The organism is Pseudarthrobacter sp. L1SW (genome assembly GCF_020809045.1).
In the GTDB taxonomy this organism is placed as follows: domain Bacteria; phylum Actinomycetota; class Actinomycetes; order Actinomycetales; family Micrococcaceae; genus Arthrobacter.
Window position 1 is genome coordinate 1766591 of record NZ_CP078079.1, and the last position, 57671, is coordinate 1824261.

The 57671-nt window shown below is 61.3% G+C and carries 46 protein-coding genes, 1 tRNA gene and 4 pseudogenes (2 of these 51 running past the window's edge); 36 read left to right on the top strand and 15 right to left on the bottom strand.

Annotated elements, in window-relative coordinates; all coding sequences use genetic code 11:
* The 6 genes from trpB to pyk form a co-directional block, all read left to right on the top strand.
* Positions 1–957, top strand: the 3' portion of a protein-coding gene (gene trpB, locus KTR40_RS08125) for a tryptophan synthase subunit beta (RefSeq protein WP_228405815.1). 384 nt of this gene lie to the left of the window's left edge; the window shows 957 of its 1341 coding nt (coding positions 385–1341); its start codon lies beyond the left edge, outside the window; its stop codon occupies positions 955–957.
* Complete coding sequence (trpA, locus tag KTR40_RS08130; RefSeq protein WP_228405816.1) at positions 954–1799, top strand: tryptophan synthase subunit alpha; 846 nt, start codon at positions 954–956, stop codon at positions 1797–1799. The genes trpB and trpA overlap by 4 nt, the downstream gene beginning before the upstream one ends.
* Positions 1800–1802: 3 nt before the next feature.
* Positions 1803–2957 carry a prolipoprotein diacylglyceryl transferase gene (gene lgt, locus KTR40_RS08135; RefSeq protein WP_228405817.1) on the top strand — a complete coding sequence of 385 codons (1155 nt, stop codon included), beginning with the start codon at positions 1803–1805 and terminating at the stop codon, positions 2955–2957.
* Positions 2958–3221: 264 nt separating this feature from the next.
* Entirely contained in the window at positions 3222–7835 is a 4614-nt protein-coding gene (gene gltB / locus KTR40_RS08140) for a glutamate synthase large subunit (RefSeq protein WP_139028959.1), read from the top strand.
* On the top strand, positions 7828–9285 hold the full coding sequence (locus KTR40_RS08145; RefSeq protein WP_139028960.1) for a glutamate synthase subunit beta: 1458 nt from the start codon (positions 7828–7830) through the stop codon (positions 9283–9285). The genes gltB and KTR40_RS08145 overlap by 8 nt, the downstream gene beginning before the upstream one ends.
* Before the next feature lie 62 nt (positions 9286–9347).
* Positions 9348–10838, top strand: a complete 1491-nt coding sequence (gene pyk / locus KTR40_RS08150) for a pyruvate kinase (protein WP_139028961.1) — start codon at positions 9348–9350, stop codon at positions 10836–10838.
* A 142-nt stretch (positions 10839–10980) separates the two neighbouring features.
* On the opposite strand, the gene KTR40_RS08155 is transcribed toward pyk, so the two are convergent.
* Positions 10981–11586: an ANTAR domain-containing response regulator gene (locus tag KTR40_RS08155; protein ID WP_013600767.1), complete on the bottom strand. Its 606-nt coding sequence runs from the start codon at positions 11584–11586 to the stop codon at positions 10981–10983.
* A gap of 204 nt (positions 11587–11790) precedes the next feature.
* Here KTR40_RS08155 and KTR40_RS08160 point away from each other — a divergent pair.
* The 4 genes from KTR40_RS08160 to KTR40_RS08175 all read left to right on the top strand — a co-directional run bounded on the left by KTR40_RS08160 (position 11791) and on the right by KTR40_RS08175 (position 14200).
* Positions 11791–11872: transfer RNA gene (locus tag KTR40_RS08160), tRNA-Leu, on the top strand.
* A gap of 987 nt (positions 11873–12859) precedes the next feature.
* Complete coding sequence (locus KTR40_RS08165; protein WP_228405818.1) at positions 12860–13231, top strand: hypothetical protein; 372 nt, start codon at positions 12860–12862, stop codon at positions 13229–13231.
* A 196-nt stretch (positions 13232–13427) separates the two neighbouring features.
* Positions 13428–13760, top strand: coding sequence for a hypothetical protein (locus KTR40_RS08170; RefSeq protein ID WP_228405819.1), 333 nt, complete (start codon positions 13428–13430; stop codon positions 13758–13760).
* Between the two features lie 89 nt (positions 13761–13849).
* Positions 13850–14200, top strand: a complete 351-nt coding sequence (locus KTR40_RS08175; protein WP_228405820.1) for a hypothetical protein — start codon at positions 13850–13852, stop codon at positions 14198–14200.
* Positions 14201–14534: 334 nt separating this feature from the next.
* Here KTR40_RS08175 and KTR40_RS19105 read toward each other — a convergent pair.
* From KTR40_RS19105 to KTR40_RS08185, 3 genes and pseudogenes are all read right to left on the bottom strand, one after another.
* A pseudogene (locus tag KTR40_RS19105) lies at positions 14535–14618 on the bottom strand (ATP-binding protein); the annotation flags it as partial.
* Between the two features lie 65 nt (positions 14619–14683).
* Positions 14684–15445, bottom strand: a complete 762-nt coding sequence (locus KTR40_RS08180; protein WP_013603065.1) for a hypothetical protein — start codon at positions 15443–15445, stop codon at positions 14684–14686.
* Positions 15442–16029, bottom strand: a complete 588-nt coding sequence (locus KTR40_RS08185) for an RNA polymerase sigma factor (protein WP_141002454.1) — start codon at positions 16027–16029, stop codon at positions 15442–15444. The genes KTR40_RS08180 and KTR40_RS08185 overlap by 4 nt, the downstream gene beginning before the upstream one ends.
* A 392-nt stretch (positions 16030–16421) precedes the next feature.
* Between KTR40_RS08185 and KTR40_RS08190 the strand changes: the two genes are divergently transcribed.
* The 6 genes from KTR40_RS08190 (at position 16422) to KTR40_RS08215 (ending at position 20642) form a co-directional block, all read left to right on the top strand.
* Positions 16422–17018 (top strand): recombinase family protein, encoded by a 597-nt coding sequence (locus KTR40_RS08190; RefSeq protein WP_013603067.1) that lies wholly within the window; start codon positions 16422–16424, stop codon positions 17016–17018.
* A 6-nt stretch (positions 17019–17024) separates the two neighbouring features.
* Complete coding sequence (locus KTR40_RS08195; protein ID WP_081459914.1) at positions 17025–18407, top strand: Mu transposase C-terminal domain-containing protein; 1383 nt, start codon at positions 17025–17027, stop codon at positions 18405–18407.
* A gap of 2 nt (positions 18408–18409) precedes the next feature.
* On the top strand, positions 18410–19216 hold the full coding sequence (locus tag KTR40_RS08200; RefSeq protein ID WP_228405821.1) for an AAA family ATPase: 807 nt from the start codon (positions 18410–18412) through the stop codon (positions 19214–19216).
* Between the two features lie 251 nt (positions 19217–19467).
* Positions 19468–19674: a ribbon-helix-helix protein, CopG family gene (locus tag KTR40_RS08205; RefSeq protein WP_228405822.1), complete on the top strand. Its 207-nt coding sequence runs from the start codon at positions 19468–19470 to the stop codon at positions 19672–19674.
* Entirely contained in the window at positions 19671–20039 is a 369-nt protein-coding gene (locus KTR40_RS08210; protein WP_228405823.1) for a type II toxin-antitoxin system death-on-curing family toxin, read from the top strand. The genes KTR40_RS08205 and KTR40_RS08210 overlap by 4 nt, the downstream gene beginning before the upstream one ends.
* A gap of 321 nt (positions 20040–20360) precedes the next feature.
* Positions 20361–20642, top strand: coding sequence for a hypothetical protein (locus KTR40_RS08215; protein WP_228405824.1), 282 nt, complete (start codon positions 20361–20363; stop codon positions 20640–20642).
* Positions 20643–20658: 16 nt separating this feature from the next.
* On the opposite strand, the gene KTR40_RS19010 is transcribed toward KTR40_RS08215, so the two are convergent.
* The 4 genes and pseudogenes from KTR40_RS19010 to KTR40_RS08230 form a co-directional block, all read right to left on the bottom strand.
* Positions 20659–21069: a transposase gene (locus KTR40_RS19010; RefSeq protein WP_255708799.1), complete on the bottom strand. Its 411-nt coding sequence runs from the start codon at positions 21067–21069 to the stop codon at positions 20659–20661.
* Positions 21070–21143: 74 nt separating this feature from the next.
* Positions 21144–21536: pseudogene (locus KTR40_RS19110) on the bottom strand (transposase); the annotation flags it as partial.
* A 347-nt stretch (positions 21537–21883) separates the two neighbouring features.
* Complete coding sequence (locus KTR40_RS08225) at positions 21884–22132, bottom strand: hypothetical protein (protein WP_228405825.1); 249 nt, start codon at positions 22130–22132, stop codon at positions 21884–21886.
* A gap of 898 nt (positions 22133–23030) precedes the next feature.
* Positions 23031–26513 carry a helicase-related protein gene (locus KTR40_RS08230; RefSeq protein ID WP_228405826.1) on the bottom strand — a complete coding sequence of 1161 codons (3483 nt, stop codon included), beginning with the start codon at positions 26511–26513 and terminating at the stop codon, positions 23031–23033.
* Between the two features lie 580 nt (positions 26514–27093).
* Here KTR40_RS08230 and KTR40_RS08235 point away from each other — a divergent pair.
* The 12 genes from KTR40_RS08235 (at position 27094) to KTR40_RS08290 (ending at position 42430) form a co-directional block, all read left to right on the top strand.
* On the top strand, positions 27094–30858 hold the full coding sequence (locus KTR40_RS08235) for a DEAD/DEAH box helicase (RefSeq protein ID WP_228405827.1): 3765 nt from the start codon (positions 27094–27096) through the stop codon (positions 30856–30858).
* A 480-nt stretch (positions 30859–31338) separates the two neighbouring features.
* A complete protein-coding gene (locus tag KTR40_RS08240; protein ID WP_228405828.1) occupies positions 31339–32058 on the top strand; it encodes a hypothetical protein in 720 nt (239 codons plus the stop codon).
* 864 nt (positions 32059–32922) lie between these two features.
* Positions 32923–33006, top strand: a complete 84-nt coding sequence (locus tag KTR40_RS19015; protein ID WP_255708883.1) for a DUF4913 domain-containing protein — start codon at positions 32923–32925, stop codon at positions 33004–33006.
* Positions 33007–33494: 488 nt separating this feature from the next.
* Positions 33495–34073, top strand: coding sequence for a hypothetical protein (locus tag KTR40_RS08250; protein ID WP_228405829.1), 579 nt, complete (start codon positions 33495–33497; stop codon positions 34071–34073).
* Positions 34074–34288: 215 nt separating this feature from the next.
* Positions 34289–35317, top strand: coding sequence for a hypothetical protein (locus KTR40_RS08255; RefSeq protein ID WP_228405830.1), 1029 nt, complete (start codon positions 34289–34291; stop codon positions 35315–35317).
* A gap of 17 nt (positions 35318–35334) precedes the next feature.
* Entirely contained in the window at positions 35335–37083 is a 1749-nt protein-coding gene (locus tag KTR40_RS08260; RefSeq protein WP_228405831.1) for an asparagine synthase-related protein, read from the top strand.
* A complete protein-coding gene (locus KTR40_RS08265; protein ID WP_228405832.1) occupies positions 37077–37883 on the top strand; it encodes a galactosyltransferase-related protein in 807 nt (268 codons plus the stop codon). The genes KTR40_RS08260 and KTR40_RS08265 overlap by 7 nt, the downstream gene beginning before the upstream one ends.
* Positions 37880–38884 (top strand): glycosyltransferase, encoded by a 1005-nt coding sequence (locus KTR40_RS08270; RefSeq protein ID WP_228405833.1) that lies wholly within the window; start codon positions 37880–37882, stop codon positions 38882–38884. The genes KTR40_RS08265 and KTR40_RS08270 overlap by 4 nt, the downstream gene beginning before the upstream one ends.
* The gene (locus KTR40_RS08275; protein ID WP_228405834.1) at positions 38871–39776 is read left to right on the top strand and encodes a thiamine pyrophosphate-dependent enzyme; all 906 of its coding nucleotides are present in this window, start codon (positions 38871–38873) and stop codon (positions 39774–39776) included. Before KTR40_RS08270 ends, KTR40_RS08275 begins: the two co-directional genes overlap by 14 nt.
* On the top strand, positions 39760–40671 hold the full coding sequence (locus KTR40_RS08280; protein ID WP_228405835.1) for a transketolase C-terminal domain-containing protein: 912 nt from the start codon (positions 39760–39762) through the stop codon (positions 40669–40671). The genes KTR40_RS08275 and KTR40_RS08280 overlap by 17 nt, the downstream gene beginning before the upstream one ends.
* 26 nt (positions 40672–40697) lie before the next feature.
* The gene (locus tag KTR40_RS08285; RefSeq protein ID WP_228405836.1) at positions 40698–41570 is read left to right on the top strand and encodes a cupin domain-containing protein; all 873 of its coding nucleotides are present in this window, start codon (positions 40698–40700) and stop codon (positions 41568–41570) included.
* A gap of 71 nt (positions 41571–41641) precedes the next feature.
* The gene (locus KTR40_RS08290; protein WP_228405837.1) at positions 41642–42430 is read left to right on the top strand and encodes a DUF6817 domain-containing protein; all 789 of its coding nucleotides are present in this window, start codon (positions 41642–41644) and stop codon (positions 42428–42430) included.
* Between the two features lie 621 nt (positions 42431–43051).
* Here KTR40_RS08290 and KTR40_RS08295 read toward each other — a convergent pair.
* From KTR40_RS08295 to KTR40_RS08320, 6 genes and pseudogenes are all read right to left on the bottom strand, one after another.
* A protein-coding gene (locus KTR40_RS08295) for an IS3 family transposase (protein WP_370633193.1) occupies positions 43052–44151 on the bottom strand; the annotation gives its coding sequence in 2 pieces (ribosomal slippage) (positions 43052–43929 and positions 43929–44151; 1101 coding nt in all).
* A pseudogene (locus tag KTR40_RS08300) lies at positions 44137–44593 on the bottom strand (transposase); the annotation flags it as partial. The gene KTR40_RS08295 and the pseudogene KTR40_RS08300, both read right to left, overlap by 15 nt.
* A 222-nt stretch (positions 44594–44815) precedes the next feature.
* A pseudogene (locus tag KTR40_RS08305) lies at positions 44816–45662 on the bottom strand (IS3 family transposase); the annotation flags it as partial.
* A gap of 787 nt (positions 45663–46449) precedes the next feature.
* Positions 46450–47985 carry a tripartite tricarboxylate transporter permease gene (locus KTR40_RS08310; RefSeq protein ID WP_139029003.1) on the bottom strand — a complete coding sequence of 512 codons (1536 nt, stop codon included), beginning with the start codon at positions 47983–47985 and terminating at the stop codon, positions 46450–46452.
* Positions 47982–48545, bottom strand: a complete 564-nt coding sequence (locus tag KTR40_RS08315) for a tripartite tricarboxylate transporter TctB family protein (protein WP_139029004.1) — start codon at positions 48543–48545, stop codon at positions 47982–47984. The genes KTR40_RS08310 and KTR40_RS08315 overlap by 4 nt, the downstream gene beginning before the upstream one ends.
* A 28-nt stretch (positions 48546–48573) precedes the next feature.
* On the bottom strand, positions 48574–49536 hold the full coding sequence (locus tag KTR40_RS08320) for a tripartite tricarboxylate transporter substrate binding protein (RefSeq protein WP_228405838.1): 963 nt from the start codon (positions 49534–49536) through the stop codon (positions 48574–48576).
* 444 nt (positions 49537–49980) lie between these two features.
* On the opposite strand from KTR40_RS08320, the gene KTR40_RS08325 reads away from it, so the two are divergent.
* The gene (locus tag KTR40_RS08325; RefSeq protein ID WP_139029006.1) at positions 49981–50934 is read left to right on the top strand and encodes a shikimate dehydrogenase; all 954 of its coding nucleotides are present in this window, start codon (positions 49981–49983) and stop codon (positions 50932–50934) included.
* Positions 50935–50948: 14 nt separating this feature from the next.
* Positions 50949–52334, top strand: coding sequence for an MFS transporter (locus KTR40_RS08330; protein ID WP_370633194.1), 1386 nt, complete (start codon positions 50949–50951; stop codon positions 52332–52334).
* A 131-nt stretch (positions 52335–52465) separates the two neighbouring features.
* On the opposite strand, the gene KTR40_RS08335 is transcribed toward KTR40_RS08330, so the two are convergent.
* Positions 52466–53239 carry an IclR family transcriptional regulator gene (locus KTR40_RS08335; RefSeq protein WP_205677045.1) on the bottom strand — a complete coding sequence of 258 codons (774 nt, stop codon included), beginning with the start codon at positions 53237–53239 and terminating at the stop codon, positions 52466–52468.
* 91 nt (positions 53240–53330) lie between these two features.
* Between KTR40_RS08335 and KTR40_RS08340 the strand changes: the two genes are divergently transcribed.
* The 6 genes in view from KTR40_RS08340 to KTR40_RS08365 are tightly spaced (at most 54 nt apart) and all read left to right on the top strand, a layout consistent with a single transcriptional unit that may run on beyond the window.
* A complete protein-coding gene (locus tag KTR40_RS08340) occupies positions 53331–54122 on the top strand; it encodes a 2-keto-4-pentenoate hydratase (RefSeq protein WP_228405840.1) in 792 nt (263 codons plus the stop codon).
* Between the two features lie 31 nt (positions 54123–54153).
* A complete protein-coding gene (locus KTR40_RS08345; RefSeq protein ID WP_228405841.1) occupies positions 54154–55116 on the top strand; it encodes an acetaldehyde dehydrogenase (acetylating) in 963 nt (320 codons plus the stop codon).
* Entirely contained in the window at positions 55113–56186 is a 1074-nt protein-coding gene (gene dmpG / locus KTR40_RS08350) for a 4-hydroxy-2-oxovalerate aldolase (protein WP_139029010.1), read from the top strand. The genes KTR40_RS08345 and dmpG overlap by 4 nt, the downstream gene beginning before the upstream one ends.
* Complete coding sequence (locus KTR40_RS08355; RefSeq protein ID WP_228405842.1) at positions 56183–57001, top strand: 2-keto-4-pentenoate hydratase; 819 nt, start codon at positions 56183–56185, stop codon at positions 56999–57001. The genes dmpG and KTR40_RS08355 overlap by 4 nt, the downstream gene beginning before the upstream one ends.
* A 47-nt stretch (positions 57002–57048) precedes the next feature.
* The gene (locus KTR40_RS08360; RefSeq protein WP_139029012.1) at positions 57049–57477 is read left to right on the top strand and encodes a carboxymuconolactone decarboxylase family protein; all 429 of its coding nucleotides are present in this window, start codon (positions 57049–57051) and stop codon (positions 57475–57477) included.
* Between the two features lie 54 nt (positions 57478–57531).
* Positions 57532–57671, top strand: the beginning of a protein-coding gene (locus KTR40_RS08365) for a VOC family protein (RefSeq protein ID WP_228405843.1). 886 nt of this gene lie beyond the right edge of the window; the window shows 140 of its 1026 coding nt (coding positions 1–140); the start codon lies at positions 57532–57534; its stop codon lies beyond the right edge, outside the window.

Here is a 57671-nt window from a genome sequence, read left to right on the forward strand (position 1 = left end):
GGCAAGACGCGCGTCATCGCCGAGACCGGCGCCGGCCAGCACGGCGTGGCCAGCGCCACCGCCGCCGCCCTGATGGGCCTGGAATGCGTTGTCTACATGGGCGCTGAGGACTGCCGCCGCCAGGCGCTCAATGTGGCCCGGATGGAACTGCTCGGCGCCACAGTCGTTCCAGTGACCAGCGGCTCGCAGACCCTCAAGGACGCCATCAACGACGCCCTGCGCGACTGGGTGGCCAACGTGGACAACACCCACTACCTGCTGGGCACCGCGGCCGGGGCGCACCCGTTCCCCGCCATGGTCCGCTACTTCCACGAGGTCATCGGCGAGGAAGCGCGCGCCCAGATCCTCGAACAGGCCGGTCGGCTCCCGGACGCCGTCTGCGCGTGCATCGGCGGCGGCTCCAACGCCATCGGCATCTTCCACGGTTTCCTGGACGATCCGTCAGTGCGGATCTACGGCTTCGAAGCAGGCGGCGACGGCGTGGACACCGGACGCCACGCTGCCACCATCACCCTCGGCAAGCCCGGCGTCCTCCACGGTGCCCGGTCCTACCTGATGCAGGACGACGACGGCCAGACCATCGAGTCCCACTCGATCTCGGCTGGCCTCGACTACCCCGGCGTGGGCCCGGAGCACTCCTACCTCGCGGACATCGGCCGCGTGAGCTACGAGCCCATCACGGACAGCGAGGCCATGGAATCCTTCCGGCTGCTGTGCCGCACGGAGGGCATCATCCCCGCCATCGAGTCCTCGCACGCCCTGGCCGGCGCCATCAAGGTGGGCCAGCGGCTGGCTGCCGAAGCCGCCGAGGCCGGTGGTTCGGCGCAGGACAAGATCATCATCGTGAACCTTTCCGGGCGCGGGGACAAGGACGTTGCCACCGCAGCCGAATGGTTCGACCTGTTGGACAAGGATTCCGCCGAGTCGGAAATCGGCAAAGAGGGGGAGCAGCTGTGACCACTGCACAGACCACCAGCAAGTCGGCGGCAGCCATCGACAAGGCCCGCGCTGAAGGCCGCGCAGCCCTGATCGGCTACCTCCCCGCAGGCTACCCGAGCGTGGAGGAGACCATCGCGGCAGGCATCGCCCTGGCCGAAAACGGTGCCGACCTGATCGAGATCGGCATTCCCTACTCCGACCCCGTTATGGACGGCCAGGTCATCCAGGCAGCCACTACCGAGGCCCTCGCGAAGGGCTTCTCCGTCCGCCAGGTTTTTGACGTGGTAGCCGGCATCACCAGCAAGACCGACGCCGCCGTGCTGGTGATGACCTACTGGAACCCTGTGGTCCGGTTGGGTGTCGACGAGTTCTCGCGCCGCCTGCACGAAGCCGGGGGAGCAGGGCTCATCACCCCTGACCTCATCCCCGACGAAGCAGCCGAATGGATGGAAGCATCGGACAAATACGGACTGGACCGGGTGTTCCTCGTGGCGCCGTCCTCCACTGCCGAGCGCATGCAGCGCACCGTGGACGCGAGCCGCGGCTTCGTCTACGCCGTGTCCATCATGGGCGTCACCGGCGCGCGGACGTCCGTCAGCAGCGCTGCAAAGGACGTGGTGGCGGCCGCGCACGCGGCCGGCGCCGAACGGGTGTGCGTAGGACTGGGCGTGTCCAACGCGGACCAGGTCCGCGAGATCGCCGCCTACGCCGAAGGCGTCATTGTGGGCACCGCACTGGTGGCCGCAATCCGCGACGGCGGGGTGGACGCAGTTGCCGCCCTCACCAAGGACCTCAGCACCGGACTGAGCCGTGACACCGGACTGAGCCGTGACACCGGACTGACAGAGGAAGAAGCCTAGGCCATGCAGACCCTCCTCCAGGCAGCAGCAATGGTGCCGGCCAGCATCCCGAGCCCGGACTGGTCCGGCTTCGACATCCCCCTGCCGTGGGGAACGCTGCGCATCCACGCCTACGCCCTGTGCATCCTGGCCGGCATCGTGGTGGGCCTCTGGCTCACCTCCGTCCGCTGGGCCAAGCGCGGAGCACCTGAAGGAAGCGTCTGGGACATCGTGGTCTGGGCCATCCCCTTCGGCATCATCGGCGGCCGCCTGTACCACGTGGTCTCCTCGCCCGACGCCTACTTCGGCCCTGGCTTTGACGGCACCGGCGACCTGTCCCTGATCCCGCAGATCCAGCGCGGCGGCCTGGGCATCTGGGGTGCCGTGGTCCTCGGCGTTGTAGGCGCGTGGATCGGCTGCCGCCGCAGCGGCGTCAAGCTCAGCGCCTTCCTGGATGCTGCAGCCCCCGGACTGCTGCTGGCCCAGGCCGTAGGCCGCTGGGGCAACTACTTCAACCAGGAACTCTTCGGCGGGCCCACCACCCTGCCGTGGGGCCTGCAGATCGACGCCGACAACCCGAACTTTCCCGCCGGAACCCCCGCGGACACCCTGTTCCACCCCACGTTCCTGTACGAATCGCTGTGGAACCTGGCCGGCGTCGTCATCCTGCTCGCCCTGGACCGGAAGTTCAACTTCCGCCGCAGCAGGCTCTTCTGGCTCTACGCCATGTACTACACCCTGGGCCGGGTCTGGATCGAGGCGATGCGCATTGACGACGCCGAGCAGATCTCCCTGTTCGGCATCACCACCCGCCTGAACGTGTGGACCAGCATCTTCGTGTTCCTGGCCGCGCTCGTGGCGTTCATCCTGCTTGGAATGAAGAAGCGGACAGAGCCGGACAGCCCTTATCTTCCGGGCCGGGAGCCTGCCGGGGAGGGTGACGGCAAGGAGGCCCTGCAGGCCTCGGATGAGGTCCGTGATCCGGACCCTGTTGTCTCAGATAGTGAATCGCGTGATAATCTCCCTGATAACCAAAGCGGTTCCCGGCATGCTTCCGTTCCAACGGAAGAGGCCGCGGCTGCGCCGGCGGGCCCCACGCCCGGACCGGACGCAACAGTTGCCGGAAAGTCCGGCAGCACAGCCACAGGAAGCGCGCCGGAAGCCGGCACTACCAAGTAGCGCGCGGGCCAGGCAGGGCAGCAGAGCCACCGCTCGAAGCGCCCAATCACCACAGCGTCGTGGCAGCGGGGCCGCCCCGGACAGCATGGACATGCTGCCTGGTGTTGCCCGGGGCAGGGGCCTGCGTAACTGTTAGTTCAGCAGGCCACGCTGACCTACAATTTCCAGTAAATAACACTTTGTTGTGCCCATGTGAGCGGCGCCCGACGAGTGGGGCCAACGGTGTCCCTTCCATACGCACGATCAGGAGGAAGGACGTCTCCCATGACCCAAACTCTTCACACTCCCAGCTGGTCCGAACCGGATCAGCCTGAGGCTGCCATGTCGCCGTTCAAGCGCTTCGCAGCCCTGCCGGAGGCACACGGGCTCTACAACCCGGAGCAGGAGAAGGACGCCTGCGGTCTTGCGATTATCGCCACCCTCCGGGGTGAACCGGGCTACGACATCGTCGATGCCGCCCTGACCGCCTTGCGCAACCTCGAGCACCGCGGTGCCGTGGGCGCGGACGAGGGTACCGGTGACGGTGCCGGCCTCCTCATGCAGATCCCCGATGAGTTCTTCCGTGCGGTCACGGAGTTCGAACTTCCCGCTCCCGGCCAGTACGTGGCCGGCACCGCTTTCCTGCCCGCCGAGCAGCGCGAGGCCGACGCCGCCAAGGCAGGTATCGAGGGCCTCGCAGCTGACGAGGGCCTGAAGGTCCTCGGCTGGCGCGAGGTGCCGATCGTCGCCGACCTGGTCGGTGCCATGGCCCGCGCCTGCATGCCCTACTTCTCCCAGCCCTTCCTGGCCTCCGCCACCGGCGAGGAACTGGACCGCAACGAGCTTGATTCCCGTGCCTGGCGGATCCGTAAGCGTGCCCAGAACAAGTTTGGTGTGTACTTCCCGTCGCTGTCCTCGCGCACCATCGTCTACAAGGGCATGCTCACCACCGCCCAGCTGGAGCCGTTCTACCCGGACCTCTCCGACAAGCGCTTCAAGACCAAGCTGGCGATCGTCCACTCGCGCTTCTCCACCAACACCTTCCCGTCGTGGCCGCTGGCGCAGCCGTTCCGCACCATCGCCCACAACGGTGAAATCAACACCGTCAAGGGCAACCGGAACTGGATGCGCGCCCGCCAGTCCCAGCTCGCGAACCCGCTGCTGGGTGATACGCCGGAAGAGCTGTACCCCATCTGCACGCCGGGTGCGTCGGACTCCGCGTCCTTCGACGAGGTAGCCGAGCTGCTGTGGCTGTCCGGCCGCCCCATCACGCATTCCATCATGATGATGATCCCCGAGGCATGGGAAAACCACGCCACCATGGATCCGGCCCGCCGAGCGTTCTACGAGTACCACTCCCTCCTGATGGAACCGTGGGACGGCCCTGCCGCCGTTTCCTTCACCGACGGCAACCTCGTGGGTGCCACCCTGGACCGCAACGGCCTGCGCCCCGGCCGGTTCTGGATCACCGAGGACGGCCTGATCGTCTTCGCCTCCGAGGTGGGCGTGATCGACGTCGAACCCTCCAAGGTTGTTAAGAAGGGCCGCGTTTCCCCGGGCAAGATGTTCCTGGTGGACACCGAGGCCGGCCGCATCATCGATGATGAAGAGGTCAAGGCCGAAGTCGCCGCAGCCAACCCGTGGGCGGAGTGGGTCAAGGACAACCTGATCGACCTCAACGAGCTCCCCGAGCGCGAGCACGTGGTCCACACCGCTGCTTCGGTGAACATCCGCCAGCGCACCTTCGGCTACACCACAGAGGAACTGAAGATCCTGCTCGGCCCGATGGCCCGCACCGGCGCGGAACCGCTGGGCGCCATGGGCTCGGACACCCCGGTAGCCGTGCTGTCCAAGCGCCCCCGCCTGCTCTTCGACTACTTCGTGCAGTCCTTCGCGCAGGTGACCAACCCGCCGCTGGATGCCATCCGCGAAGAGCTGGTCACCTCGCTGACCTGTGCCATCGGCCCCAACGGCAACCTCCTGGACACCAAGCAGGTCCGCCAGCCCCAGGTCCAGCTGCCGTTCCCGGTGATCAACAATGACCAGCTCGCCAAGATCGCCAACATCGAGGACGCCGACGGTAACCGCGTGGCCATGAAGGTCCGTGGGCTTTACCGCCCCGAGGGCGGCGAGAACGCGCTGCGTGCCCGGCTCACCGAGATCTGCGAGCAGGTCTCCGGCGCCATCAACCGCGGCGTGCAGTACGTGGTGCTGTCCGACCGCGATTCCAACGCGCAGTGGGCGCCCATCCCATCGCTGCTGCTCGTCAGCGCCGTGCACCACCACCTGCTCCGCAGCGCCAACCGCACCAAGACCGCACTGGTGGTCGAGGCCGGCGACGTCCGCGAGACGCACCACGTCGCTGTCCTGATTGGCTATGGCGCTTCGGCCGTCAACCCGTACCTGGCCATGGAATCCGTGGAGCAGCTCATTGCCGCGGGCGACGTCACCGGGGTCACCCCGCAGGACGGCGTCTACAACCTGATCAAGGGCCTCGGCAAGGGCGTCCTGAAGATCATGTCGAAGATGGGCATCTCCACGGTGGCCTCCTACACCGGTGCGCAGACCTTCGAGGCGCTGGGCCTGGGCCAGGACCTCGTGGACGAATTCTTCGCCGGCACGCACTCGCAGCTTGGCGGAGTGGGCCTGGACGTCATTGCCGCCGAGGTTTCGGCGCGCCACCAGATGGCCTACCCCGAAGGCGGCATCGAGCAGCCCCACCGCCCGTTGCTGGGCGGCGGCGAGTACCAGTGGCGGCGCGACGGCGAACCCCACCTGTTCAACCCGGAGACCGTCTTCCGGCTGCAGCACGCCACGCGTGAGCGCCGCTACGACATCTTCAAGGCCTACACCCGCGGCGTGGACGACCAGTCGCAGAACCTGATGACCCTCCGCGGCCTCCTCAAGTTCAAGAACGAGCGTCCTGCCGTTCCGCTCGAGGAAGTGGAGCCGGTCTCCAGCATCGTCAAGCGGTTCTCCACGGGTGCCATGAGCTACGGCTCCATCTCCCAGGAGGCCCACGAGACGCTGGCCATCGCCATGAACCAGCTGGGCGGCAAGTCCAACACCGGCGAGGGCGGCGAGGACGTGGACCGCCTGCTCGACCCGAAGCGCCGTTCCGCCGTCAAGCAGATTGCGTCCGGCCGCTTCGGCGTCACCAGCCTCTACCTGACCAACGCCGACGACATCCAGATCAAGATGGCCCAGGGCGCCAAGCCCGGCGAGGGCGGCCAGCTGATGGCGCAGAAGGTCTACCCGTGGGTGGCCCGCACCCGCCACTCGACCCCCGGCGTCGGACTTATTTCCCCGCCCCCGCACCACGACATCTACTCCATCGAGGACCTCGCGCAGCTCATCTATGATGCCAAGCGCGCCAACCCCTCGGCCCGGGTGCACGTCAAGCTCGTCTCCGAGGTGGGCATCGGCACAGTTGCCGCCGGTGTGACCAAGGCGAAGGCCGACGTCGTACTGGTCTCCGGCCACGACGGCGGAACGGGCGCCTCGCCGCTGAACTCGCTGAAGCACGCCGGTGTCCCGTGGGAGCTCGGCCTGGCCGAGACCCAGCAGACGCTGATGCTCAACGGCCTGCGCGACCGCGTGGTGGTGCAGGTGGACGGCCAGCTCAAGACCGGCCGCGACGTTGTCATCGCCGCGCTGCTGGGCGGCGAGGAGTTCGGCTTCGCCACCGCCCCGCTGGTGGTGGAAGGCTGCATCATGATGCGCGTCTGCCACCTGGACACCTGCCCGGTGGGCGTTGCGACGCAGAACCCCGAGCTGCGTGCCCGCTTCACCGGCAAGCCGGAGTTCGTGGTCAACTTCTTCGAGTTCCTGGCCGAGGAAGTCCGTGAAATCCTGGCAGAACTGGGCTTCCGCAGCCTCGAGGAGGCAATCGGCCACGCCGAGGTCCTCGACGCCCGGGACGCCGTCAACCACTGGAAGGCCGACGGCCTGGACCTGGACCCCATCCTGCACGGGCTGGAGTTCGACGACGACGCCCCGCTGCGGAACCTGACCGGCCAGAACCACGAGCTGGACAAGCACTTCGACCAGCGCCTGATCACCATGGCCACGGAAGCGCTGACCGACCGCAGCCCGGTGAGGATCGCCGTCGACGTCATTAACACCGACCGCTCGGTGGGCACCATGCTGGGCCATGTGGTCACCAAGACGTTCGGCACGGATGTCCTGGCCACGGACACCATCGACATCACCCTCAGCGGCACCGCCGGCCAATCACTGGGCGCCTTCCTGCCCGCAGGCATCACGCTGCGGCTGTTCGGCGACTCGAACGACTACGTGGGCAAGGGCCTCTCCGGCGGGCGCATCATCGTCCGCCCGGACCGGACCAACGTGTTCAAGGCGGAGACGAATGTCATCGCCGGGAACGTGATCGGCTACGGCGCCACCAGCGGCGAGATGTTCCTGCGCGGCCAGGTGGGCGAACGCTTCCTGGTCCGCAACTCAGGTGCCACCGCCGTCGTCGAAGGCATTGGCGACCATGGCTGCGAGTACATGACCGGCGGCCAGACGCTGATCATCGGACGTACCGGGCGGAACTTCGGCGCCGGCATGTCCGGCGGCACCGCCTACGTCCTGGACCTGGACACGGCCCGGGTGAACAAGGAAGCCCTGCAGTCCGGCGAACTCCAGCTTCGCGAGCTGGACGCCGAGGACCGCGACATCGTGCACGGCCTGCTGGTCAAGCACGTGGAAGAAACTGATTCCCAGCTGGCTGCGCGCCTCCTCGAGAACTTCGATGACGCCGCTGCCCGCATTACCAAGGTGCTGCCGCGCGACTACGCGGCGGTGCTGCAAACCCGTCTCGACGCCATCGAAGAGGGCCTGGACCCCGACGGCGAAGAAGTATGGTCTCGAATCCTGGAGGTGACCGGTGGCTGATCCACGCGGATTTCTGAAAGTACGCCAGCGTGAAACCCAGCCGCGCCGTCCCGTTCCCGTCCGCATCATGGACTGGAAGGAAGTGTACGAGGCGCAGGAAAAGGGCACGCTAAAGGCCCAGGCCGGCCGCTGCATGGACTGCGGCATCCCGTTCTGCCACCAGGGCTGCCCGCTGGGCAACCTCATTCCCGAGTGGAACGACCTGATGTGGCGGGACAAGGGCGAGGAAGCAATCGAGCGCCTGCACGCCACGAACAACTTCCCGGAGTTCACCGGCCGCCTGTGCCCCGCACCCTGCGAAGCGTCCTGCGTCCTGGGGATCAACCAGCCGGCCGTGACCATCAAGCAGGTGGAAGTCTCCATCATCGATGAGGCGTGGGACAACGGCTGGGTGGAGCCCCTGCCGCCCGCACGCCTGACCGGCAAGACCGTGGCCGTTGTGGGTTCCGGACCCGCCGGCCTGGCGGTTGCCCAGCAGCTCACGCGCGTGGGCCACACCGTTGCCGTGTACGAACGCGACGACAAGATCGGCGGGCTGCTGCGGTACGGCATCCCTGACTTCAAGATGGAAAAGGAGCAGGTGGACCGCCGCGTCGAGCAGATGAAGGCGGAAGGCACCCGCTTCCGGACCGGCGTTGCCGTGGGAACGGACGTGACCTGGGAGCAGCTGCGCCGGCGCTATGACGCCGTCGTGGTCTGCACGGGCGCCACCGTCCCGCGCGACCTGCCCATCCCGGGCCGCGACCTTGAGGGCGTCCACTTCGCCATGGACTACCTGGTCCCGGCCAACCGCGCCGTGGCGGGGGAGCAGGTCGAAAACCAGATCCACGCGCAGGGCAAGCATGTGGTGATCCTCGGCGGCGGCGACACCGGAGCGGACTGCCTGGGCACCGCGCACCGGCACGGTGCAGCATCGGTGACCACGCTTGCCATCGGCAAGCAGCCGCCGGCCGAGCGTGCCAGCCACCAGCCGTGGCCCACGTTCCCGAACCTCTTCGAGGTTGCCAGCGCCCACGAGGAAGGCGGTGAGCGCACGTACCTTGCCTCCACCGTGGAGTTCGTGGGCGAGAACGGCAAGCTGACCGGCGTCAAGGTTGCAGAGACCGAATTCGTGGACGGCAAGCGCCTGCCCAAGGCCGGTACGGAGCGGATCATCCCTGCGGACCTGGTGTTCCTGTCGCTGGGTTTCACCGGCGCCGAGCCCGCCGGCATCACCGAACAGGTGCACGCGGAATTCGACGGCCGCGGCAACGTGTCCCGGGACGGTTACTACATGACCAACACCGAGGGCGTCTTCGTGGCCGGTGACGCCGGACGCGGGCAGTCCCTTATTGTGTGGGCCATCGCCGAGGGCCGGGCCGCGGCTGCAGCGGTGGACAAGTTCCTGATGGGGAGCACCATCCTTCCCGCCCCCGTGGCTCCCACGGACCGCGCCATCGCTGTGCTCTAGGCAGCATCGAAGGTTCACCTGCACGACAACTAACCAATGCAAGAGACCAATAGGGTAGGTATATGAGACGCGCAAAAATTGTGGCTACGTTCGGCCCGGCCATCGCCAGCTACGAGAACACCCTCGCGGTGCTGGAAGCCGGTGTTGACGTTGCCCGTATGAATATGAGCCACGGCGACTACTCCGTGCATGACAACACCTACGAGAACGTCCGGAAGGCGGCTGCGGATCTCGGCAAGGCCGTGGCCATCATGGCCGACCTGCAGGGTCCCAAGATCCGCCTGGGCCGTTTCGTTGACGGACCGCATGCCCTCGCCGTCGGTGACACCTTCACCATCACCACCGAGGACGTTCCCGGCACCAAGGACATCTGCTCCACCACGCTGAAGAGCCTCACCGAAGACGTCAACGTGGGCGACGCGCTGCTGATCGACGACGGCAAGGTGGCGCTGCGTGCCACGGCCGTCGACGACGTCAAGGTGGTCGCCGAGGTGACCGTGGGCGGCATGGTGTCCAACAACAAGGGCATCAACCTTCCGGGCGTGGCCGTCAACGTGCCTGCGCTGAGCGAGAAGGATGAGGACGACCTCCGCTGGGCCATGCGCCGCGGCGTCGACCTGGTGGCACTGTCCTTCGTGCGGGACGCATCCGACATCACCCGCGTGCACGAGATCATGGACGAGGAAGGCCGCCGCGTGCCGGTCATCGCCAAGATCGAGAAGCCGCAGGCTGTTGAGCAGCTGCCCGAGATCATCGACGCGTTCGACGCCATCATGGTGGCCCGTGGCGACCTGGGCGTGGAGCTTCCGCTGGAGGAAGTGCCGATTGTCCAGAAGCGTGCCATCGAACTGGCCCGCCGCTGGGCCAAGCCGGTCATCGTGGCAACCCAGGTCCTGGAATCCATGATCGACAACCCGCGCCCCACCCGCGCCGAGGCATCCGACTGCGCCAACGCCGTGCTGGACGGTGCGGACGCCGTCATGCTCTCCGGCGAGACCAGCGTGGGCAAGTACCCGATCGAGACCGTCAAGGTCATGGCCCGGATCATCGAATCCACCGAGGTCCACGGCCTGGAGCGCGTCCCCCCGCTGGGGACCAAGCCCAAGACCCGTGGCGGCGCCATCACTCGTGCCGCCGTCGAAATCGCCGACCAGCTGGACGCCAAGTACATCTGTGCGTTCACCCAGTCCGGCGACTCCGCCCGCCGCCTGTCCCGCTTGCGGCCCATCAAGCCGGTGTTCGCCTTCACCCCGGTGGAGCAGGTCTGGAACCAGCTGGCGCTGACCTGGGGCATCCAGCCGGTGCTGGTCCAGATGGTGGACCACACCGACGAAATGACCGCGCAAGTTGACCGAAGCTTGCTGGAGATGAACCTCGTTGAGGACGGTGACCTGGTGGTCATCGCTGCCGGTTCGCCTCCCGGAAAGGCAGGCTCCACCAACTCGCTGAAGGTGCACAAAGTGGGCGACCTCGCTGACTCCACCCGCGGCGGCGAAGCAGCCAGCAACAAGGAAAAGCTCGGCCCCTGGCCGGAAAAAAAGAAGAAGGCCTAGGCTTTCTGAGTTCCTGACGCAAAAGGACCCCTGCCGGTTGGCAGGGGTCCTTTTTTTGTTTGTTTTGGCGGCCGGCGGGCGGTGCCGGCTGGCAGGAACCCGCCAGGCCGTCGTCGTGCGTTACCTGCCGGGCTGCCGAGGTTTAGTTGACCTGGTTGATGATCGTTTCGGCGACTTCGCGCATGCTGAGTCGGCGGTCCATGGAGGTCTTCTGGATCCACCGGAAGGCTTCCGGCTCCGTGAGGCCCATCTTGGTGGTGAGGAGGCTCTTGGCGCGCTCCACGAGCTTGCGGGTGGCGAACTGCTCCTGGAGGTCGGAGACCTCGCTTTCGAGGGCCTTGATTTCCTCGTGGCGGGAGAGTGCGATCTCCAGCGCCGGGATGAGGTCCGCGGGGGTGAACGGCTTTACGACGTAGGCCATGGCGCCGGCGTCGCGGGCACGCTCAACGAGCTCTTTCTGGCTGAACGCCGTCAGCAGCACCACGGGGGCGATGCGGGCCTTGACGATCTTTTCTGCGGCCGAGATGCCGTCCATGACGGGCATCTTAACGTCCATCAGGACCAGGTCCGGCTTCAGTTCCTCCGCGAGCTGGACGGCCTTCTCGCCGTTGTCTGCTTCGCCGATGACGTCGTAGCCTTCGCCGCGCAGGATTTCAATGATGTCGAGGCGGATGAGGGTTTCATCCTCCGCCACAATGACGCGGCGCGCTGGCTGGGACGTGGGTTTTGACTCCGTCTGTTCAGTCACGGGATCTCCTTGGAAAGGTACGGCGGGGACATCACTATCTTAGGTGCGCCCGGTCCTGTACTTGATCTGCATGGTCGGTTGCGGCGTCGGCGGCGCGATTCTGGAATTCAGCCTATCTGGATGTAGAGTAATTCCGCGTACGTGAAGCGATCGCGTTGCTCACAATCAGCTGTGGGCGTACCGATTCCCCTTCATGTATTCCGCGCCCGAGTGGCGGAATTGGCAGACGCGCCGCACTCAAAATGCGGTATCGAAAGGTGTGTGGGTTCGAGTCCCACCTCGGGCACAGCATATCCCCTCGTCAGAGGGGCTTTTTGCTTTGACGTGTTGACATAGCTTGCGCTGGGGCGCCTCTGACGCTAGGGGGGCGGGCTTTGGCCTGGCTGCCGCGGAGCCTATTCACGTGTGTGGGGTGGCGGGTCCAAGTCCCTGGCTAGTGGGTCTTCCGCCTGCTGTGAGTGGGTTCTTGCGTTTCCTCCTTCCGGTTTTGTCGGGTGGGCCCGGGGTGGCATACACCTGTTCATGCATCGGGGGAGCGGGGACAACATGACTTAGTCGATGTCGCTATCGGACGCCTTTGGGAGGCGGTCTTAGGCGTGCCCGCGAGAGTCCCGCCCTGCGCTTTGTCCTGCCAAAGAGGGTGTGGACAGTGTCCACACTTACGTCTGCTTTGTTGGCGGCAGTGAGGGCGTGAGTCCTGATGTCAGGTCAGGACATAAACCTTTTGATCATGTGCCTGCTCAATGTGGCTGCGATGGAGTGGTTTACTGCCATGAATGGCGGTGCTTCAAGCGCCCGAACATCTACACCTTCGGAGGCCCCCTCTGCAGGTGTAAGAGGCAGTCAGGCCAGCTTCGCTGCTGCCCGGTTGTCTCGAAACCCTAGGGATTCGAGGCGCTGAGGTTTCTAGACACAGGGAGTTGGCAGATTCGATTGCCCTTAGAGGATCCCGTAGCGGGATCGTTGGTTGCGGTGCCGACGGTTTGCGGGGCGGAGCGGTTTCATGGTTCGTAGCCGTAGATTCAGTTCCGACCATGTCGCACCGGGGTTCAGTCTGGTCTGGTCGACAACGATATAGCGACGGATATGCAACTTTGGCGCAAGGGGGTTGGGTCTTCCTCATAATGAGGAAATGAAGGCCCAGTTCCCGAAGCCACGCCTCGGGCTCAGTCGGCGTCCGGCAGCGTTTCTTACCGCATGTGTGCTCGGAGGAACTGTCGTACTTGCTGGCTGCAGTCGATCCACTATTGGGGAATCCCCGGAACCTCCCTGCATGCCACCTCCTTACTCCGTGATCCCATCGAGCGCTGCAATCGGCGAGACCGTGACCGTCGAGGCTCAGGACTCCGAGTGCGATCCCAGCTACGGCGAAAACGCTGAGATCGATGTGAACGTCACAGACGCGGGAGGCAAGCGGATCATCAGTACAACCGCGCCGATGAATGATGCTGGCGGTTTCACCTACTCTTTTCAAGTGCCGTCCAGCGCCACCCCTAGGAAGGCGGCCGTGGAGGCGTACCCTCACGACGTTGACTGGTGCGATGACACGGGAAAGAACAATCGCGTCTCCGCCGCGGAGAAGCTCTTAATTCGGGCATCGTGCGCAGCCCGCATCGAGCCTCTGCTAATCACGGTTCCGGGATAGTTCGAGTTGTGCGATGGGGATCAGTTAGCGGGAAGCTCGATTGTCCCGGTCTCATAACCTCGGCGTCTCGAATCCCTAGGGATTCGAGGCATCCCGGTTTTGAGACACATCGCCTCAGTTCGAAGCAGGCTGCAGCTGCCCATGAGGGGATGGCGCGAGGGGCAGCTACTTCCGGCTTTGGGCGTAGGCTCGGCCCATGCGTACCGTACAGGCTGATCCGAATGACTCTGTCGGAGGGGGCGATCTATCTCCGATCTATAGAGTGCGTTTCTGGTTCCCACCGCCAGCCGTGAATTTCGCCTGGCTTATTGATGAATGGGACGTCGGGGACGCCAGAGAGGTCACTGACGTTATCGCGTGGGCAACAAGTAAGGCACAAGGAAATCCCTTCGAGGTCTTCCTTCGCTGGGAGGATCACCATACGTCCAAAGACCGTCAGGTAGAGCCGTATTCCCGCTATGCATTGATCTACGGAAAGCCTGCAATCGAAGACGCGACCACAGAGACCATCTTCTTCAGGTCGAAGTAGCCCGAGCTGTCAACACCTGGAATCCCTAGGGAGACTAGCGCTCCACGGGACGACCTCGAGCACCCAGCTGTTACGGTAAAGAATGGATCATGGATTTAGCTGGACACATCGTTAGGGAAATTGATCGCTACTGGGCGGATGAGCTGAATATTCTCGGTTACTGGGAGGACGGGCCGGCCACAGTCTGCGTTGTGTATCGCCGAACTATTGACCCCGCGGTGGTGCTGGGACGTCGGCTCACGTTTGGCTCAAGAGCAGCGGATGGCACCATTGAGGGCTTCGCCCGTGATGTGGCCATAAACATGGCCGAGCCAATTGGCCGTGCCACCAGCCGTCCTGATCAACACGGGATCGTTTGGGTGGGCGTGCCCACGGACCGCCGCATCCCTGAGCCCCCTGATGAACTGTTGCAAATTTTGAGGAACAGTGAGCCCAGCTAACTTCCGATCTCAAATTTCCGAGATTTCGAGAGGCTAGATCTGCATCGGAGCGCTGTCCTCATTCGCTCCACCCAGCGCGCTAGCCGGTCCCTTTGCCGAGCCACGACCTGAGCTCTCCCAGTTACCCGCAGCGGGGAGTTCTTGGATCCCGTATGCCCGGCCCGCGAAACCGTGCCTAAACGCTAACGCCCCGTACCGTCTCGAAACCCTTGGGAAACGAGACGTCGCAACGCGCGAACAGTCGCATGACCTGCACCGACACACGATCCTGCGCGGATCCCGGACATGTGGACTTGTCCGTTAGGTGGCGGCGTTCTGTTTTCGCTCTGTGTCGCTAGTTCCCGATGACGAGGACGCTTGCTGCTGCGTCCACGACGTCATCGGTGATGGTTTCGAGTTGGTTGATCCTGAGTACGCGGGGTTCGCGATGTCCGCAGGGTGCCCTAAACGGACGCGGATGAAGGCTGAGGTCGGATCAGCAGGTCACCGGCCGCTGATGAATTCTCCGACTTTTGTTTCGCCCTCTTTGTCATACACCGGGATGGGCTTCCCCCGGTGCGAGTCGATCCAGGCCATAGCCTCTTCAGGACTGCTGAATGTTTTCCCCTCTACATTGCCGCTGGCTTCCTTGAGATCGTTTTTGTAGACGTAGCCGGACTGTCCTGTGGTGGCTGCGACGGCGATGAGGTCTGGTTCGCCGCGTTCATTGATCACGCCATAGGTTTCGCCTTTTGCGTTACGTGCCCACTCGATGATTTCCTCGTGGACGTACTTCGCGGTGAGTTTCCATCGTGTGTCCGGTTCCGTGACGATGGTGAAGCGTTCCATTCCAGCGGCATATTTCACGGTATATATGGCGTCGCTAGCTTCGCCGCCGATGTCTTTCTGGGTGCAATTGCTGGAGGCGCCGTCCGGGTACGTGAAATTGCCCGTGCTCAGGCATATGAGTTCCACGCGTACTCCGGTTGCTCCTTCCGGCGCTGTTCCGAGGTCGATGGTCGCTTGGCCAGTGTATGTTCCCTCAACGGTTGATCCCAGCGGGGTTACTTTTTCGCCCCCTGGTAGGACGAGGATCCCTGCTGCAGCGGCACCAACGCCGCCAAGGACGGCCACGCCGGCTACTATCCCGGCGCCCCACAGCCGAGCACCACTTCGGGATTTGCCGGGGGCGGCCTGTTGCACGCGAGTGACCAGCTCTGCCTCTAAAGCATCACTGAACCGTTCATCGAAGTGCAGTCCATTCATGACTGATTTCCTTCCATCGCGGGAACGTAAGAGTGCTCGACGGAGAGTTTCATCCGTTGACGGGCCCTGTGCATGCGCGTTTTTGCTGCCGAGGGCGTGATAGCCAACAACTTGGCAGCCGAGGCGAGGGTGTAACCCTCGAACACCACGAGACTGACGAGTTGCCGGTCCGTGAGGTTGAGTGATCGCAGGGCCTCAGACAGTTCCTTATTCAAGGCATCCTGGGGACTTCCGGCGAAGAATTCCTCCATCACATCCGGCGCGTCCTCCGACCGCGGAAGCGATTCAACGAGTTTTTGGTGTCGCCGGAGGGCTCGGCTGTTGTTCCGGGCCACGTTGACGGTGGTGACCAACAACCAAGGAAGTATCGACCCGTCGACCAGTCGGACTTTGTTTCTTAAACGCCATAGCTCAAGGAATGCCGTAGCCGTAACGTCCTCGGCAGTGTGGTGGCCTACGGAAATGCGGTACGCGTGACGAAAGACTCGGTCTCGGTGCCGACGGTACAGCGCGGAGAACGCGGCGCTATCGCCGGCAAGACTACGCGCCCATAGCTCTTCGTCCGCAGAATTAACTGTCCCCATGCACTGTATTGTCCGGGAACACCCAAAAAGGTTTCACCAAACCGAAAAACATCCCGAAAGTCTTTGTCCGCAAGTCGTCCCGTTAGCCGGTCCTCTCCGGCGGGCCGGAGGGGAAACCGCTGGCTCAGGAGACCCGTGTCATTCCGACTCTGGATGCTTCCCGTATGGCTCCCCCGAGAAACTGCCCGATGAGGTGCGGCAAACGGACGCCGGCCGCAGCTCTTAGCTGCCTAGTGTCTTGAAAATCAAAAGCTTTTCAAGACATTGGTATGGACCTGAGGAGGGTTAGCAGCTGGCTGAGAAGCCGGGCTCGCCTATGTCTCGGAAACGCGTCTCACTATAAATCGTCTCAGCGGTGGCCCGTGACGGACTTTCTGAGCCAGAATGGCCTAATGAGGCAGTTGGGTTATACGCGGGTGAGTACGTCGAGCCAGGATGCCCAGCTGCAGCTCGACGCACTCGTCTCCGCCGGCGTGCAGAAGCGCGACGTTTTCGCCGACGTGACCTCCGGAAGTAGGACGGCGATCGAGCGGCCCGGGATGAAGAGGCTCCTCGAGTACGCAGAGGAGGGCGACACCGTCGTGGTGTGGCGGGTCGATCGGCTGGGCCGGTCATTGATCGACGTGCTAAACACCGTGAACCTGCTGAGAGAACGCGGCGTCCAGGTCCGATCCATCTCAGACGGTATTGACCCAGCGACCTCGACGGGCCGGCTGATGCTTAACATGCTCGCCACGTTGGCCGAGTATGAGCGCGAGCTGATCGTCGAGCGAGTCAATGCCGGCATCGCCGCTGCCAGGCAGAACGGAACACGCTTTGGCCGGCCGCTGACGGATCCGCTTGTCATTGCGGACAAGCTGGCGATCGCGCAGGATGCCCGGGAGAAGGGACGCACCGCCGAGGACGCGGCCCGCCTCGTGGGCTGGAGCCGTGCGACTCTTTACCGCCACCAGCAAGCCTTCGCCGCGCGCGAGGGCATCACGATGTAGGTGTTCCTGACCGGCGAAGAGCGCTGGAGAGTCCTTCGACTTCACGTCGAGGACCAGATTCCCCTTGCCGCCCTCGCCCGTGAAACCGGGATCAGCACCCGTACTCTTCAACGTTGGCTTCGGCTCTACCGGGCTGGTGGTGCGGGTGCTCTCGACCTGGGACCGCGCGCCGATGCCGGCACGCGGCGCTTAGACCCAGGAATGGTTAGGTTTATCGAGGGACTTGCACTGACGAAGCCCCGCCCGAGCATGGCAACGCTGCACAGACTCGCCGTGGCCGAAGCGGGCAGAAGAGGTGCGCTGGCGCCGAGCTACTCCGTTGTCCGCGGGATAGTCCAAGCACTCGACCCTGCCCTGGTGACCCTGGCTCTTGAAGGTCCCGCATCCTATCGGGACCGGCATGAACTTGTCCTTCGCCGCCGCGCCGACCGGCCCAACCAGATATGGCAAGCGGACCACACCCAACTCGACATCCTCATTAGCGGCGCCACCGGTAAACCCGACCGGCCATGGCTGACGACAGTGATCGACGATTACTCCCGGGCGCTCTGTGGCTACACCATCTTCACCGGTGCACCATCAGCACTGAACACGGCCCTGGCACTCCGGCAGGCCATCTGGCGCAAGAGCGACCCCAGCTGGGCAATGTGCGGGCTGCCCGACATCCTGCACGTGGACCACGGCTCCGACTTCACCAGCCACCACCTCGAACGCACCGCCATCGAGCTGCACGTCCGCATCATCCACTCGACCATCGGCCGTCCCCAGGGCAGAGGAAAGATCGAACGGTTCTTCGGAACCATAAACACCGAGGTTCTTCCTACCCTCCCCGGGCATCTGGGAGCGGGCAACAGGAAACCACAACCCACACTCGATCTCCCGGGACTGGATCGCGCCATCGGAAGCTTCGTCGCCGCCTACAACGACCGGCCCCACAGCGAACTTGGTGTCTCACCACGCGATGCTTGGGTCGCGGACGGTTGGCTTCCCCGGATGCCCGAATCCCTGGAGGACCTCGACGGACTCCTCCTGACAGTTCCAAAGAACCGAACCGTGCAACGCGACGGCATCCACTTTCAAGGCCAGCGCTACCTCTCGCCCACTCTGGCGCCCTTCGTGGGGCAAACCGTCACCATCCGATACGACCCGCGGGACGTATCCGAGATCCGCGTCTATGACCACGACACCTTCGTCTGCGTCGCCATTGACGAAGATCACCCCAACCTTCGTTTGAGCCTGCGTGACATCGAGGCCGCACGCAGAGCGCGCCGGAGAGAACTGCGCCGCACCATCAACGACCGCATTCCATCAGTCACCAGCCGTGACGAACCGCGCATCACTGAACCAGTACGGCGAAGGCGCCGACTGCGCACCTACGAAGAGGACTAATGATGAACCCCACATTCATCGTCACCAAGGAACACCGACGCTTCAACGAGTTCGCCAACGCAGTCCGAAAAGAACGAACAATAGGAATCTGCCACGGGGACGCCGGGGTGGGTAAAACACTCTCCGCGCGCCGCTACGCAAACTGGGATGACCTTGAGCCGTACATCACCGAGTGGGGACCACGCGGCGATCAGGACGAAAAGCACTACAGCCTGGCCAACCGCTCCCGCGCCGTCTTCTACACCCCGGACGTACTCTGCCGTCCCAAAACACTCATGGAAGACATACACCGATACCAGGTGAGAATCGGCTCGTGCATCGACGAACACCTACACAAACTCGATGCCGCACCACGCTCAATGAACAGAGTCACCACGCTCGTGGAGCTGCTCATCATCGACGAAGCCGAACGCCTCAACGCGACAGCCCTTGAACTCCTCCGTGACAACCACGACCGAACCCACCTGCCGATGATCCTCATCGGCATGCCCGGCATAGACCAACGATTCCGGCACTACCCCCAGCTATACAGCCGCCTCGGCTTCTCCCACCGATACCGCGCCCTCGGCAGAGACGAGCTCCTCTTCGTTCTGGACCGACACTGGAAACGCCTCGGCCGCACCCTCGACCCGGACGACTTCACCGACGCCCAGGCAATCGCCGCAGTAGAACGCATCACCCGCGGCAACTTCCGGCTCCTCGAACGGCTATTCCCACAGATCACACGCGTCCTAAAAATCAACCAACTCGAAACCATCACCGACGACGTCGTAGAAGCAGCAGCAAGCATCCTCGTCATCGGCAACTAGCGACAAAGAGCGAACACAAAAAGCCGCCACCTAACGCCAACATCCACACCCGGACAGGCGATGGCAAACGCGATTCTCATAACTATGTTTCATAACCTTCTGGCGAAAATCGAGTACTCGTCCTTAGTTATGAGACAGGTGCCAGTGTGTCGAAAAACAACAGCTTTTCGAGACACTGAAACTGGCAGGTTATAGCTTTCGCACGCGGGCAGCCAGTGTTAGGCAGGGTACCGTCTTGGTACCATGGAGGCATGGCTATGAATCTCCGCGTCCCTGTAGACCTCGATCGGCGGCTGGAGAAGTTGGCTGCCGAGGAACATACGTCCAAGTCCGCGCTTCTGTTGCAGGGAGCCGAGCTGGTTCTGCAGCGCCACGCGCACCGGCGTGAAATCAGTGAGGGCCTTGATTTTGTTATGAGTCATGACGCTGATCTGCTGAAGCGCCTTGAAGACGCGTGACAGCGTACCTGGACGTTGAGGATGCACTTCAGGTAGTCGATCGGTACGGCTTTCATATCCGTGATGTCGGGTTGTTGGCCTCGGCATTGGCCAGGCCGGCTACGACTGTCATGGGTGCGGAAGCCTATCCGGAACTCGCGGTGAAGGCGGCAGCCTTGTTGGAGTCGGTCGCTCGGTTCCATCCACTCATTGATGGCAACAAGCGGACGGCGTGGACGCTTATGGTGCTGCTGCTGTGGATCAATGGTTACCGGCATGACTTCACAACGGATGAAGGCTTCGACCTCGTCGTCGGAGTCGCCGCCGGCACTATCGGCCTGCCGAACGCTGCCGCCGAGATTTCCAGGCATCTGGTGCCCCGGTAGTCCTCCAGCGCCCCTGACAGAAGGTGTGGACATTGTCCACACTTTTCGTCTCGTACTGGGCAAAACAGCCTTCGGACTGGCTTGGATTCCGCATGTTTTCGCGAGTTCCCAGTGGATTCAAGGGCTGGAATGCAGTTCGAGTCCCACCTCGGGCACAGTGTTTCCGCAGGTCAGAGGCTTGTTGGCGTGAGTAGTGCTGACAAAGCTTGACATTTTCCACATCGCGGTGCCGGGGTTTCTGGCATATTCGGCCGCAAACAAACGTTGCTTGTACAGCTGCTGATTCCAAGGATGTCGCCTCAGACTTGCTAGAGTCCGACAGTGACGACTGACTTCATTGCTGAAGAAGAAAAGCTGACCGAGGTATGCCGCGGAATCGTCCATGATGAGACCCAGTGGATTACAGGCGATGGCTACCCGCACAGCCTGGCTCTCTGCATCATCGACTCTATCTTCTCTACAGGTTCTCACTACAACAGCGTCATCAACGTCGTGAACGAGTACCGGGCGTATCGACGAGCCGAGGGTGGCAATGCGGATTATGACGGGACAGCGGAGCTGCTGGGTACCTTTGCGGGCTCTTCGTGGTTCGTGGGGAAATGAATCCTTGGAATGAGCGTCATGCCGCCGTCCGGACGGCACTTCTCAAGAGAATAACCGATTTGTAGTTGGCGGCGTTGCGGTAGCCGCGGGCGGTTCGCTTGATGTTCTTGATCGCTGTGTTGTTGGCCTCCACCTTGCCGGTAGTGGCGCCGGTGATGATCAGCACCTCGATCTCTTTCCACCACCGGCAGACGGTGCGGTAGAGCCTGTTCGTCTCCGGCCGTGCGGCTGCCTTGACCAGCTCCTCGAGTACCTTCCTGGCCTCTGCGGCGTCTTCCAGGGAGCCGGTGCGAAGCACGACTCGGAGCTGTTCCTTGACTTTCCAGACGGCCCGGAGCGTGTCTGTTGGGTCGTCCAGTGTGAAGACTTCCTCGAGTCGTAGGGTGGCCCTGCAGCTGAGGTTGTCGCCGTCACGCAGCTGGAGCATGGGTGGGCCCAGGCTTTGTCGATGGCCCGGCCCCGGCGGCCCTTGACCTGCTGGGAGAGGTTCTGCCGGGTCTCGGTCATTGCCTGGTTGGCCACCGAGATCAGGTGAAAGTGATCAACGGCGACCGCCGTGCGGGGAAGCCACATCCGCAACGCTTTCCGGAATGCCGCTGAGGGGTCGATCGCGACGACCTGGACCGCCAGGCGCCATTTCGGTGGTCGGGCGAAGAGCCAGTCCCCGACACCCTTGTGGTCTCGGTCGTCTACCACGCCGAGGACTTGGCCGGTGTCCAGATCCACGATCGTTGTCATCCATGGTTCGAACCGGGTCCATGCCTTCGTGGTCGGCTCCTGGAAGTAGCGCACGGACCGGAACCGGTGTTCATCGATGCCCAGCATCCGCGGGCTGAGCTTGTCCACGTCGGGCAACTGCAGCACGCAGGTCTCGGTGACCCCAGCACGGACCATCCACCAGGGGACGGCGAACCCGGCAGCTGTCTCCGATACTGCCCTGCCGGAGCGGATGACAGCGTCGACGAGCTGGTCCCGCAGCCGGCTCGTCGAGCGGGCACGGCGCGGAGCCTGCGGGGTCGATTCAAAGAACGAGAGCCGGTCACACGCTGGCTCTTCGCGGATGATCAAGCCCTCTTGGATTCAGTGGTTCAAATCCATCTTCACGGGTGCGTGCGACGTTGGCTGACGTTCTAAGACGAGCGGCGTCGTGGACGGCGGTTCACACGTACGAGGCGTGAAGATCGCTCAGACTGTCATTCATGTCGTCCTACGCGCAAATTTGCAGCCGCGATGCGTACTGGTCAGCGTTGCGACTCGCCGCGCAGATAGATCTGCCGACCGGCCATGACGAAGAAAAACAGCCCGAGAAGTCCGGGAATGAGCGGGGGTGAGGCAGGAACGCCAGAAAGCTCGGGCGCGGGGAGCCAACTCACAACGATGAGGATGAGCAAGAAGACGCTCACGATAAGGTACAGGGCAAGCGCCCACGGATAGTACGTGTTCCACGCTGTCGTTCGCGGCGTTGACTTCGAGTTAGTCGAGTTCGTCATGGCTGTAGCATACTCGCCTGAGGAAATCTTGCGCCCTTCGGGTTTCGCAGGCATCGAGCACGACGAAGGGTGTACGACTGTGTCCCAACCCACGAGTGTCAAACTCCCTTGGCACCTGAACTTCACTAATTCGTTCATTCTCGCGGGGATCATTGGCACGTGCGTGTTCGGTTGGTTCGCGGCAGGCCAGCCTGGCGTTCCACTGAAGGACGGTGATTACGGTTGCAGTGCACAAAATGGTGCGATTCCGGGGCCGGGAGCGACCGTCGTCAACGGCCGAGTAGTTGACGCATGGGATTTCGATAGTTCAACTGGAGCGACGCCATCCGTTCCATTCCGCAATCCTGAGCGCAAGAACCCTGGGATGTTCACGATGACGAGCGTTGGACCGGGTGGTCATCGGTACGAGTTCGAATGCACATACTAGCGAATAGCAACACGGGTCGCCGCGACGCGATGCAGCCGAGTGTGAAACGTTGCGAGTGTGTGCGTTGCGTCGGCGTGAGAACGAGAGCACGTCACGGCAGCGCGAGAGCGAAGCGGTAGCGCGTCGGGGGCGGAGCGCAACGTTCGAGAGACTTTTCGTTGGTTTTGCAGTTGTGCCAATGACGGTTCGGCTCACGATCAGGCGGTCGTCCTTTTGCGGACGTCGGAGGCAGTGGGACTTCTACCTGCGGGTTCTGATCCAGCAGACTCCCGATAGCGGCCGGCTAGTGGACAGCGAGAACCGCATACAGCTTTGTGTGCGACTGGTGGCGCTTTAGCAGCTGAGGGCCTCTGACGGTCATTGCAGGACGCCGTCGCCGCAGTGATTTGCCCTTGGCTCCAAGGGGCGCAAGGTGCAGCCTTATTGACACCGTCGCGGGTCAGGAATCATCCACTGTTGAATAGGGCGACGTCAGAAAGGCGCCTTCCCGCGCGTCCAATTACGATGCCAGTTTCCCGCATGTCCTGTGGCCTGAAAATCATTTATTTCAACGTTCACGAAGGGGTTATCAAGGTAGCGGACGTCACCGCCCCCGGGGTGACCTGAGTCAAGCCGAACTAGAGCAAGGCGATGGTGGGGTTTAGCATTCTTACCCGCTACAACCTCATTGTGTGTGACCCAGAAATCGGCCGCTTCAGCATCATATGCGACGACTTTGATGCGGTAGGTCTGACCGGACACAGGGTCGGTCGACAAGATGTCGTAACCATGAGTGTTGCTCGATTGCAGTTCAGGGACCCGACCAATCTCTCGCTCCTGTGCGAGCACAACCTCAACGCTGCGACGCTGAAGCACCGTTGATGGCACCCCGCTCATCGCCTTGCCATCGCTAGCGACATCGGAATCAAGCATCGCAACAGGGAGAACAAGTGCCGCTGTGACGATTAGCGGCGATTTGGTGGACATCTTGCCCTGTTGGTCGATGAGTTCGAGCCGGCGGTCGAGGCGCGTTTGGAGGTCCGTCGCCTTTCGGCTCAAGCTCTCCGAGGACTCTTTCAGCTTCTCTCCAAGGTTCTCCCGCTCGGCCGCGGCAACCGCCTCCGAGAGAAGTCGCTCAATCTCATACTTGAGACGTGCCTCGACCAACCCGCGCTGTTTGTCGAGTTCGGCGGATCGCCGAGGCTGGATGGCAGTAAGGTAGCTGGGCAATTCGTTCTCGATAATCCAGCTCACCGCATTTGATTCTGCATTGTGTAACCACGGAAGTGCCTTCGCCTGGCGAACGGAGGCAACGTCAGGCGCCGACATGCAGTCCAGGTAGGGAGCCGGACCGGCGTCGGTGACTGCGCCGTCCTCGCTCACATAGGCGTAACCGAATCGGCGCGCGACCGAAGCTCCCAACGAGTCGACAATTTCTTCGACAACCCCTACCAGTAAGCAGGGCGACTCAATTCTTGAGGAGACAAGCACGGTGCCCCGGTTGAGGACTCCTGCCAGAGTGGTAACCGCATGGTCCATCACCGAATCATGGAGAGGGTGACCTGGTGCCAGCAAGTCCGCGCCGGTTCCCTCGTCATCGTGGACGAGGCTGAGATCGAAAGTCACGCGTTCATATCTCGTGGCGACGGGGCCGTACTTGCCGTTGCGAAGCGTGGACGGCACATGACCGATCTCGAAGCGGCCTTTCTCCCGCCTCACTATTTTGCCGCCGAATCGAGTGAAGGCCTCCTTGAAAGCCAGCTCGATGTAATGAGGCTGAAGACGACGAGCACGAGCTTCATCCATTGACGCTCGGAGGGCGGCAAGATCGGCATTGGACAGGTGCTCGTTGGCTAAGGCGCGTTCGTTAAGCAGTTCTTGCAAGCCCTCGGACACGCTTCGGTCGATAACTTGGTGCATACGTGCCTTGGTTTCAGGGAGTTCACCATAGCGAATCGCCTCAATCAGCAGCTCCCGAAGGGGTGTATCTGCAAAAGCCGAACCTAGGACATCGAAAACATTGCCACCGTAGGCTCTCCGCTGCTCCTCAATCTTATTAAGCAGCGCCGTGAAGACTTCGCCCTCCCTGGTATTAGCGGCGACGAGGTTCCATAGCCGGCAAACCTCCGTCTGCCCGATGCGATGAATACGCCCGAAGCGCTGCTCGATACGGTTTGGATTCCAAGGCAAGTCATAATTGACCATCAGATGTGCGGCTTGGAGATTCAAACCCTCGCCCGCGGCGTCCGTTGCCAACATGATCTGGCAGTCCGGATTCTTAGTGAACTCCTCGGTGATGGCACGGCGATCGTGTCTGCGAATGCCACCGTGGATTGCGACGACAGCCTTTGGGCGGCCAATCAGGTGCGTGATGCGCTCCATGAGGTAGTTCAGGGTGTCTCGGTGCTCCGTGAAGATGATGAGCTTGCGTGGCTTCCCACTGGAATCCAGCGGCATGACGTTGTCTTCAAGAATCAATCGAAGCTCGGACCACTTTTTGTCCTCTCCGAGCTCGCGTACTTCCCTGGCGACCTCCGCTAGTGACGTAAGCTCTTGGATCTCTGCTTCAAGCTCGGCGATCGTTTCTGCCGCCGTCGCAGCGTCAACTACGTTCTCTTCGAACTCCTCGAGATCTTCGGCGGACACCTCGACAATATCGATGTCCGAAGTAATGTACTTGTAGCGCTCGGGTCTGAGGACATCGCGATCCTCCCGATAAGTCCCGTTCTCAATGCCACGCTTAGTGAAGTCCAGTCGCTGCGCGCGACGAACCAGGCTACGGTGAATAGCCTCTGGGCTCGACGCAAGCCTCCGTTGCAAAACAGTCAACGCAAAACCGACAGTGTTACGACGTTTGCCATCAAGCTTGGCTGCTCGATTCATGCCGTTACGAACGTAGTCGGTCACCTGCTGGTACAGGTCATTCTCCAGCTCGGTGAGCTCATAGGGGATAGACTCGGCAATCCGTTCCGGAAAGAGCTTGCGACCCTCAAACGTTAAGAGGTCTTCCTTAACCATTCGGCGCATGACGTCACTGGTGTCGACGGAGACGCCATTCTTACCGGCGAATCGGTCCTTGTCGAGCAAACTAAGAAAGAGTTGAAAATCCTCCTCTTTACCTGAGTGTGGCGTCGCGGTCATGAGGAGGAAGTGCCGAGAAACTTCGCTGATCAGCTCTCCGAGTTGGAACCGTTTCGTTTTTTCCAACTTGCTGCCGAAGTAGTGTGCGCCCATTCGATGCGCCTCGTCTACGATCGCTAAGTCCCAGTGGCTATTCCGCAGCCGCTGCTGGAGGTCCTCGTTGCGCGCCAGCTGGTCCATTCGCGCGATAAGCAGATGATGATTCTCAAAGACGTCGTTGCCCAGACTTGTATCAATCATGGGCGTTGTCAGGATCTCGAATGACAGACCGAACTTGAAGAACAACTCGTCCTGCCACTGCTCAACTAGACCGCCTGGCGCGACTATGAGACACCGTTGCACGTCTTCACGAAGGATCAGCTCCTTGATATAAAGCCCCGCCATAATCGTTTTGCCAGCCCCCGGGTCATCCGCCAACAGGTATCGCAAGGGGGTGCGCGGCAACAACTCGCCGTATACTGCACGGATCTGGTGAGGAAGCGGCTGAACGTTACTCGTCGCTACGGCGAGCATTGGATCGTACAGGCCTGCCAGCTTAATTCGCTGCGCTTCAGCGACGGTTTTGAAGTCGATGGAAGAAGCGTCGAATGGACGGCTCCCCGAAGCTGAGATCGCAAGCGAATCCTCGTCACGCCGGAACATCACGCGCTGTCCCAAGTCACCCGACGATGTCTTGTACGTCAGCTCAACTGCGTCCTGACCATGAGGCTGACCGAAAATCACCTGCACTACTTCATGAGGCACAACGCCAGTGATCTGCAGGCCGGGCGCCAAGTCCTCTAACTTCAATTGATTTACTCCAGCTTCACGTAGGATGCTATCCAGCCGGTCCACTTCGCGTCGGACCTTCAACCATCTTGAAGAATACTGCCAAGGGGGCTCGATGAAGCGCGCCGAGCGCCAACAGTTAAGCGTGCTTATCGAACAAGTGCGGGGTTGGATCCAGACAGTCGAAGAAATCCGGCACCTCGCTGCGCACTTACCGCTGTCAGGCCCAGCTAACCTAGCGGACGATGACTGGACTCTCTTGGTCAGGGTTGAGGAGGCAGCTGAGTCCGGCGATCCCGACGAAGCCGACCGTCTGACACAGACAACCTGGCTCACGGGTGGCAAGAGACTCCGACCCGCGCATGACGCCGCTGCCCGACTTGTCCACTTCCGAGATTGGTACTGTACGCTCGGGGCCCCACAACGCCTCGAGCAACTCCAGAATGAACTGACAGCACGAGGAGTCGCTGAACGCGACGACCTCGCCGACGTTCTGAGCTCCCTAAGCACCACGGGAAATAAGGCGTCACAGATGCTGGATGAGGCCTCTCATCTGCCAATCACCCGAGACCGGGCCCTCGGAGATGATGAACGTAGTGCTGGGTTAGCACTCATCGACCTACTTAATGAGCATCACGATGAGTCGATGAAGCTTCTCGATCCGTCCTGGTGCGCGGCAGGCGCCTGCGCTAGGGCTCACGCGTCCGTCAACATTCTCCACAAAGCCCATATCATCGGACGCAAGGTCGGGACTGCAGAGCGGATAAGTGCTGCCGCGACCCGCGTGTCAGCTCAACTTTCGCATGAGCGCTCCCAACTGCCTCAGATCTTTAGTGATTTGGCGACCTGGAGAGCGGCCGCACAGCAGGCCGAGTTCGCTGCGGAGCACATGCCCATCAATCGTGCAGTGGTGCTGTCGGAGCTTGAATCGAATGCAATTCAGACTCTCATCCAAACCTACGATACAGATGCTGGTATGGGTAGCTCTGCTGTAGGGGAGTTGGGTTGCAGCAGTAAGTCGTGCTCGCAGACCCATGAAGCAACAGCACGACTGGCAGCTTTGCACACCTCACTCTCCGCGCGCGGAACGAATCATCCCATCCTTGGTGTGGCCGAACGGCTCCAGGCAGAGCGATCAGATGAGTGGGAGCGACTTCGCGGGGCACTGGATGACCTGGAGGACTGGGATAGGTCAGCCTCAGTCGTCTTGCACTGCTCCGCACATCTGCCCCTGACGAGGACATACGCTCTTACAGAAGGAGAGCTAACGGCGACGGCCACCATTCGAGAAATCTTAGCTGAACACAGCGCAGAGGTACGTCAGCTACTTGACCCCGCCTCCTGTGAATCTGGCTACTGTGGTGGCCTCCACCGAGCCGGTTCGCTCTTGAATGAGGCGTATCTGGATTTGCTCACATCGGGGGGCGGGCAAGCAGTTGTGGCGGCCAGCGCCTCCATACAGGAACAGATGAAGGACCAGCGGGCGCGACTGCGCACTGATTTGGATGACCTTGAGGAGTGGGGGATGGCAGCGTCACTCGCGTTGATCGACGCCGAACATCTGCTTCTGACACGGACCGGCGCTCTTTCAGAAATCGAACGGACTGCTGCGGTGAGGATCCAAGACCTCAGCGAGGCGCATAGCCCGGACGCTCGGCGCCTCCTCGACCCGAGCTCATGCGATGCGGATAACTGCCAAGGTGCGCACGAATCTGCGTCTCTTCTACATCAGGGTCATGCGGATCTGTTGGCATCGGGCGAGGGGCAAGCAGTCGTAGCGGCCTGTGATCGGGTAGGGAGTCTGCTTAAGGAGGAGCGACAGAAGGTCGCAGTTCTCCACCAGGATGTCTTACGTTGGCCGGAATTGGTGCGACAAATTCACGCCGCTCGCGAGGATGCATTGGCCAACACAAAAGCTATCGTCCAGCAACTGATTGAGGACTCGGCCTCCATCAAGATCAGCCGCCCAGCCATGAGGTTGCTCCCACTGGGCGAGAGCAGTCAAGTCTTGGTTTCCAGCCTCTCGGTGCTTCGGGACGCCGCGCTCACTCAGAAAGACAACGAGTTCCTGACTGAAACCGCAGCGCTGGCTAGCCGGGTCGCCGCGGTGGTTGGTGACGGCTTCAACTCCGACTGGGAGTGCGAGGCTGGAGGAAGATGTGAGCGTGCCCACCCTGTTATCCTGGAAGCCTACGAGACCGCCAACTTCGTCGAAGCGCAGCTGGCCCGACTGACTGTCAACCTCCAGGACATGCCGACTGACTCCAATCAGTTACGCGATCCCTCCCTTGGGCTGAAAACCTATCTGCCCGAGAATTACACGATCGCCGAGAGTCTCCCTTTCAACTTACTGAAGGGCGCGTGGGACAAGCTCCCGCTCATCACTAACGCCGAGAAAGCCGCGAATGAGGCAGCGATAGAGGCACGTGCAGCGGCCGACAAAGTCCGAGCCGGAGACGTTTCCGATGCGCTGAAGGCGATGGATCTCGAAGTCCTACGCAAGGCAGCTCCGCAGCGGCAGCTTCGGACAGCTCCGTTGCAGGATTACGACCTTCACAACGTTTGGGATGTTCTGCGCTTCCAAGACGTTTATTCACTGAAGTCCTTGCCCGGTCTTGGCGAGTCCTCCGCCCGGTCTATCGCTCAGGCGTCATTGCGTCTTTTCGAGGCTGTGCGAGAGGAGACCCCCGTCCGTATCGACGTAAAGCGGAAGGGCAAGGCTACTACCGCGCTATTAGAGTCGCTCGCGCGCTGGGATGGCGCACGAAAGTGTAGCCCAACTGAGGACGAAGTTGCAGTCGCTAAGGGTCTATCTCGACTCATCAAGAAGAGCAGTTTTACGCCCCTCGGGGTACTGGTGATCATCAAAGGGAAGGTTCATAAAGGCCGCCCCGCCGTTTCAGATGTGTTGAATGACGCATTGAATCGCATCGTTCCTCCTCTCGGTACTGCGACCATTTGGACCGATTTCCTCTCCCGACCGGCCGATTATTTCGGCATGCTCACTGAACTTGGATTCATGACCGAGGATGAGAAGAGCATGCACGGCGACCTCCCGGAGGAGATCGTTGCAGCAGTCCGCGCCAAGGAACTTATACGGGATTACGTCACCGCCTCGCTACGCGCTTATCAGAGCTTCGGTGCCCGATTCGCCCTCGTTCAAGAAAAGGTGATCATCGGAGACGAGATGGGGCTGGGTAAGACAGTCGAAGCCCTTGCCGTTCTCGCCCATCTACGTGCGCGCGGTCAGTCGCATTTTCTCGTCGTCTGCCCGGCCGCGGTCGTTAGTAACTGGACTCGCGAGACTGCAAAGCACACCAAGTTGAAGGCCTCACGCCTCCACGGCGCGTTATGGGAGCGAAGCCACGCGGCAAAGGCGTGGGTAAAGAATGGCGGCGTTGCCGTCACCACATATGATCTCCTGCCGTGGATAGAGGAGTACTTGAGTGGAGTCGATCTGGGGTGCGTCATTCTCGATGAGGCGCACTACATCAAGAATCCCAGGGCAAGGCGCTCGCTCGCCGCGGCGGAGATCATCAATTCCACGAAGTATGCCATCTTGATGACTGGCACGCCGTTGGAGAACAGTGTCGCCGAGTTCCGCAATCTGATCAGCTATATCCGCCCTGATCTCGCGGAGGAAGCGCCTGAATTTCTCGCCAAGGCCTTTCGCAAGCATGTCGCGCCAGCCTACCTACGCCGTAACCAGGAGGATGTTCTCACAGAGCTTCCCGAAGTGGTCGAGATAGATGAGTGGATGGGGATGTCGCACTCTGATGAGCTGGTTTACAGCGGAGCGGTCAGGGAAGGCCAGTTCATGTTAATGCGGCGCGCCGCAATGATGTCGGAAGATTCCATGAAGGTCAGCCGACTGCTAGAGATTGCAGGAGAAGCTGAAGCTAATGGCCGACGCATTATCGTCTTTTCGTACTTCCGAGAAGTCCTGAACCAGGTCGCTCGACTACTACCCGGTCAGGTCTTTGGCCCCCTCACAGGGTCCCTCCCTGCGGCAGATCGACAGAAGCTCGTTGACCGCTTCTCGCAGGCCGGGCACGGCGCCGTCCTCGTTGCGCAAATAACCGCGGGTGGTGTCGGCTTGAACATTCAGTCTGCGTCGGTCGTTGTGATCTGCGAGCCGCAGATCAAACCAACGATGGAGTCACAGGCGATCGCGAGAGCTCACCGCATGGGCCAGACCGATACCGTCCAGGTGCACCGTCTGCTTACGGAAGACAGCGTAGACGAGCGCATCCGCGACATTCTGAAAGACAAGAGGCAGCTCTTTGACGATTTCGCTCGGGACAGTCTTATTGCGAAGCAGGCTCCCGACGCAGTTGACGTATCTGAGGTCGAGCTTGCACGAATTGTGGTGGCAGCGGAGCGCGAAAGACTATCTATTGTGGCAGGGTGAACCTTGATGACTGATGTCCCGCACCGAGCCCGCCGCAGCGTCCGTGCCATTGCCATGGAGCGGGGCGCAGGCCGTAAACCTTGATGAGAGAGATAGGTCGGGACAGCCCAGCGCAGTGCTGAACTTAGAAGGATCCGTCAGCCCTCTGGAAGATCTTAGTAGTAATTTCCTGATGTTCCCGCCCCGGTGCCGGCGCGCGACATCGGGAATCACCACATGCCGCCGGGAGCCGTCCGACAACGAGGCATCTGCTGTGGGCGATTTGCGTACAGGGGGCGCGACAGCCCATGTAGTTGAGCGAAATTATCCCGGAAGTTTCCCTATGCGTAGCAAGGCTCCGGGCAATCTTGAGAAGGCAGTCTCGTGGCAACCGTTCCCTCTCGTTTAAGGTAAGCAGACACGCAAAAAGGTCAACGTATCTTGAGTCTCATGCGGGCGGTTAGAGTGGCACCACATTACGCTGGCGACAGGAGCGACAGGATGCCTAAGTGGAACTTTCCCGTATTGGGATCAAGGGGTGAAGTTGAGACGTCCACTCGCCAGATGCATGTGGACGTTCTCCTCTCAGAACTTAGAGCCCGCGATGAATTCCTTCAGTCGCAACTGAAGAATGAAGCGTCGAACTTCCTGGCCGTCTTGGGCTCGGTCGGGGCAGCAGGCACAATATACGCTAGCCAGGCCCTAAAGGCTCAGCCCGTTGGACAAGATATACCTGCCGCTCTGTTACTAGGACTTGCCGTCGCGTTCCTCTGGTTTCCGATGAATCAGGGTTGGCACATGGCGGAGTTGCGGGCGGCCGAACTCTACATCAATGAGCTGGCCCTTGAGTTGCGGAAGATAGCCGCCGCCCCACGAACTTCACAGATGTTGACGTGGCCTCAATTTCGCTTGAAGGAAATCAAGCCTAGGTGGGGGCGATGGTACATATCGCTGGCGATGATTGCGAGAGGACTCATCCTCTACGTTCCCACTGTGTCACTAACGTTCTATTGCTTGTGGGGATTAGCGGGCGACGGGACATTCAATCCAGGTGATGCCCTCCAGTCGGTGCTGCTTGCGACGGTATCCGTCGGCGTCCTAGGTTCCGCTTTAGCCTTGGTGCTGCCTTACTCGGGAAAGCGGTATCGCCATGAACTCGCCGACAAGGCAGCGACACTGAGCGCTTCACTCGCCGGAGCGGAAACGCGTCCTGGAAACTAGTGGCAAGCGGCGGGAGCTACTTGTGCTTGTCCGATCAAGATTAATCAGCAACTGGTGTTGACACTGTCAACAGATTTGGCGGTGGACTTGGCCGGATATCGGCCGGTCCGGCTCTTATTGCATAGGTTTTCGCGGGTTCCCAGTGTTCTCAAGGGCCAGAATGTAGTTCGAGTCCCACCTCGGGCACGACAGATTCCCTCGTCAGAGGCTCTTTTGCTTTGACGAGTGTACAAAGCTTGATGCTCGTCGCTCTGACGGGTTGGTTTGCGGACTTTGGCCTGGCTGCCGTGAAGCCTATGCAGGTGTGTGGGGTGGCGGATTCAAGTCCCTGGCTGATGGGTCTTCCGCCTGCCGTGACTGGTTCCTGGAGTTCCTCGTTCCGGTTTTGTTGGGTGGGCCCGGCGTGGCCTACACCTATTCATGGGCCGGGGGAGCGGGAACAACATGACTTGTCCGCACCTGCACTCCTGCGCTGCCGCAGGCCGGCCTGGGGGACCGGTAGAGGGGGTCGCGGGGCGAGTTTGTCCCGTCAAACGGAGTGTGTACAGTGTCCACACTTATTTTTCAAGGACGAAGTCATTGAGCTTGCGCCATCCCTCACAGTTCTGATCACTGCACAAGCCGTCCAGCTCATAAACAGCTATGACCCTTAGTTCGCAGAGCCTTTGATTATTGCGAACCGAGCCAGAAGACCTGCCGGAACTCAGCGTGGTTGTCGTTTTCAGAAGCTGACTGCACAACGAACCGCTTGTCATTTTCCGAAGTCGCCTGCAGATGGACCTCGGACGCCCCTGAACTGTTCTACTCGAACGACCCGAATTCGTCAGAAACAAGCTCGCCGGCACCTACCGCAGGCAACTCAACGTGCAAGGCGGTGTGACCTGGTGCCCGCAATGGTGGAAGCACGCCGAAGCGATCAGCCGTGGACACCGATTCCTCCACATCTGACCTGACTCGATAGCTGGATTCACCGAGATACACTGGTCCGCCCACGGTGGGCGATTGCGGCTCTCCGTCCATAGGTGGTGTTCGATCAACCGGTCCTCCAAGCCGAGGCGCCTCCTGCCCCTCCCATACGCCCCGTCCGAACCGCGCGCTATTAGCCAATGCTCAGAATGAGTTAATCCGGGTTGTCCACGGCGGGAAACTGAGAGCGTCGGAAAAGCTCGGCTAGCCAACTCGCAAGGAGCAATTGGAAGAGCTCGTCGCGATGCTGCGTCTTCTGGTGAGCCGTCCCCCATCTTTCTGTGCGGGAGTTCGCGGTATGGGAGCTGTCAAAAACGGGCCACTTAGATCACCGACTTGTTGGCCAAGCGATCGGGCCGCAATCCTTCCGCTACGAGGCGGAGCAGGCACATGCCCCGTAACGCTGCTGTAACGCCGGTGGTGCAATCCTCAGGTCAACCACAAGGAATGTGAGGAGAAGGAGGCCGGCCGTGACCAGCGAGGAGAGAGACAACTACTCTGTCAACGACCTTACCCGAGACCTCGATGAACTGGCCGGACGTTTCAGGCGTCGCTTCCAAGTGGATGACGGCGGCGGTGGTGACACTGGTAAGGCCAGCGATCTTTTGTCCTCGATCTCCGAGACGGGAAACTTGGTCGCGAACCTCGACGAAGCTGCGTCTCAGCAGAGGGCTTCGCGACAATCTCCGCATGACGGTGACATCAGCAAGGACGTCGGCGCTGGCACCCGCGTAAAACGGCTTTTCAATGAGATCGATCAGGTCGCCGACCAATATCGACGCAAGTTTCCGGCTACCGACGGCGACACCGGCAAGGACGGAGAAGCCCTCAACGACTTCTTCAAAGACCTGGACATGCTTGCCGGCCTCCACCGTGATCGGCTGACGAGATCCGATGGTGGTGGCGGCGGAGATACGGGCAAGGACGGAGAATTCAGGGCTGCCAAGGCCAACGTTGGGCGTCTAATTGACGATCTCGATTCTCTCGCAAAACGATACCGTGACCGGATCGTCGACGGCGGAGGCGGGGACACGGGGAAGGCTGAGTAGGGTGTTGGAGCGGCAACCGGTGTCGATTTTGCACACATGGAACGCGGGGGGACTAGCCTTGTTTACTCTGGCCGCCGAAGGGCGCACCCGAAGCACCGGGGTTGTCTTTCATGTGTGAGAGTCCGCCAGAGAACGAGAGCGGCGTCAAACGGATCGTCCTTTTCGGGGTGGGGAACCTGGCTGTCCGAATTGCGGTTGGACTGCAACAAAGGATCGTGCCGACTCCAGAAATCACCCTTGTCAGCCGTAGCACCGAGGTCGGGGCCATTGCGAGCCTTGTTGCCGCCATGCTCCCGCTTGACCGATCGACGGGGTCAGTCTCGTGGGTCCAGCTTGATTTACTGGACGCGACGGCACTGTGTTGCTACCTGGGCGGCCAAGAGGCGGACATTTTTATCAATTGCGCCTCGCTGCGCTCCCCCTGGGCCCACGCCACCGACATGCGACCGCTGAGCAAGGCGCTCGGCGAACTCGGATTCGGCGCTCAATTGTGTGCGCAGGTCCCCCCAATCTACGCGTTGATGAGCGCGATCGAAGAACTCGGTTTGAGCATCCCGGTCATCAATTGCTCGTTCCCCGATGCCATCAATCCGATGCTTGCCGCGACCGGAAAGGCCCCCCTATGCGGGATTGGCAATGCGGGTATGCTCCACCGAGTTTTGAGCACTCGGCTACCGGGGGCCGACGTTCGCGTCACTGCTCACCATTCGCTGGTCCAGTTGCTGCTGACTGGATCCTGCCTGAGTTACTTGGATGCGGACTGTCACATCGAAGTAGACGGAGTCCACCTGCTCTGGTCCGAGCTGATGCGAGATACGGTCCCGATGGCCCGCACAGTGGAGCTAAATTGGCTCGCCGCTACTCACGCCATCGATGTCATAGAAGCACTGCTCTTTCCCCAACTAGTCCGGCAAACGAGCCTGCCCGGTCCACTCGGGGTTGCCGGCGGCTATCCGTGCCGGATTCAGGAGGGAAGACTCGAGATGATGCCCAGTCCGACGCTTTCCCCCCTGGAGATGATCAGCCTCAACGAACGAGCAGCGCGTAGGGACGGCATAGCCGGTATAGGCGACGACGGTACGGTGCATTTCACGTACGAAATGCAAGAAGCCTTGCCCGATTCACTTGGCTTTCTCGGGGCATCAATGCACCCGAGTGAGGCGCTCGCTCGATATCAACGACTGGATCAGGTTCTCGCCTCATCTACGGGCGTGGGCCTTAGCTGCGAGTCAGCGGGATCATGATGGGCCCCCCCGCCTTGATGGGCATTGCCGACCTGACACCTCACTCTGAGGATCCAGATGTCCTCTGCGAGCGTGACTGGGTAAGTCAATGGGCCAGCTATGGCACCACGGTCTACCTCGGCGAGGGCGTCGCGATCGCTGCGTCATTCATGTTTCACCATGCCGGAGTGGTGCTCGCCGCGAGCCCCACTTGCGAACGAGACTGGCAGACTTTACGAGAGTTCTCTGATGCTTGGGCCCGTGGCCAGGAGTCCCCTCTTGGCATCATCGAGCGCGAAGTGCTCACATGTTCAGTGGCGATGTACGTATCGGGCAATCTGATCTTATTCCGAGACCGCTTGGGCGTAGACAGCCTCTATTACCAATCAGACAGCGCGCAGGTTAAGTTCTCCTCGACTCTCGAACCCCTCGTTCAGGGCAGACCCTCAGGTGGCCTCGACGTCGCCTCGACGCTGACGTACCTGCTCCACGGCAGAGCTCGCTTAGGCCGCACGCTTTGGCTGGGTCTCGACAGCTTGCCCAGCGCACACTTTGTACGATGTCAGCAAGGGCAGATGCAACCGGAGCGTTATTGGACGCCGCTCGCCAACCCGATGCCGATCATTTCGAGAGCGTCGCGTATGGAACGGTTCGGCGTCCACCTAGAACGCGCCAGCCGGAATGGCTTCGCAACTGAGGGAAACGCACTTCTTCTCTCGGGCGGCATCGACTCCAGCTATTTGGCGCATGTTGCCGGGCAGACTCACCCGAAGTCTACGGTCTGCTATACGGTGACATATGCCGAAGACAGGTACCCGGATGAGTACCGTTACGCGCGGATCGCAGCGGATGCGTCTGGTCTGCCGCTGAAGCGGGTTGAATTGACCGTCGAAGACAGCGTGATGCACCTTCGTAACATCCTCGATGAGCCGCGACCAGTAAGCGCTTGGGCAACTATCTGCAGCAATGCATTGGTTGACGCCGCCGTCGCCGACGGCAACACGCATATTGTTTCCGGGTTGGGTGCGGACGAAGTCTTAGCAAATTACCGCAAAGCTTTTGAATACTATTTCCGAGTTCGGCAAATCGTGACCAAACGCGCCGTCGAACACTTAGATTTGCTCGATTATGTGGAATGGACCGACGATGTGCTATTCCCGGGTGTCGCGGACTTCTTCAGCTACACCCGCGCTAACGCAATTCTGAGCACTGCTCCTGGAGCGGAATCAGCGTTTTCAGACTTGCGCGCGTTCTATCGGGAGTGTGGTCCCATGGACCGCAGGACGCATCTGTTCTCGTACTTCGTTGCCCATGAATGCCAACACCGTCTTCCCGATGCACTTCTGCGCGACTTCGCGAGCCATGCCCGCCGCTCCGGAGCCCACATCGTGTTCCCGTTTCTGGATACCAGCCTCGTCGAGTCAGCCTGCTCGCTATACCCGAGCGAGCGGTTCCAGTACTACAGCAATCAGTGGCATAGCAAAGTGACAATGAAGTCGGTAGCATCGCGTGTGCTGCCTGACGAGCTCATACGGAGGGAGCGCGGCGTCTTTGACTTTCCATTCCGCTCGTATTTGGAGCACGCAGTATTCCGCGCTGTGGTGCTGGAGAGACTTATCAATAGCCCGATCTGGGAAGCCGGAATCTTTGAGCCGCATGTACTGCCCTACTACGTCGACGCCATCGAGCGCAATCAACTTGGCGATGCCGTCGATGGTCGTTGCTGGCCAGAACTTTGGGCGCTGCTGACGCTCAGTGCATGGTACAAAAGGCATTTCCAATGCTGAGCATCATCATCCCTTGGAAGAACCGCGACGAGGTCTACCGCAGTATCAGCCGGGCCGTCGTCGTAGCAGACGAGTTGGGCGGGGAAGTGATCCTCGTGAATTACTCGGGTTCCTTGAACGTGAGTAGACTGCCGTCGAGTCGTCGACTCCGCGTAGTGGAAGTGGACGGCACCCGATACTTCAACAAAGCCAGTGCGAGTAATGTCGGCGCGGCGTATGCAAACCATCCTCTTCTGTTCTTTTGCGACTGCGACATCCTGCTCGAGCGGGACGTTGTATCGGAGTGCTCACGACTCGCTCGCGCACCTCGCACCTTTGTCACCGTGGCCCATGTCCAAGAGGAGTCACTAAACTCCCTCGGGACTACCCATATTCGGTGTTTCGGTTATCACATGACAATCAAAACTCAGGACGACCTTGAGGTACAGATCGTCGATTTTGAAGAAGACACCTCTACGGGCCTTCGGAACGCCCCGGGTCTTCTGTTTGTAAAGCGTGATGATTTCGTCAGGATCAACGGCTACGGCGGCTTCTTGCACGGCTGGGGTTGGGAAGATCAAGACATGATCTGTCGGTTAACACTGGGGCTAAACTTGCAGCGTGAGCAGTACGGCACCCTAACCCATTTGTCGCATGACGATCGGGCCCGCCTATCGGAGTATCCGGCGGTCGAAAATCGATGGGAGAGCCGGGATCGTATGTTCCGTACCGCGCTTGCCCGATACGACAGGAATATGTTCCGAGGAACATGGACTGAAGACGTAAAGGCGCACTCGTCGAGGGAACGAGCAGAGCTGTGACGACCATAAGCGCGTGTTTGATCGTTAGAGATGTAGAAAGCGTTTTAGAGCGCTGCCTCGAGAGCATCGTCGGCGTGTATGACGAACTCTGCATCGTCGACACGGGCTCGCGAGATCGAACGGCCGAGATCGCAATGGCGCGTGCCGACCGTTTCCAATTTTATACGGATTGCAACGATCAATCCGGCAAAATTTTCGACTTTTCGGCTGCCCGCAATCACTGCTTGGAACTGGCCAGTGGTGAGTGGATCCTCTCAATCGATGCCGACGAGGTCTTCACGAATCGAAGTAATTTTGCCATTCACGACGTGCTGACGGCCACTACAGCGACAGCCGCAGCAGTCACGATGGTCCGCGGCGAGACTGAATGGCTTGCGATACGCATCTTTCAGAACATGCCGATTCAAAGATTTCGGCACCGCGTGCACGAGACGATAACCGCAGCGGGCGAGGTACTAACAGCCCGGTATTTTCGTATTCGCGACCTGGGCCAACCGGAGAAGCCGGAAACATCATCGGAGCGTAACGTAAGAATCTGCGAGTCCATCCTGTGTGACGATCCGACCGATCTCCGCGCCGCCTTCTACCTTGCGGAAGGGCTTCGCAAACTGGGCCGCTACCAAGAGGCCCAACAGGTCTATATGCGTTGCCTTAAACACGACCGATTCACCGATCCCTACCGCTGGGCCGCCCTCGATGGTATCGGAGTCTGTTTTCTGTACCTCGAACGGTGGCGGGAAGCACTCAATGTGGCTCGAATCGCTGCTCGACTCCGACCTGACATGGCCGAGGGTTATTGCCTAATGGGGGACGCGTATGTGGCAATGCATGATATTGCCCGAGCAAAGATCGCGTATCTAACCGCGGCGAGACAACCGTTTCCACCTGAGGGCTACAGCCTTTTCGTTCAGAAAACTTCATACCACGAGTATCCGCTGGAGCAGCTACGCATGCTTCGTGACGTTTGCGAGAGGAACGGAATCGACTATGACGGATTCTGAGAATATTCAACTCGATAGGGCCAGGGGCGCGACCGAAGCGAGCGAACGACACGGCAATGGGAAACAAGCCTTGAGGCGTCCGGGAACTGACTCGGTTGGCGCCTCCACCCGCCTACGAATTCTTGACGCCTTGTACACAGCAGGTTCCGGTCATTTCGGCGGAGCCTGCAGCGTAGTGGAGATTCTTCAAGCCGTTCTGACCTACGCAGACATCCGACCCAGTATCGAAGACGGGGATATCCTCATCCTTTCGAAGGGGCATGGAGCGATTGCCTATTATGCGTTGCTGGACACGCTGGGGTGGGCGAGCCATGACCTGTCTCGCTACGGCGACGCCGCTGAAGGCGTGGAAGTCCATCCGTGCAGAGACTCCAACCCATGGGTCCACTTTTCGACCGGTTCCCTCGGCCAGGGGCTTTCTTTCGGGGTCGGTGCGGCCCTTGCTGCCGTTGGCACTGGCAGGGAGGTGTGGGTTGTGCTAGGTGACGGCGAATGCCAAGAAGGGCAGGTTTGGGAGGCCGCAGATCTTGCCGCCCGCAACCGACTGGACAACCTCCACGCCGTCGTCGATTGCAATGGCTATCAGGAGTGTGGTTGGCCGTTCCTCGACCCGGAGCATCAGGATCCATTGCTTGGCGCCGTCGAGAAGTGGCGGGCCTTCGGTTGGAAGGTCGTGAATCTGGACGGTCACTCTGGTAGCGAGTTGAAGCGATGGGTGACTGGGCGACAGGCTGACGAGGACAAGGGTCCCAGGGTCGCAATCGCCAGAACGGTGAAAGGGGCGGGCATTCCCTACTTTGAGAAGCACCCGCATCTCAGTCACTGTACGAGCTTGAGCGAGAGCGATTATCTCTTGGCGCGAAAGACTCTGATCGATGCTCAAGCTAGCTGAATGCCTCGCCAAACACCTAGACGACTACAGAAGTCGCGACCCCGACCTTTGGTTGCTCGACGCCGACCTCGGCGATTCCTACGGACTCACTGAGGATCTGGTTCGTGGGTTCGGACCGCGTTTCGTCCAGGCTGGTATTGCCGAGCAGAGCATGGTTTCGGTGGCGGTTGGCTTGGCTGGCCTGGGTAAGCATCCTTGGGTGTTCTCCTTCGCCGCCTTTCTGTGTAGCCGTGCACACGACCAGATTCGCTGTGGGATGAGTCAGATGCGGTTGCCCGTAACTCTCGTCGGCGCCAACGCGGGGATAGACGGTCTGAAGAACGGCAACACGCATGTCAGTCTGATCGATCTCAGCCTCATTAGCTGTCTGCCAGACGTCGATATCTGGTCCCCGGCCTCGGAGGTCGAACTGAGGTACGCCGTCGATACCATCATCCGCGACAGGCGTCCTGCCTACTTACGCCTTTCGAAGTTTGGCATCGAGGGCTCGAGCAGCGTCGACAATGAACTTCTGGAGCTAAGGGACGGCACGGACGTTCTGATCCTGTCGAGCGGGATTGCTTCGAGTTGGGCCCTGGATCTGGCGGCGTCGCTGCAGAACCGGGCCGTTTCTGCTCGGGTGATTCAAGTGATAAGGGTTAAGCCCCTCCCCGAGTCACTGCAGCAAATCATTCACACGGGATATTCCGCAATCTACACCATCGAGGATCACTCGAAGAGCGGCGGGTTCGGTGACCTTGTGGCCCACGCCTATCCGGACGTCTACATACGACGACTTGGGTGGCCACAGACTTGGTTTCCCGCGGAACTGCATACGGCCAATTTGCGAGGTCGGCACGGTCTTGAGACAGAAGGGCTTGCCTATCGAATCTTCCATGATGTGCACAGCCAATAGTTCCACCTAGATAATCAGGAGAAGTCATGGATGTACTGTCTGAAATTCTTAGCCCCGTATCGGTCGAGGAGTTCATCGAGCGCTACTTTGAAAGGTGTCCGCTTTTTATCCCGGGCCCGGACGACAAGTTCGATAACCTCTTTCGAACGGCCGATTTCAAAGACAATCTCGACAAGGTGGATGACATTCGAGCTGTCTTTCCCCTATTACGTCAGGCCCATATCGGAATCGCTGATATCCCAGACATGCTTAGAGCCGGTGCCTCGATCTGCGTCACAGGGATGCAGGAGGGCCATGAGACCCTCGGGCGGATGACTGCCGCAGTCCGCACGAGATTGCACTACACGGGGAAGGTCTCGGTTCGTGCCTACCTTTCACAGAAGGGCAGTGGTTTCGACATGCACTTCGATGCACGTGTGGCATCTACGCTGCAGATTTCGGGCAAAAAGCGTTGGTGGTACAAGCTCGACCCTAAGACCCGCTACCCGAAAAAGAACTCTCCGCACACCGAATATCTGAGGGAGGCAGGTTTCGAGCCTCCCGAAAAGGCCGATATGGAAACCGTGCTTCTCTCGCCGGGCGATTTCCTGTGCCTACCCGCGGGAACTTGGCACTGCGCCAAAGCGGAGGAGGACTCGCTCGCCTTGAACCTGGCGTTTGATCACGAAAACGCCAGCCCTGGGGACTGTCTGCTCACTTACCTTAAAGCACTGATCGATACAAGGACCGAGAGCCGTAGTCCAATGTACTCGCTGAACGCGACGCCGTGGTCGGATCCCCAAACCGTGCAGACGCTCACGACGGTTGTAGATGATTTGATGGAACGCCTCAAGCTGCTTAGGGACGACAAGGAGGAGTTGGAGCGGGTAGCGCGTGACTGGTTCGAGCGCACAATATGAGCGAACTAATGCGCCAATACCTTAACGTATTGGCTCCTACCCGCTCCATGCCTCATGGTGCCGGAAATTTTATGCACCACCTGTTCGGTGTCCATCAAATTCTGGTTGCTTGGGGCTGCGCACCGGCAGTTTGTACGGCAGGTTTGTTCCACAGCACTTATGGCACGGAATTCTACACGGACAGCCTTTTTGATATCGCTGAACGGCAGAGGCTCAAACAACTAATCGGCAACGAGGCAGAGGCTCTCGTCTATGCCTTCTGCCGAATAAGCCGAACTAGCCTTCTGGACGACTTGCCCGTCGAGATTGACAACGGGGAGTATCAAGTTTCAGAGGAGCAGCTGGCTGCGCTGCGGTGCATCGAGATGGCGAATCTGCTCGAACAACAGGCGGCGCCGGATCGATCGCCTGCTGTCTTCATCTGCCGTCTCTGGCAGTTAGCGAGATCCGGGGTTGCGCTAGATCAGCGACATCCAATCATGGGTGTCGTCGAGTTTTCTGTGGAGGAAGAGCGTGAAGCACTTTTTGCGTACCAGAGTGCATTAGGCCTCAACCCTCTCGATCTAGATTCAGTGGGCGAGCTGCTCAATCGGTGCGCACTCGGCCTTGTCCTCGGCGAGCCTTTCATCCTGCTCGCCGCGATCCAACTCGACAGGGGTGACTGGGCTGCGGCGATGTGCGCTGCGGGGGAGGGCCGCGACATCCTTGTCCGATGGGGCTGTCCGTGGGATAAGCGATTATCTTTCGGGGACTGGCTGGCACTGGCGGGCCGCGTTCGCGAACTGGCGGAACTGGGAGCGACCGGAACCGACCTGTGGCCCCAACTAAGGTCTATGTTGGTGTCGACCGGAATCCGATGACTTAGGAGGACGGGTTGTAGACATTCAGCGGTGATGTTAGAGCCGATGATCCTGGCAAGCTTAAGTAACTGCTGCCTAGGGAGGGTCTACTAAAAGCTTGACCGCCAGAGGCTGCTCGCCCGGGGACTGCTTCGCCGTGCAAGTACCGAGAGCAATGCGGCTGCTCAACCTCTGACGGAAGTGGCCCGCGCAAGTCAATACGCGGCGGCGCCATACAAGAGCTGTCTTACCTCTTTGGTCGATGAGGGCGATGAGAAGGAAGGACGACGACTCTTAGGAATGGGCACACGTGTTCCTGCTCCTGGAGTGGAATGAGTTGGTCACCCCCGCGCGACGAGGTAAACCGCCAGGCTGACGCCTTCGGGCAATCGATGGGCGTGGGGTAGGGTTGTCACCACGTTTTCCCAGCCGTGACGCCCCTTCTCCGTGCTGAAACAGTACCCGTCGTAAAGCTCGAGTCCGGTATGCGGGTGCACCGTCGGCAAGACGACTTGCACAGGGATCCTGTGTCACGCGCTCATTTACCTGGGGAGCCGCCAGTTAGAGTGTCGTGCAGCGGATTCATCAAGTTGTCGGCACGGGACTGCCCGCGTTTTGGTTGACTCGTGGGGTTGATAGTTTTTAGGCGGCTAGCGCCATGTTGTTGATTGTCTCAAACTCGATCGGGGTTAGTTTACCGAGGGCTTTTTGCCGTCGCCGGCGGTGGTAGGTTCGCTCGATCCAGGTGGTGATGGCCAGGCGTAGTTCTTGGCGGGTTTCCCATCGTTTCCGGTTCAGCACGTTCTTCTGCAACAGGGCGAAGAACGATTCCATGGCCGCGTTATCGCCGCACGCGCCAACCCTGCCCATCGAGCCATTCAAGCCGTTGGCGTGCAGCGTCGAGACGAATTTGCGGGACCGGAACTGACTACCCCGATCGGAGTGCACCACGGTCCCTGACGGGCTCCTGAGCGCCACGGCATGGGCCAACGCGGTCACCGCCAAGGACGCTTTCATCCGGCCGTCTATGGAGTACCCCACGATCCGGTTCGAATGCAGGTCCTTGATCGCGCACAGGTAGAGCTTGCCCTCTCCGGTGGGGTGCTCGGTGATGTCCGTGACCCACTTCGTATCCGGCGCCGCGGCGCTGAAGTCCCGCTCGAGCAGGTCATCGTGGACCGGCGGACCAGCCTTACGCCCTCCGACCCGTTTGCGGTGGATGACCGAGAGGATGCCATTGGCCGAGCAGAGCCGCCAAATCCGGCGTTCACTGGCCACCGGTTTATCGCCGGCGTTGAGCTCGTCAGCGATGAACCGGTAACCGAAAGCTGGGTCATCGGCGTGGACGTTGATCGCAGCGTTGATGAGATGCGCTTCCTCCCAGTCCCGAACCGGGACGGGGTTGGATTTCCACTTGTAGAAGGCCTGTTTGGAGAAGTTCAGTACCCGGCAGGTCACCGCAACGGGAACACCGTCAGCGGCAAGGTCAAGGACCAGCGGGAACATCATTTTGGGTTGATGTCCCTGGACAGATACGCGACGGCCCGGCGCGTGACTTCGGCTTCCTGTTCTAGGAGCTTAATGCGCTTTTTCGCTTCCCGCAGCTCGGCGGATTCTTCCTTCGCTGCCCTGGTTTTTAGGTCATCTTCCTCGTCAGCTTTCTTCAGCCAACGGTGGGGACTGCCCCGGCTTTTGTTGACGGACTTGGTTGCGAAGCACCTCCGCACGGAGACGATCGACATCCGAAGGAGTTGCAGGGCGCTGCGGCGCTCCCGGACCGCGCGCGCGGGTGATGCGCAGCACGCGCAGAGCTTCGACGGCGCCGTCCTTGCTTTTTGGGATGCTGGTGCGTCGGCCATGCAGAGCGGCGCGGGCTGCATTGATTGCGTCCAGATCGTCGTCCTTGCCTTTACGGAGGCGGTCAGACCGGTCGGGCCGGTCGACCTCAAGGATCATGACACCGGGTTTGGCAAGGTGTCGGGTTAGGCGCGCACCATAGGATCCGGCGCCCTCGACGCCGATCCGGGCCAGATCACCGAAATCGCCGATCCAGGCGAGCATTGACCGGTAGCCGGTGCGTGTTGTCGGGAAGCTCTTAGTGCCCAGCACTGTCTCGCCGGCATCAATGACGGCGGCGACGTGCAGTTCTTTGTGCGTGTCGACGCCAGCGAAGACGGGCGTCGGTGCCTGGTCCGGGTCGCTGGTTTCGGCGTTTTGGTCATGTCGTTTTCCTCCGTTCCATCCGATGTGCAAGGGGCACGGCCCCGGGCATCGACCACCGGCGGACAAGACAGTGATGAGCACACTGGCGCAGAACCCTGGGCGCACCCGGCACCAGCATCCTGTCGCATCCATCACCCTGCGAGTCAAGGATCCTCTAGGAATACCGGTTCAGACAGTCTCACTGTCCGAGTGAACCACGGTCCCTTCCGGGCGCGTACCCGCACCGCGTTCTCCAGCCCAGCGACGGCCAGCGAGGACTTCATCCGCGAATCCATCGAGTACCCGACGATCCTGCCGGAATAGACATCCTTTACCGGGCAGAGGTACAGCTTCCCCTCCGCCGTGGGGTGTTCGGTAATGTCCGTCAGCCGCAGCTCATTCGGCGCAGCGGCGGTGAAGTCCCGCTCCACGAGGTCGTCGTGAACCGGTGGCCCCGGCTTCCGGTTCAGGCCCCGCTTCTTCGAGAACACCGACCAGATGCCGTGGTCCCTGCACAGGCGCTGGACCCTGTTCTCACCCGCCACGATGCCCATCTCCGGGAGCTCATCGGCGATGAACCGGTACCCGAAGGCCGGGTCGTCGGCGTGGATGTCCCGCGCGGCGTTGACTAGGTGCGCATCAACCAAGTCCCGTTCCGTCACCGGGTTGGCCCTCCACCGGTAATAGCCTTGCTTGCTGAATCCCAACACCCTGCACGTCACCGCCACGGGAACACCGTCGGCGGCAAGATCCGTGACCAGCGGGTAGATCATTTTGGGTTGATGTCCTTGGCCAGATAGGCAGCAGCACGGCGCAGAACCTCGTTCTGCTGCTCCAACAACCGGTTCCGCTTCTTCAGCTCCCGCATCTCAGCCGACTCCGCAGCCGCCGGGCCAGCATCGGATTCCTTGCGTTCGGCAATGGCGATCCAGCGTTTGAGCGTCGTGACCGAAAGCCCGAAATCCTTCGCGATCTGCGCCAGGGGCGCTTCACCCTTGCGGGCTACATCAATAACATCCTGGCGGAACTCCGCCCCATACGGCGTGGGCATGGTCAACATCCTTCCACGAGCACAAGCTCGTTAGGTCAAGGAGTCAACAAAACCGGGGGCAGTCCCTTCATGTTTGTTCGTCCTTCCGCTGGTTTTTCGCATCCACCAGTTCTTGATGGCTAAGGCCGCGCGCAACATGACTTGCTGACTATTCTTTGGATGGACTTGGGTTTGCGGCGGGCCAGGAGTTTCCGCCCTGATACCTGTTCATGCAGGCAAGCGCAGGGAGCGGCATGACATGACAACCGATCCGGTTCTGATCATAAATTCGCCGAGCCTGGCCACTGACGAGCCGGGGCCGGCATCGAGGGCGTGTTGTAAGAATTGGTGGGCCTTGCTGCCTCTGCCCTCCCACCAATTTATGAAGGCGATGTCGGTAAGGATTGGGGCGGAGTGTCCGGTGCTGATGCAAGTGTGTGCTGGGATAAAGCGCCCGGCCCGCAGCGCCATCGGGCCGGCCTTGGCTCGTCCGGCCGCCGCATTCTGGACGCCGGATGGTCCGACGACGAGTTGGTACCATTGCCGCCGACACGATAGTGGCCAGCGCCCACCTCGACGTTGTAGCGGTTCCTCAGAGAAGGACCCAAAGGGGATTGCAGCGGCAGCGGACGACGGCGGGAAGTTCCGCCGTCGTCCGCTCACTGCTGCCGCGAAAGCTGCTCGTATGCTGTATGTTCAGGGACCCAGTGCGGGTACCCATTGGACGCTGCTGTGCAGCTGTCCGCTTCTCACGTAATCCAACGCTGTTCTTTGAGAAACGGACAGTCCCTTTAACGCTCCGCAAAGGTCAAACCCTGGTTTGCTCCTGAACAGCCTCCTCTGCGGCTGGACTGGCCCTGAGTCCGCGGCGGGACTTGATGAAGCCGCGGACCGGGGGAACCGCGAGCGCTAGTACAGCAACGGTGAGAAGGACTACTGCGATGGGGCTGCTGTAGACCGTGGCCCATCCATCGATGACGAGGGCTCGGCGCAGGTTCGACTCCGCAAGCGGCCCAAGGATAAGTCCAAGAACGGCTGGGCCGGGAGGGAATCCGAAACGGACCATGAAGAGTCCGACCAGGCCGAAGACCATCATCATGATGACGTCGAAGATACTGCTTTGGACCGAGTAGGTTCCGCCCAGACAGAAGAGGAGAACGATAACCCAGAGGTAGTGCTTGGGCAGTTGCAGGAGTTTCGCAACCCCCCGCATCCGGACGAGGCTGAGGATCAAGGTCACGATGGACGCGATAACCATAATTCCGACAATCGAGGTGACTAGGTCGGGCTGCTCGGAGAACAGTGCGGGGCCGGGAGTGATGCCCCAGACGAGCATTGAACCGATCATGACGGCCATAACGGAGTCACCGGGGACACCCAAAGCCAGGGTGGTCGTGAGGCTTCCGCCGAGGGTTGCGGCGGAGGAGGTGTCACCGGCCGTGAGTCCTTCGAGTGATCCCTTGCCGAATTCTTCGGGATGCTTTGAGGCTTTGCGGGCGTTTTCCCATGCCACGATGCCGGCGATGTCGCCGCCGACGGCGGGAATGAGGCCAATGACCCCGCCGGTGGTGACGCCGATGGCCATGGGTTTGCGCAACCGCTTCATGACCTGCCTGCTGGGCCACCATTCTCCAAGTTGGGTAACGGGCTTAGCCGTCGGGCCCTTCCGGTGGACGATGATCTGGTTCATGATTTCGGCCAGGCCGAACAGGCCGATGATCACTGGAATGAAGGGGATTCCTCCATTGAGTTCGTTGATGCCGAAGGTGAACCGCTGGTCACCGGTGATGGGGTCCCGTCCCACTGTGGCAAGCAGCAGGCCGAATGCGCCGGCTGCGAGGCCCTTCCAGAGGCGGCCGGCGGAGGCCCCGACCATCATGGTGATGCCTACTACGACCAGAGCGAAGAGTTCTGCGGGCCCGAACTGGAGGGCGAACGCCGCCAGTGGAACGCCTGCGACGGCGAGGACCGCCACGCCGGTGAGCAGTCCGACCGCGGTGCCGATAGCGGAGGTCGTCAGCGCCAGGCCTGCTTTGCCTTGCTTCGCCAGGGGATAGCCGTCAAAGGTTGAGGATATGGAAGCTGGTGTTCCTGGAGTGTTCAGAAGGATTGCCGGGAGGCGGTCTCCGAAGGTGGCGCCGACGTAGATGGTGATAAGTATGGCAAGGCCCTGCAGTGGCTCCAGTGTGAGAGTGAATCCGCTGGCCAGCGCCACCCCCATGGTGGAGGTGATTCCGGGGAAGGCACCGACGAGCATGCCTACGAGGAGTCCAACGACGATCCACATGAGGACTGCCGGGTCCAGGACCGCGAGCAGTCCGTCAATTATTGGGTTGCCGTTCATTGGATCGGGACTTTCAGTAGGACGATGAAGAAGAGGTGGAAGAGGATGCCAAGTCCTGCGGGGAAGTACAGCCAGGACGTGAGGTTTCGGCCGCCGAACAGGTAGGTCATGACGCCTGTGACAACCGCCGTGGACAGGGCAAACTGAATGGTGCCCCAGGACGCCACGTATGCGGCCAGGAGGACGATGGCGGCGGTGAGCCGCAGCATCCCGGGGACTGAGATTTGTTCCTGGTCAGACACGGCAGGCGTTTTCTTGAAAAACGCGACCAAGGCTATGGCGGTGCCGGTGACGATCAGGGCGGTGGCGAGCATCGTGGGCCAGAAACGCCCGTTGAGGGCGCTCGGTCCGCTGCCGCGGTCCGTGATGGCGTCCATTTGGAGGAGAACGATCCCGGCAATCAGGAGACATGCTGCTGTGCAGACGACGTCCCGGAAGCGCGACACCGGGCGGGTGTGTCCTGAATGTTCGGTGATTAGGAGAGTGACGTCGTCCTGCGCCTCAAATGGAGGGTGCTGCTGGACGTCGTGTCCCGTCCTGGTGTGCTCTCCGGAGCTCATCACTAATGCCTTCTGCCGGTTCAAGGATCTACTTCTCAGTCAGCCAGGCACGGTACAGCTCGGTCTGCTCATCGACGTAGCCCGCCAGGGACTGAGCATCCTTGTAGGCAACCTCTTGGTTGGTCTTCTTGGCGTGTTCGGTAAACCGCGGGTCATTCACCGCCTTCTTGAAGGCATCGGAGAGTGTTTTGAGCACTTCACTGGATGTCGACTTCGGCGCGGCAACACCGTTCCATGAAGCATTTACCAGGTCAACGCCGGCCTCCTTCGCAGTGGGCACATCCGGCAGGGCCGGCAAACGCTCGTCGGCGAATACTGCGAGGTACCGCAGGGCACCGGACTTCACCTTCGGGTCGATGTTGGCAAGGTTGTCGATTACGAGGTCGACCTGCCCGCCGACGGCCGCGGTCACGGCCGGGGCTGAGCCATCGAAGGGGACAGACGACAGCGTGATCCCGGCCTCCTGCTGGAAGCCGTTTCCGGTAGCCTCGAAAATGGAACCGGGGCCCGGGTTGGAGTAGGAGAGACTGCCCGGCGCAGCCTTAGCGGCTGAGACGAGGTCTGCCAGGGTCTTGAATTCGCTATTCGCGGGAACAGCAAGGGCTGCTTGAACGCTGACAATTTGCGCAACAGCAGCGAGGCTCTCTGGTTTCACTTCGTAGCCAATGTGCTGCAGTGATGCCAGTTCAGCGCCGACAAAACCGATAGTGTGGCCGTCGGGGTTCTGGTCTGCCAGCCACTCCATGCCTACCGAACCGCTCGCTCCCGGCCGGTTCTCCACGATGACACTCACTCCCAGGATCTCCTCCAGAATGGGGGCCAAGGTCCGTGCGTTCAAGTCGCCGCCGCCGCCGGCGCCCCAGGGCACGCTGAGGTGGACGTCCTTGGACGGGAATTTCCCCGCCTCGGCTGAGCTCTTTGCGACGCAGCCGGTAGCGGAAAGGCCGACGAGAGCCACCAAGCCCATTGCGGTAAAGGCACGAAGATTCACGGAATACTCCTTTGTATTGTGATCCCGGCGTCACTTCGCACACTTAACAGAGTCGGAAGCGCCGAACCGGGGACAGGGGGTAAGCATCGACCCTTGGGAGGGTGCTGTGACGAGTTTCACCAACAATTTCTTCCTTAGGTAGCGAGTGTTCCACCCACCGAAACGACTGATGGCAGGGGTTGGTCCGGACCAGATGGGGCGCCATCTGTCCCTCGGTCCGGACAAGATTGCGGCCGCCGTCCGTTGGCTGTAGCTCCGCCGTGTCCCGTTGAGCGAGACGGAATGCACCTTTTCGCTGTGAAGCCTGTCACTATCACTTACGGTGCATGCAGGCCGACGGCAGATGGAAGGGAGTCGCAAGGATGCGATCAAGGAAACACGGACTCGGGCGGGATACCGCCACCTCGGTACCTAGTTCACACGTTGGCAGCGAGCAGGTTGCCGATGTGTGCTGAACTTCTGGTCGGTGGGAGAACGGGCGAGGCGACGGGAAGTCATACCCGTCAGGACCAACACCCCGGCGATCTGCGTAAGCCGGCATATCTGATCGGCCTGATCGGTGACGGCGTTCTTCCGTCCCTCAGCCCAGGGATGCATGAGCGCGAAGCCGAATTCCACGGTGTGCGTTTGGTCTACCGGCCGATTGACATGCCCACGCTGACTCTTGGCCAGGGCGATCTCGCACAGCTGCTCCGCCATGCCCGGTTCCTGGGCTTCGATGGACTGAACATTACCCATCCTTACAAGCGATCAGTGCTTGGATTGCTCGATGAAATCAGCGACGACGCCCGGATCCTCGGCGCCGTGAACACGGTTGTCTTCCGGGACGGCCGTATGCTCGGCCACAACACCGACCACGTGGGGTTTCAGAAAGGTTTTCAGGAGGGACTTCCGGGCGCGGAGTTGAACAACGTAGTGCAGATCGGTATTGGCGGGGCAGGGGCCGCGGTGTCACTGGCGCTGCTCCGCCTTGGCGTGCAGCAACTGACGGTCAGCGATCTCTTCCCCGAACGTGCACGACAGCTCGCCATGACGCTCAACAAGGCAGCGGGACGCGAAGCGGTGCAGGTCGCAGATCCAGGGGAGCTGATCGCGTCCATCCGTTCAGCCGACGGGGTGGTCAATGCCACCCCGGTCGGTATGGCCGGCCACCCTGGCACCTCCTTCGACACCGGGCTCCTTAATAAAGGCCAGTGGGTCAGTGACGTGGTCTACCGCCCGATCCACACTGAACTGCTGGCCAGGGCCGAAGCGCTCGGCTGCCGCACGCTCGACGGCGGACGCATGTGCGTGCACCAGGGCGTCGAGGCGTTCAGGCTCTTTACCGGCCTTGAGCCAGCGCCGCAGCGCATGCGTCAAATCTTCCTTTCCCTGATCGAATCCGAAACCCAGAATTGAGCTCGAACATGACAATCTCCGTTAGCGGTCCGGCACCGGCGCCCGGCCACGCACCTACTCCGGTGAAGGCTGCCGTCGCAGCATTCCTTGGTTCCATGGTGGAGTACTACGACTTTTTCATCTATGGCGTGATGGCAACGCTGGTCCTGAACAAGGTCTTCTTCACCGACACCGACCCGGCGACAGGGACCCTGCTCGCGTTGGCCACCTTCGGCGTGGCCTATGTTGCACGCCCCGTCGGTGCCTTCTTCCTGGGCCACTACGGGGACAAGATCGGCCGCAAGAAGGTCATGGTCTTCTGTTTGCTTCTCATGGGCATATCCACGTTCCTCATCGGCGTCCTGCCGGACTACAACACCATCGGCCTCTGGGCGCCGGCCCTGCTGGTCTTCCTCCGGCTGTGTCAGGGACTTTCCGCCGCGGGCGAGCAGAGCGGCGCGAGCTCACTGACGATTGAGCATGCCCCCTTGGGCAGGCGGGCGTTCTTCGCCAGCTGGACCCTGAATGGCACCCAGGCCGGACTGATCCTGGCCAACCTCGTCTTTATCCCCTTCGCGACCTTGCCTCCAGAACACCTCTACACCTGGGGCTGGCGCGTTCCCTTCCTGTTCAGCGCGGTGCTTGTGGTCATCGCCTTTGTCGTCCGCCGTACCCTGGACGATGCTCCCGTCTTCACCGACCTTGAAGAGGAACACCAGGTCGAGGACATGCCTATCAAGGCGTTGTTCCGCGACCAGTGGCGTGACATCATCCGCGTTGTCGGCTGCACCAGCATCGGTGTCGTCAGCTCCGTTACAGCCACCTTCGGAGTGGCCTACGCTTCGAAGCCGGAATACGGGCACGCCAACTTGGTCTCTTCCAGCACGATGCTCTGGGTGGTTATTGGGGCGAATATCGGTGCCCTGATCGTGCAGCCGCTCGTAGCCATGCTCTCGGACAGGATCGGCCGCAAGCCTGTTCTCATCACAGCAGCGGTGGGATCCGCGCTCTCCTCCTTCTTCTATCTGAGCACCCTCACTTCAGGCAACGGCTGGCTAATCTTTCTCGGTCAGTTCACGCTCACGTCCCTCTTCTATAGCTGCTACAACGCCATCTGGCCGTCCTTCTACCCGGAGCAGTTCGCCGCGAAGGTCCGCTACTCGGGTGTTGCTGTCTCCACCCAGCTGGGCGTGGTCCTGACGGGCTTCGCCCCGTCCATCGCCGCGGCGATCGTCCTCAAGGGAGAAATGGGATGGCTGCCGATCGCGATATTCGTCTGCATCGCGGCCACCATGACGGTCGTGGCCGTGCTGTTCAGCCGCGAAACCTATAACGTTCCACTGGAGGACCTCGGCAAGAAGAATCCGCGCCGGATGGACGTGAAGGCCATACATGCGGAGCGGGTCAAAGAGACTGTTTAATCCTGCGATTGGTCGGATGGCTGCGTTCGCAGCGTAAGCCTGCAAGTCCCAACAGGAGTGGCCCCGTCCCGAACGCCAGTTCGGCACGGGGCCACATTGCTTTAGCGGCAGGAAGGCTGGAATCGGCACGCTCAAATTTTGTTCAGCAGCGTGTTGTTCCTGATCAGCCGGTTGAGTCCCATGGTGGCCGCTTGGACGGCAGGACCCACCCTTTCAAGCTGTACGACGCCGAGGGGCCCGGACACGCTGAGTGCCGCCAACGGCTCGCCGTTCTCGCGCCGGATGGCCGCTGCGGCGCAACACACTCCCGCGGCGGACTCCTCCTGCTCATAGGCCACTCCGTGGGTGCGCACCGACTCCAGCTCCACCCGCAGATCACGTGCAGAAGTAAAGGTCCGTGGGCCGATTTGCTCAAGAGGATCCGCCAGAATTTCCTCCACAACGCTTGCCTCGGCAAAGGCGAGCAGGGCTTTCCCCACCCCGGTAGCGTGGGCAGGCATTCGTCCCCCTACCCGTGACGGCAGCTGCACGCTGTCCCGGCCGCGGAGGATCTCAATATAGACGACTTCCCGGCCTTCACGGACGGCCAGATGCACCGTATGGCCGGTGGCCTGGCGGAGATCGGCCATGGTGGCTAGCGCCAGTCGGCGAAGATCCTTGGGCCGCCGGCTGACCGACCCCAGCTCGAAGACCCGCAGACCCAGCCGAACTGAAGTGCCGCGCTTTTCTAGGAAGTCATAGTCGATCAGCTCGCGAATGATCCTGGAGACCGTGGCCTTCGCAATGCCCGTCCTGCGGGCAATCTCTGAAATACCGAGGTCCTCATCTTCGGGACCAAAGGACCCCAGGATCAATGAGACGCGGCCGATCATGGACTCAGGAACGTCTCGTTCAGTGGGACACATGCTTGGAGTATGGCCTAGAGACGGGCAGTATTCCAAGTGTTCGTTCCATTCACTGGCCGTTATGGGCCGGACCACACCGACGGAGACAGGCATGACCACCAGCACCCGCGACAACGACGCCGCGCAAGCACTTCTTGAGGCCTACCGGACACGCCAGACCGTTGCGCCCCTCACCGAAAACATTCCGGACCTCGACGTCGAAGGTGCCTACGGGATCCAGCTGGCGCAGGTTCAGGCGTGGAAGGTCGAAGGCCGCGCCGTCAAGGGACACAAGGTCGGTCTCACTTCACGTGCCATGCAGGTGCAACTGGGCGTGGACCAGCCGGACTTCGGCCACCTGATGGACGACATGTTCTTCGCCGACACGGATCCAATCAAGGCCGGCCGTTTCATCAGCCCCAAGGTGGAACCGGAGTTCGCCTTCGTCCTCGGGAAGTCCCTGACCGGCCCGGGCGTCACCGCCGCCGAAACGCTCAGCGCCATCGACTACGTCGTGGGGGCCTTGGAGATCATCGATTCACGGATCACCGACTGGAAGATCAAGCTGGCGGACACTATCGCTGACAACGCCTCCTCCGGCGGGGTCGTACTCGGTTCACGGCCCGTAAAACCGGCGGATTTAGACCTGCGGACCACCGGCGTGAACCTTTCCAAGAACGGCGAGCTCGTTGCCAGCGGCGCCGGCGGCGCGGTGCTCGGCTCGCCCCTGAACGCAGTCGTCTGGCTCGCGAACACCCTGGGTTCCCTCGGCGTCACCCTCGAGGCAGGCTCCATCATTCTTCCCGGCTCCATGACGGCCGCTGTAGCCGCCGGACCGGGCGACACCATCTCGGCCAGCTTCGCCAGGGGACTGGGCACCGTCACCGCGAACTTCGCCAACTAGCAAACCTCTAACAAGGCACAGGAGTAACTTCATGGACCACCGTCCACGTCCCATCGCGGCCATTGTCGGCCCGGGAAACATCGGCACCGACCTGCTCGTCAAACTCCAGCGCAGCGGAGCCCTCGATGTCCGCTACATGATCGGCGTCGACCCCGCCTCCGACGGGCTGCGCAGGGCACAGGAGCACGGGGTCGAAGCCAGCGCCGAGGGAGTCGACTGGCTCCTCGACCAGACGATCCTGCCCGATGTCGTCTTCGAAGCCACCAGCGCCAAGGCCCACGAGGCGAACGCTCCGCGATACAGGGCAGCCGGCATCGCCGCCGTCGACCTCACTCCGGCTGCGGTCGGTCCCTTCGTCTGCCCGGCAGTCAACTTGGAGGATCACCTGGCCGCGGAAGACGGTACCGCCCCGAACATTAACATGATTACCTGCGGCGGCCAAGCCACCATCCCCATCGTTGCGGCCATCTCGAGGGTCTCCCCGGTGCCGTACGCTGAAATCGTCGCGTCCATATCCTCACGCTCCGCGGGACCCGGAACCCGGGCGAACATTGACGAATTCACCGAAACCACTTCCCACGCCATCCAGGCCGTGGGAGGCGCCACCCGGGGCAAGGCGATCATCATCCTCAACCCGGTGGAACCCCCCATGGTCATGCGGGACACTATCTTCGCCGCCATCGGACCTGACGCCGACCGCGGCCCCATCACTGAATCGATCCACCGCATGGTCGCGGAGGTCCAGCGGTACGTCCCGGGCTACAAACTCAAGTCCGAGCCCCAGTTTGAGGATCCCCGCATGGATTGGAACGGTAACGGACGAGTGGCCATCTTCCTCGAAGTCACCGGCAACGGCGACTACCTGCCCCCTTGGGCGGGAAACCTCGACATCATGACGGCAGCCGCAGCACGCGCTGGCGAAAGGCTGGCCCTCGCCTGGAACCTCAGAAGACCGGCAGCCACCAACCAGAAAGAGCAGGTGGCAGCAAAATGACGACCCCCGAGAACAACCACGCCGCAAACCCGCCCGTGCGAATCATCGACACGACCCTGCGCGACGGCAGCCATGCCGTCAGCCACAGCTTCACCATCCAGCAGGTCACTGACATCTCCCGGGCACTGGACAGCGCCGGCGTACCGGTCATCGAGGTCACCCACGGCGACGGCCTCGCCGGCTCCTCCTTCAACTACGGCTTTTCCAGCGTCCGTGACATAGATCTGGTGGCCGCAGCCGCCGAAGAGGTCACCAACGCCAAAATCGCTGTTCTGTTGCTGCCCGGGCTGGGCACGGTGGAGGATCTTCGCGAAGCCCACGCCGCCGGGGCCGGGATGGTGCGCGTTGCCACCCACTCCACCGAAGCTGACGTCAGCATCCAGCATTTCCGGGCCGCCCGGGACCTCGGCATGGAAACCGCCGGCTTCCTTATGCTCTCGCACCGCACCGAACCCGTCCAGCTGGCCAAGCAGGCCCGCATCATGGCCGACGCCGGCTGCCAGTGCGTCTATGTCGTGGACTCCGCCGGGGCACTTCTTCCCGACGGCGTCCGGACCCGCGTCGACGCCCTCGTCCAGGAACTTGGCGAAGACGCCATGGTGGGCTTTCACGGTCACCAGAACCTGTCCATGGGCGTGGCGAACTCGGTGGAGGCCTACCGCGCTGGCGCCCGCAGCATCGACGGCACCCTCCGTGCCCTCGGAGCCGGCGCAGGCAACACACCCACAGAAGTCCTCGTCGCCATCTTCGACGCCCTGGACATCCCCACAGGCGTCAACGTTGAAGCTGCCCTCGCTGCCGCCGAAGAAGTCTTGGCCCCGACCGTGACGCGCATGCCGCTCATGGACCGTGCCTCTATCGTCCAGGGACGTTACGGTGTTTACAACTCATTCCTGCTCCACGCGGAACGCGCCGCGGAACGCTACGGCGTTCCGGCGTACCAGATCCTCCGCCGGGTCGGCGAAGCCGGCTACGTCGGAGGCCAGGAAGACATGATCATCGACGTCGCCATCGAACTGGCGGGCCTGCAGCGCCAGGCCGCCGAACACAACGAAAGAGTCCCCGCATGAGCAATGAAGCCACCACGCCCACGTCGGCCCAGGGGGGCGACTGGACCGAAGACCGCGTCGCGGACGTCCTGTACAAACGTGAATTGGACCGGACCGACGGCGGAAAGATCACCGACGAATATCCCGAGTTGGATCTTGAGGCCGCCTACCGAGTCCAACGGAAGCTCATCGACCTCAAGGTTGCCGGCGGAGAGCGCGTCATCGGCGTCAAGCTCGGCCTGACCGCCCGTGCCAAGCAGCAGCAGATGGGCATCGATTCGCCCCTCACCGCCGTCATCACCGACAAGATGGTCCTCGAAGCCGGTGTTCCGATTCCGATGGATGAACTCATCCATCCGAAGATCGAACCGGAAATCGTCTTCGTCATGAAGGAACGCCTCGCCGGACCCGGAGTGACAGCGGCGACGGCCATGACCGCCGTCGGCAGGGTCCACGCAGGCTTCGAAGTCATCGACAGTCGCTTCACCGACTTCAAATTCACGCTTCCCGATGTCGTGGCAGACAACGCCTCATCCTCTCGCCTCTTCATCGGCGCCTCAGGCACCGATCCGGCAGGCCTGGACCTCGCCCTTGAAGCCGTCATCCTGTCCGTGAACGGCACCGTGGTTGCCACCGCCACCGGTGCAGCCGTTCAGGGGCACCCCGGGGAGGCTCTGGCCCTGGCCGCCAACGCCCTCGCGGAGCGCGGGGAGTCCATCGAAGCCGGAGCAGTTGTGCTGACCGGCGGCCTGACCGACGCCGTATTCGTCCGCCCCGGCGAACAGATCACTGCCGAGTTCACCAATCTGGGAACACTGACGGTCAGCGGCGCCTGACCCGCCCCTCGCACTACCGGAAGCCAATTACGAAAGAAGGGACGGTCATGACCGCCACCGAAGGCCAGAACTGGCAGATCGACGAATTCCTGGACACCTACCGCGAACTGATGGGTTTCGTGCCCCCGCGCATCCAGGCCCGCTTCGACCAACTCCGGGACACCAACCCTGAGTTGCTGCTCGCCGAAGAACGCGTCCGGAACCTGATCTGCTACACGGACAAGCTCGACCAGAAAACCGTTCAGCTGATCCTGTTCGCGGTCCTGGCCGTCAACGTGCGTGATGCCGCCAAGCTGCACGGCCTCGCAGCCCGCCGCGCCGGGGCCAGCTGGGAGGAACTGCAGGCCACGGTCGACCTCGCCTATCTGTTCGGCGGGCTGTCCGTGGCCAACCACGCTCCCGCGATCCTGGACGGCATCGCCGAGCTGGAACAGAAGAACGAAGTGGGCCTTGGCGCCACTGCCGCGCCGCGCTGACCTTACCTGCATTTCAGATTTACCTGGACCACACGTTTCGTGCAAAGGAGCACCATGGTTGACATTTCCCACCACGCCGAACGGCTCACAGATCCACGGGAAGACACGTACAAGGAGCCCATTTATGACGTCGCTCAGCTGGGCCACGTGGAAATCCTCAGCCCGGACCTTCAGACCACGGCGGATTTCTTTAC

What these genes read in the sequence shown, in the direction of transcription:
- KTR40_RS08360 (WP_139029012.1), top strand. Translation starts at nt 57,049, where the DNA reads ATGACCGCCACCGAAGGCCAGAACTGGCAGATCGACGAATTCCTGGAC.
- KTR40_RS08315 (WP_139029004.1), bottom strand. Translation starts at nt 48,545, where the DNA reads ATGAGCTCCGGAGAGCACACCAGGACGGGACACGACGTCCAGCAGCAC.
- dmpG (WP_139029010.1), top strand. Translation starts at nt 55,113, where the DNA reads ATGACGACCCCCGAGAACAACCACGCCGCAAACCCGCCCGTGCGAATC.
- KTR40_RS08260 (WP_228405831.1), top strand. Translation starts at nt 35,335, where the DNA reads ATGGGCATTGCCGACCTGACACCTCACTCTGAGGATCCAGATGTCCTC.
- KTR40_RS08335 (WP_205677045.1), bottom strand. Translation starts at nt 53,239, where the DNA reads ATGTGTCCCACTGAACGAGACGTTCCTGAGTCCATGATCGGCCGCGTC.
- KTR40_RS08265 (WP_228405832.1), top strand. Translation starts at nt 37,077, where the DNA reads ATGCTGAGCATCATCATCCCTTGGAAGAACCGCGACGAGGTCTACCGC.
- KTR40_RS08205 (WP_228405822.1), top strand. Translation starts at nt 19,468, where the DNA reads ATGGCTATGAATCTCCGCGTCCCTGTAGACCTCGATCGGCGGCTGGAG.
- KTR40_RS08185 (WP_141002454.1), bottom strand. Translation starts at nt 16,029, where the DNA reads ATGGGGACAGTTAATTCTGCGGACGAAGAGCTATGGGCGCGTAGTCTT.
- KTR40_RS08325 (WP_139029006.1), top strand. Translation starts at nt 49,981, where the DNA reads ATGTGTGCTGAACTTCTGGTCGGTGGGAGAACGGGCGAGGCGACGGGA.
- KTR40_RS08280 (WP_228405835.1), top strand. Translation starts at nt 39,760, where the DNA reads ATGCTCAAGCTAGCTGAATGCCTCGCCAAACACCTAGACGACTACAGA.
- KTR40_RS08170 (WP_228405819.1), top strand. Translation starts at nt 13,428, where the DNA reads ATGCGTACCGTACAGGCTGATCCGAATGACTCTGTCGGAGGGGGCGAT.
- gltB (WP_139028959.1), top strand. Translation starts at nt 3,222, where the DNA reads ATGACCCAAACTCTTCACACTCCCAGCTGGTCCGAACCGGATCAGCCT.
- KTR40_RS08200 (WP_228405821.1), top strand. Translation starts at nt 18,410, where the DNA reads ATGAACCCCACATTCATCGTCACCAAGGAACACCGACGCTTCAACGAG.
- KTR40_RS08285 (WP_228405836.1), top strand. Translation starts at nt 40,698, where the DNA reads ATGGATGTACTGTCTGAAATTCTTAGCCCCGTATCGGTCGAGGAGTTC.
- KTR40_RS08240 (WP_228405828.1), top strand. Translation starts at nt 31,339, where the DNA reads ATGCCTAAGTGGAACTTTCCCGTATTGGGATCAAGGGGTGAAGTTGAG.
- KTR40_RS08290 (WP_228405837.1), top strand. Translation starts at nt 41,642, where the DNA reads ATGCACCACCTGTTCGGTGTCCATCAAATTCTGGTTGCTTGGGGCTGC.
- KTR40_RS19010 (WP_255708799.1), bottom strand. Translation starts at nt 21,069, where the DNA reads ATGCTCCAGCTGCGTGACGGCGACAACCTCAGCTGCAGGGCCACCCTA.
- KTR40_RS08235 (WP_228405827.1), top strand. Translation starts at nt 27,094, where the DNA reads ATGAAGCTTCTCGATCCGTCCTGGTGCGCGGCAGGCGCCTGCGCTAGG.
- KTR40_RS08275 (WP_228405834.1), top strand. Translation starts at nt 38,871, where the DNA reads ATGACGGATTCTGAGAATATTCAACTCGATAGGGCCAGGGGCGCGACC.
- KTR40_RS08180 (WP_013603065.1), bottom strand. Translation starts at nt 15,445, where the DNA reads ATGAATGGACTGCACTTCGATGAACGGTTCAGTGATGCTTTAGAGGCA.
- KTR40_RS08165 (WP_228405818.1), top strand. Translation starts at nt 12,860, where the DNA reads ATGCCACCTCCTTACTCCGTGATCCCATCGAGCGCTGCAATCGGCGAG.
- KTR40_RS08310 (WP_139029003.1), bottom strand. Translation starts at nt 47,985, where the DNA reads ATGAACGGCAACCCAATAATTGACGGACTGCTCGCGGTCCTGGACCCG.
- KTR40_RS08355 (WP_228405842.1), top strand. Translation starts at nt 56,183, where the DNA reads ATGAGCAATGAAGCCACCACGCCCACGTCGGCCCAGGGGGGCGACTGG.
- KTR40_RS08175 (WP_228405820.1), top strand. Translation starts at nt 13,850, where the DNA reads ATGGATTTAGCTGGACACATCGTTAGGGAAATTGATCGCTACTGGGCG.
- lgt (WP_228405817.1), top strand. Translation starts at nt 1,803, where the DNA reads ATGCAGACCCTCCTCCAGGCAGCAGCAATGGTGCCGGCCAGCATCCCG.
- KTR40_RS08340 (WP_228405840.1), top strand. Translation starts at nt 53,331, where the DNA reads ATGACCACCAGCACCCGCGACAACGACGCCGCGCAAGCACTTCTTGAG.
- KTR40_RS08225 (WP_228405825.1), bottom strand. Translation starts at nt 22,132, where the DNA reads ATGACGAACTCGACTAACTCGAAGTCAACGCCGCGAACGACAGCGTGG.
- KTR40_RS08345 (WP_228405841.1), top strand. Translation starts at nt 54,154, where the DNA reads ATGGACCACCGTCCACGTCCCATCGCGGCCATTGTCGGCCCGGGAAAC.
- KTR40_RS08190 (WP_013603067.1), top strand. Translation starts at nt 16,422, where the DNA reads ATGAGGCAGTTGGGTTATACGCGGGTGAGTACGTCGAGCCAGGATGCC.
- pyk (WP_139028961.1), top strand. Translation starts at nt 9,348, where the DNA reads ATGAGACGCGCAAAAATTGTGGCTACGTTCGGCCCGGCCATCGCCAGC.